At 55.5% G+C, this 57,671-nt stretch carries 50 protein-coding genes and 1 riboswitch (1 of these 51 running past the window's edge); of the genes, 26 read left to right on the top strand and 24 right to left on the bottom strand.

The features are described 5' to 3' along the window. The 3 genes from ACP7IZ_RS02420 to ACP7IZ_RS02410 form a co-directional block, all read right to left on the bottom strand. Positions 1–10, bottom strand: the beginning of a protein-coding gene (locus ACP7IZ_RS02420; RefSeq protein ID WP_006117006.1) for a MauE/DoxX family redox-associated membrane protein. 533 nt of this gene lie to the left of the window's left edge; the window shows 10 of its 543 coding nt (coding positions 1–10); the start codon lies at positions 8–10; its stop codon lies off the left edge, out of view. Continuing rightward, positions 7–1,212, bottom strand: a complete 1,206-nt coding sequence (locus tag ACP7IZ_RS02415; RefSeq protein WP_426847695.1) for an amine dehydrogenase large subunit — start codon at positions 1,210–1,212, stop codon at positions 7–9. The genes ACP7IZ_RS02420 and ACP7IZ_RS02415 overlap by 4 nt, the downstream gene beginning before the upstream one ends. Before the next feature lie 152 nt (positions 1,213–1,364). Next, positions 1,365–2,276 carry a LysR family transcriptional regulator gene (locus ACP7IZ_RS02410; RefSeq protein WP_006117004.1) on the bottom strand — a complete coding sequence of 304 codons (912 nt, stop codon included), beginning with the start codon at positions 2,274–2,276 and terminating at the stop codon, positions 1,365–1,367. A gap of 62 nt (positions 2,277–2,338) precedes the next feature. Here ACP7IZ_RS02410 and ACP7IZ_RS02405 point away from each other — a divergent pair, with 62 nt between their 5' ends. After that, positions 2,339–2,875 (top strand): PACE efflux transporter, encoded by a 537-nt coding sequence (locus ACP7IZ_RS02405; protein ID WP_035351053.1) that lies wholly within the window; start codon positions 2,339–2,341, stop codon positions 2,873–2,875. Positions 2,876–2,948: 73 nt separating this feature from the next. On the opposite strand, the gene ACP7IZ_RS02400 is transcribed toward ACP7IZ_RS02405, so the two are convergent. Further along, positions 2,949–4,400, bottom strand: a complete 1,452-nt coding sequence (locus ACP7IZ_RS02400) for a hypothetical protein (protein WP_426847694.1) — start codon at positions 4,398–4,400, stop codon at positions 2,949–2,951. A gap of 335 nt (positions 4,401–4,735) precedes the next feature. On the opposite strand from ACP7IZ_RS02400, the gene ACP7IZ_RS02395 reads away from it, so the two are divergent. The 4 genes from ACP7IZ_RS02395 to ACP7IZ_RS02380 all read left to right on the top strand — a co-directional run bounded on the left by ACP7IZ_RS02395 (position 4,736) and on the right by ACP7IZ_RS02380 (position 9,002). Then, positions 4,736–4,969 carry a (2Fe-2S)-binding protein gene (locus ACP7IZ_RS02395; protein WP_035351111.1) on the top strand — a complete coding sequence of 78 codons (234 nt, stop codon included), beginning with the start codon at positions 4,736–4,738 and terminating at the stop codon, positions 4,967–4,969. 63 nt (positions 4,970–5,032) lie between these two features. After that, positions 5,033–6,004 carry an NAD(P)H-dependent glycerol-3-phosphate dehydrogenase gene (locus tag ACP7IZ_RS02390; RefSeq protein WP_426847693.1) on the top strand — a complete coding sequence of 324 codons (972 nt, stop codon included), beginning with the start codon at positions 5,033–5,035 and terminating at the stop codon, positions 6,002–6,004. Between the two features lie 156 nt (positions 6,005–6,160). Further along, a complete protein-coding gene (locus ACP7IZ_RS02385) occupies positions 6,161–6,694 on the top strand; it encodes a Dps family protein (protein WP_019089540.1) in 534 nt (177 codons plus the stop codon). Positions 6,695–7,103: 409 nt separating this feature from the next. Beyond that, positions 7,104–9,002: a Hint domain-containing protein gene (locus ACP7IZ_RS02380; protein ID WP_426847692.1), complete on the top strand. Its 1,899-nt coding sequence runs from the start codon at positions 7,104–7,106 to the stop codon at positions 9,000–9,002. An 80-nt stretch (positions 9,003–9,082) separates the two neighbouring features. On the opposite strand, the gene ACP7IZ_RS02375 is transcribed toward ACP7IZ_RS02380, so the two are convergent. The 5 genes from ACP7IZ_RS02375 to msrB form a co-directional block, all read right to left on the bottom strand. Beyond that, on the bottom strand, positions 9,083–9,280 hold the full coding sequence (locus ACP7IZ_RS02375) for a hypothetical protein (RefSeq protein WP_426847691.1): 198 nt from the start codon (positions 9,278–9,280) through the stop codon (positions 9,083–9,085). Positions 9,281–9,329: 49 nt separating this feature from the next. Continuing rightward, positions 9,330–10,946 (bottom strand): bifunctional aspartate transaminase/aspartate 4-decarboxylase, encoded by a 1,617-nt coding sequence (locus ACP7IZ_RS02370; RefSeq protein ID WP_035351046.1) that lies wholly within the window; start codon positions 10,944–10,946, stop codon positions 9,330–9,332. Between the two features lie 115 nt (positions 10,947–11,061). Further along, positions 11,062–12,270 (bottom strand): AI-2E family transporter, encoded by a 1,209-nt coding sequence (locus tag ACP7IZ_RS02365; protein WP_426847944.1) that lies wholly within the window; start codon positions 12,268–12,270, stop codon positions 11,062–11,064. Between the two features lie 197 nt (positions 12,271–12,467). Then, positions 12,468–12,905 (bottom strand): DUF4112 domain-containing protein, encoded by a 438-nt coding sequence (locus ACP7IZ_RS02360; protein ID WP_426847690.1) that lies wholly within the window; start codon positions 12,903–12,905, stop codon positions 12,468–12,470. Positions 12,906–12,937: 32 nt separating this feature from the next. Beyond that, complete coding sequence (msrB, locus tag ACP7IZ_RS02355; protein ID WP_426847689.1) at positions 12,938–13,405, bottom strand: peptide-methionine (R)-S-oxide reductase MsrB; 468 nt, start codon at positions 13,403–13,405, stop codon at positions 12,938–12,940. 167 nt (positions 13,406–13,572) lie between these two features. On the opposite strand from msrB, the gene ACP7IZ_RS02350 reads away from it, so the two are divergent. Then, entirely contained in the window at positions 13,573–14,994 is a 1,422-nt protein-coding gene (locus tag ACP7IZ_RS02350) for a cryptochrome/photolyase family protein (protein ID WP_426847943.1), read from the top strand. A gap of 70 nt (positions 14,995–15,064) precedes the next feature. Here ACP7IZ_RS02350 and ACP7IZ_RS02345 read toward each other — a convergent pair whose 3' ends face one another. Further along, a complete protein-coding gene (locus ACP7IZ_RS02345; RefSeq protein ID WP_426847688.1) occupies positions 15,065–16,759 on the bottom strand; it encodes a Hint domain-containing protein in 1,695 nt (564 codons plus the stop codon). 209 nt (positions 16,760–16,968) lie between these two features. On the opposite strand from ACP7IZ_RS02345, the gene ACP7IZ_RS02340 reads away from it, so the two are divergent. From ACP7IZ_RS02340 to ACP7IZ_RS02320, 5 genes are all read left to right on the top strand, one after another. Next, positions 16,969–18,054, top strand: a complete 1,086-nt coding sequence (locus ACP7IZ_RS02340; protein WP_426847686.1) for a helix-turn-helix transcriptional regulator — start codon at positions 16,969–16,971, stop codon at positions 18,052–18,054. A gap of 275 nt (positions 18,055–18,329) precedes the next feature. After that, a complete protein-coding gene (locus ACP7IZ_RS02335) occupies positions 18,330–19,796 on the top strand; it encodes a sodium:solute symporter (protein ID WP_426847685.1) in 1,467 nt (488 codons plus the stop codon). 22 nt (positions 19,797–19,818) lie between these two features. Then, a complete protein-coding gene (locus ACP7IZ_RS02330) occupies positions 19,819–20,751 on the top strand; it encodes an N-acetylmuramic acid 6-phosphate etherase (protein WP_426847684.1) in 933 nt (310 codons plus the stop codon). Continuing rightward, on the top strand, positions 20,751–21,737 hold the full coding sequence (locus tag ACP7IZ_RS02325) for an N-acetylglucosamine kinase (protein ID WP_426847683.1): 987 nt from the start codon (positions 20,751–20,753) through the stop codon (positions 21,735–21,737). The genes ACP7IZ_RS02330 and ACP7IZ_RS02325 overlap by 1 nt, the downstream gene beginning before the upstream one ends. Continuing rightward, a complete protein-coding gene (locus ACP7IZ_RS02320; protein ID WP_426847682.1) occupies positions 21,734–23,983 on the top strand; it encodes a beta-N-acetylhexosaminidase in 2,250 nt (749 codons plus the stop codon). The genes ACP7IZ_RS02325 and ACP7IZ_RS02320 overlap by 4 nt, the downstream gene beginning before the upstream one ends. 77 nt (positions 23,984–24,060) lie before the next feature. Here the strand turns inward: ACP7IZ_RS02320 and ACP7IZ_RS02315 are convergent, their stop codons facing one another. From ACP7IZ_RS02315 to ACP7IZ_RS02290, 6 genes are all read right to left on the bottom strand, one after another. Further along, positions 24,061–24,822 (bottom strand): ABC transporter ATP-binding protein, encoded by a 762-nt coding sequence (locus ACP7IZ_RS02315; RefSeq protein WP_426847681.1) that lies wholly within the window; start codon positions 24,820–24,822, stop codon positions 24,061–24,063. Beyond that, complete coding sequence (locus ACP7IZ_RS02310) at positions 24,816–25,829, bottom strand: FecCD family ABC transporter permease (protein ID WP_426847680.1); 1,014 nt, start codon at positions 25,827–25,829, stop codon at positions 24,816–24,818. The genes ACP7IZ_RS02315 and ACP7IZ_RS02310 overlap by 7 nt, the downstream gene beginning before the upstream one ends. Beyond that, on the bottom strand, positions 25,826–26,737 hold the full coding sequence (locus tag ACP7IZ_RS02305; protein WP_426847679.1) for an ABC transporter substrate-binding protein: 912 nt from the start codon (positions 26,735–26,737) through the stop codon (positions 25,826–25,828). The genes ACP7IZ_RS02310 and ACP7IZ_RS02305 overlap by 4 nt, the downstream gene beginning before the upstream one ends. After that, the gene (locus ACP7IZ_RS02300) at positions 26,737–28,911 is read right to left on the bottom strand and encodes a TonB-dependent receptor plug domain-containing protein (protein ID WP_426847678.1); all 2,175 of its coding nucleotides are present in this window, start codon (positions 28,909–28,911) and stop codon (positions 26,737–26,739) included. The genes ACP7IZ_RS02305 and ACP7IZ_RS02300 overlap by 1 nt, the downstream gene beginning before the upstream one ends. A gap of 136 nt (positions 28,912–29,047) precedes the next feature. Further along, positions 29,048–29,282, bottom strand: a riboswitch (cobalamin riboswitch). Between the two features lie 54 nt (positions 29,283–29,336). Next, on the bottom strand, positions 29,337–31,049 hold the full coding sequence (locus ACP7IZ_RS02295; RefSeq protein ID WP_426847677.1) for a Na+/H+ antiporter: 1,713 nt from the start codon (positions 31,047–31,049) through the stop codon (positions 29,337–29,339). 65 nt (positions 31,050–31,114) lie between these two features. Then, complete coding sequence (locus tag ACP7IZ_RS02290; RefSeq protein WP_426847676.1) at positions 31,115–32,038, bottom strand: LysR family transcriptional regulator; 924 nt, start codon at positions 32,036–32,038, stop codon at positions 31,115–31,117. A 157-nt stretch (positions 32,039–32,195) separates the two neighbouring features. Here ACP7IZ_RS02290 and ACP7IZ_RS02285 point away from each other — a divergent pair, with 157 nt between their 5' ends. The 3 genes from ACP7IZ_RS02285 (at position 32,196) to ACP7IZ_RS02275 (ending at position 36,075) form a co-directional block, all read left to right on the top strand. Next, positions 32,196–32,969 carry an SDR family oxidoreductase gene (locus ACP7IZ_RS02285; protein WP_150178656.1) on the top strand — a complete coding sequence of 258 codons (774 nt, stop codon included), beginning with the start codon at positions 32,196–32,198 and terminating at the stop codon, positions 32,967–32,969. A 217-nt stretch (positions 32,970–33,186) separates the two neighbouring features. Beyond that, positions 33,187–35,433 (top strand): TonB-dependent receptor, encoded by a 2,247-nt coding sequence (locus ACP7IZ_RS02280; protein ID WP_426847675.1) that lies wholly within the window; start codon positions 33,187–33,189, stop codon positions 35,431–35,433. 129 nt (positions 35,434–35,562) lie between these two features. Then, on the top strand, positions 35,563–36,075 hold the full coding sequence (locus ACP7IZ_RS02275) for a hypothetical protein (RefSeq protein ID WP_426847674.1): 513 nt from the start codon (positions 35,563–35,565) through the stop codon (positions 36,073–36,075). A gap of 103 nt (positions 36,076–36,178) precedes the next feature. On the opposite strand, the gene ACP7IZ_RS02270 is transcribed toward ACP7IZ_RS02275, so the two are convergent. Next, positions 36,179–36,715 (bottom strand): DUF1269 domain-containing protein, encoded by a 537-nt coding sequence (locus tag ACP7IZ_RS02270; RefSeq protein WP_426847673.1) that lies wholly within the window; start codon positions 36,713–36,715, stop codon positions 36,179–36,181. A 379-nt stretch (positions 36,716–37,094) separates the two neighbouring features. Here ACP7IZ_RS02270 and ACP7IZ_RS02265 point away from each other — a divergent pair, with 379 nt between their 5' ends. The 3 genes from ACP7IZ_RS02265 (at position 37,095) to ACP7IZ_RS02255 (ending at position 39,760) form a co-directional block, all read left to right on the top strand. Next, complete coding sequence (locus tag ACP7IZ_RS02265) at positions 37,095–37,562, top strand: hypothetical protein (protein WP_426847672.1); 468 nt, start codon at positions 37,095–37,097, stop codon at positions 37,560–37,562. Positions 37,563–37,757: 195 nt separating this feature from the next. Further along, a complete protein-coding gene (locus ACP7IZ_RS02260; protein ID WP_006116970.1) occupies positions 37,758–38,177 on the top strand; it encodes a hypothetical protein in 420 nt (139 codons plus the stop codon). 143 nt (positions 38,178–38,320) lie between these two features. Further along, positions 38,321–39,760 (top strand): hypothetical protein, encoded by a 1,440-nt coding sequence (locus ACP7IZ_RS02255; RefSeq protein ID WP_426847671.1) that lies wholly within the window; start codon positions 38,321–38,323, stop codon positions 39,758–39,760. A gap of 3 nt (positions 39,761–39,763) precedes the next feature. On the opposite strand, the gene ACP7IZ_RS02250 is transcribed toward ACP7IZ_RS02255, so the two are convergent. After that, the gene (locus tag ACP7IZ_RS02250) at positions 39,764–40,366 is read right to left on the bottom strand and encodes a histidine phosphatase family protein (protein WP_426847670.1); all 603 of its coding nucleotides are present in this window, start codon (positions 40,364–40,366) and stop codon (positions 39,764–39,766) included. An 11-nt stretch (positions 40,367–40,377) separates the two neighbouring features. Beyond that, the gene (locus ACP7IZ_RS02245; protein ID WP_426847669.1) at positions 40,378–41,310 is read right to left on the bottom strand and encodes a ribose-phosphate pyrophosphokinase; all 933 of its coding nucleotides are present in this window, start codon (positions 41,308–41,310) and stop codon (positions 40,378–40,380) included. A gap of 172 nt (positions 41,311–41,482) precedes the next feature. Between ACP7IZ_RS02245 and ACP7IZ_RS02240 the strand changes: the two genes are divergently transcribed. From ACP7IZ_RS02240 to ACP7IZ_RS02215, 6 genes are all read left to right on the top strand, one after another. Beyond that, the gene (locus ACP7IZ_RS02240; RefSeq protein WP_259330828.1) at positions 41,483–42,451 is read left to right on the top strand and encodes an ABC transporter permease; all 969 of its coding nucleotides are present in this window, start codon (positions 41,483–41,485) and stop codon (positions 42,449–42,451) included. Between the two features lie 5 nt (positions 42,452–42,456). Continuing rightward, the gene (locus tag ACP7IZ_RS02235) at positions 42,457–43,263 is read left to right on the top strand and encodes an ABC transporter ATP-binding protein (RefSeq protein ID WP_426847668.1); all 807 of its coding nucleotides are present in this window, start codon (positions 42,457–42,459) and stop codon (positions 43,261–43,263) included. A 146-nt stretch (positions 43,264–43,409) separates the two neighbouring features. Next, complete coding sequence (locus tag ACP7IZ_RS02230; protein ID WP_426847667.1) at positions 43,410–44,906, top strand: MATE family efflux transporter; 1,497 nt, start codon at positions 43,410–43,412, stop codon at positions 44,904–44,906. Beyond that, positions 44,899–45,108: a hypothetical protein gene (locus ACP7IZ_RS02225; RefSeq protein ID WP_003625103.1), complete on the top strand. Its 210-nt coding sequence runs from the start codon at positions 44,899–44,901 to the stop codon at positions 45,106–45,108. The genes ACP7IZ_RS02230 and ACP7IZ_RS02225 overlap by 8 nt, the downstream gene beginning before the upstream one ends. Positions 45,109–45,121: 13 nt before the next feature. After that, entirely contained in the window at positions 45,122–45,700 is a 579-nt protein-coding gene (locus ACP7IZ_RS02220) for a YqaA family protein (RefSeq protein ID WP_006116961.1), read from the top strand. 134 nt (positions 45,701–45,834) lie between these two features. Continuing rightward, entirely contained in the window at positions 45,835–46,842 is a 1,008-nt protein-coding gene (locus tag ACP7IZ_RS02215; protein ID WP_426847666.1) for an SDR family oxidoreductase, read from the top strand. 89 nt (positions 46,843–46,931) lie between these two features. On the opposite strand, the gene ACP7IZ_RS02210 is transcribed toward ACP7IZ_RS02215, so the two are convergent. The 3 genes from ACP7IZ_RS02210 to ACP7IZ_RS02200 form a co-directional block, all read right to left on the bottom strand. Then, a complete protein-coding gene (locus ACP7IZ_RS02210) occupies positions 46,932–47,327 on the bottom strand; it encodes a hypothetical protein (RefSeq protein WP_006116959.1) in 396 nt (131 codons plus the stop codon). A gap of 90 nt (positions 47,328–47,417) precedes the next feature. Then, on the bottom strand, positions 47,418–48,323 hold the full coding sequence (locus tag ACP7IZ_RS02205) for a 4-(cytidine 5'-diphospho)-2-C-methyl-D-erythritol kinase (RefSeq protein ID WP_426847665.1): 906 nt from the start codon (positions 48,321–48,323) through the stop codon (positions 47,418–47,420). After that, positions 48,320–50,182 carry a tetratricopeptide repeat protein gene (locus tag ACP7IZ_RS02200; protein ID WP_426847664.1) on the bottom strand — a complete coding sequence of 621 codons (1,863 nt, stop codon included), beginning with the start codon at positions 50,180–50,182 and terminating at the stop codon, positions 48,320–48,322. Before ACP7IZ_RS02200 ends, ACP7IZ_RS02205 begins: the two co-directional genes overlap by 4 nt. 156 nt (positions 50,183–50,338) lie before the next feature. On the opposite strand from ACP7IZ_RS02200, the gene ACP7IZ_RS02195 reads away from it, so the two are divergent. Both ACP7IZ_RS02195 and ACP7IZ_RS02190 read left to right on the top strand, forming a co-directional pair. Continuing rightward, positions 50,339–51,193 (top strand): uracil-DNA glycosylase, encoded by an 855-nt coding sequence (locus ACP7IZ_RS02195; protein ID WP_426847663.1) that lies wholly within the window; start codon positions 50,339–50,341, stop codon positions 51,191–51,193. Between the two features lie 224 nt (positions 51,194–51,417). Continuing rightward, complete coding sequence (locus ACP7IZ_RS02190; RefSeq protein ID WP_426847662.1) at positions 51,418–53,379, top strand: lytic transglycosylase domain-containing protein; 1,962 nt, start codon at positions 51,418–51,420, stop codon at positions 53,377–53,379. A 144-nt stretch (positions 53,380–53,523) separates the two neighbouring features. Here ACP7IZ_RS02190 and ACP7IZ_RS02185 read toward each other — a convergent pair whose 3' ends face one another. Then, a complete protein-coding gene (locus ACP7IZ_RS02185) occupies positions 53,524–54,906 on the bottom strand; it encodes a hemolysin family protein (RefSeq protein WP_426847661.1) in 1,383 nt (460 codons plus the stop codon). Between the two features lie 160 nt (positions 54,907–55,066). Next, positions 55,067–56,278 carry an adenosyl-hopene transferase HpnH gene (gene hpnH / locus ACP7IZ_RS02180; protein ID WP_006116953.1) on the bottom strand — a complete coding sequence of 404 codons (1,212 nt, stop codon included), beginning with the start codon at positions 56,276–56,278 and terminating at the stop codon, positions 55,067–55,069. A gap of 423 nt (positions 56,279–56,701) precedes the next feature. On the opposite strand from hpnH, the gene ACP7IZ_RS02175 reads away from it, so the two are divergent. Continuing rightward, a partial coding sequence (locus ACP7IZ_RS02175; RefSeq protein WP_426847660.1) for a 1-deoxy-D-xylulose-5-phosphate synthase N-terminal domain-containing protein occupies positions 56,702–57,671 on the top strand: 970 nt, incomplete at its 3' end.

The raw sequence follows: 57,671 nt of genomic DNA, 5'->3' as shown, positions 1-57,671 counted from the left end.
GCAGGCTCATCCTTCACCCGGCGCAACCGTAAAGATAAGGGATGTGCCAAGGGCCTTCATGGTGCGCAGGGGCTTACCCGTGAGCGCATCAGAAACAAAGAAATCACCATTATCTTCATTGGCGGTGAACATCAGTGGGTGTTCATCCTGCGTAACACCTATAAGGTTGCTGGCCACTTTAAGCGGATAGCGGCGGATACGCTTGTGGGTTTGCGTATCAAACACCCACACTTCCGTGCCGTTATCCTTATGTGTCCAGAACGTGCCTTTGTGCATCAGCACATACATCTGGTGAGATGCCTTGTGCAGTGCGGCAATCTGCCAGCCACCGGGCCGCCATGTTACTTCAAACGGCTTGGAGGAATCGGGGGCGGCTTTCATTCCCGCGCCTTCCTGCAAGGACCACGGTTTTTCTACCGTGCTGTTTTCCCCCATTTTGGTGGGGTACACCATGCCGCTGTAGCTGATGAAGTAAGCCGTGCCATCTGCCGCAACAGTGGGGCTTTGTTCAAAAATGCCATCCTTATCGGGTTCAAAGAACGGTGCGGTGTGCGTCATGCCCACTTTGCCATCTGCCCCAAGGCTGACATTGGCCAGCGTGCCATCTGCACATAGGGAGGAAAAGCCAGCGTTGCCCCACGGATACACCAGCGCACAACCGGGAATTTCTACCGTTTGCGTTACCTTATGGGCGGCGTTGTCCACCACTTCCACGGCGTTGCTGGGGCTCATCTGATACACGTAGGAACGGGAGCCATCGGCATTCAGCGCGAAGTCGTTCTTTTTAGGCGTAACCAGTGCGCGGGCGGGCAGTTTTTCATCGGATGTGATCTTAAGCGTGCTGGCATCATATTCAGCCAGCAGATCGTTCCGTGCGCCACGGTTGCCGCGTTCCCATGTGGTTTCTGCCACATAAATGCGCTTGGCATCGGGCGTAAGCGCCATGTTGGCGTTATAGGCGGCCTGCACCATGCCCAGCAGCTTGCCGGAATCGGCATCCACTACATAAACGCGGCCATCCTTGTTGTGGGTGTAAACCGCATCTTCCACCAAAATGGTGTGGGGGGAATAAGCTGGCAGGGTAATAACGTCACTCTGCTCGGTCTGTAATACGGGTTCCGCTGCCTTGGCGGCGGTTCCTCCCATGGTCAGAATGGCTGCACTGCCCAAAAGAGCGCGCAGCAGGGAGGGACGGACTTTTTGAAGAGACATGCGAACTGTTTCTCTCGATACCGGAATGTTTCGGTATCATAGCGTTTCTCATTTCGCCTGCAAGACAAAACATGTGCTTTAAGGTGGCATTGTTGTTTTGTTACAACGGCTGTATTTTATTAAATATCAACCCATTACAATTGATCATGCTTTTATGAACTGGCCTTTGGCCCTTTATATAAAACAGACTCCGAGGCACAGAGGCGTTGCCGTAACCAGCGCGCAGCCGCGCCTTGCGGCCGTTTGTGATGCCACACCACAGCCAGCGGCACGGGCCTATCTCCGGCATCAAACGCCAGGGGTGGGGTAACAATATCTGGCGCTGCGGGAGAGGCCGCTAAAATATGATCTGAAATAAATGACCAGCCGATATTGTGCTTCACCAGCTCCAGAATCACCCAGTGGCTTTCTACCCACCACACCTCGCCCGCTACACGCAGGTGTTGGCGTTCGCGCTCCTGCCCACGGGCGGCCACCATGATCTGCCGATACCGTTTAAGGTCTTCCCACGCTATGGGGCCGCATGATGCCAATGGATGGTTGCGCCCACATACCAGTTTAAGCGGCACCCGCCCGATGGTGCGAAACGCCAGATCTGGCGGCATACGTGTTTGCTGCCACATAACCCCCAGATGCGCGGCCCCTTCCTGCACAAGCTGGCCAACATCTTCCATAAGCGGGAAAAGGATTTCCATTTCCACATAGGGGAAGTGTTCGGCAAATTCGGCAAAAACCGGGCCCAGAGCGTATTCGGGGTACAGTTCATCTATTGCCACAACCAGCCGGTTTTCGACCTGATTTTCTAAAGATCGGGCCACGCCTATCAGGTGCTCGCGCCGGTCTAACACCACGCGGGCCTCACGCAGCAGGCGTTCACCTTCTGGTGTCAATACAGGTGTGCGCCCGGTGCGTAGGAATAATTCCAGCCCCAGATCTACTTCCAGATTGGCCACATGTGTACTGATAGCAGATTGCGCACGCCCCAAACGGCGGGCTGCTGCGGAAAATGAGCCCGCATCCGCTGTGGCAACAAAGGCTTCAAGCTGTTCGAGCGAGACATTCATCCATCTGTTTTCCTGATGGTTCTTATCTTTCCTTTAGCCGGGATGACGATAGATTGCGCCGCATGTCAACGCAAACATTCAGTTCCCTTCAGGCCGCTCCGGCCTCCTCTGCCATGGCAGATCATCATGCTGCACAAAATGCCCCTGCTGTGGGCACGCGCGGCACGGCAGACCGTGTGCGCCACGTATTGCTGTTTGAGCTTATCGCGCTGGCCATTGTTATCCCCACCGGCAGCACGCTGTTTGGGCTGCACGAATCCTCTATGGGGATGATCGGCATAGGCAGCGCCATAACCGCTACAATATGGAACTACCTTTACAACGTGGTTTTTGACCGGGTGATGGCGCGGCTTTATGCCACCACCCACAAAACGGTGGGCGTGCGTGTTGTGCATACGCTGCTGTTTGAAGCCGGATTGCAGGTTGTGCTGCTGCCCGCCATTGCCTGGTACCTACATGAAAGTGTGCTAACGGCGTTTTCGCTCAGCATGTCTATTGCCGTGTTTTATCTGGTTTACGCTTTTGTGTTTAACATGGTGTATGACCGGATCTTCCCTGTTCCGGCAGATCACCCCGCAACTGGCAAGGCCAACGGGTAAGCTGGCAAAAAAACACCCCTATCCTGCCCAGCAGAGATAGGGGGTAAACCGATACATAACGCTGATACTTTAATTACGGCTGATACGCTGCCAGCCGATCATTTCTAACATACACAAACTGATCATCCGGCATCTGCGTATAGTCTTTTTCCAGAACCTGCAGAAAACAGGGCATAAACTGCTCGGCCGGATAAGCACCCCAGACAACCGAGTGATCATAATAAATCACTGGTGGTTTATCCTTTGGCAGATCCACACAGATATCCCGCTCATACCCATGCCACGGATGGGCTGCATAATCGGCCTCCCACGGGAGATAGGCGTGATATTTCTTTATGGAAAGACGGTTGGCGTAAATATAAACATCCGGATTATACGGCAAAACAAGAATACGCTCATCCGGCGCCGCATATTTACGAATAAGTGTGGCAAACCCTACGGATGAGGTTTCCCTAAACCGATGCCAGCCTGCGGCGTGCCTTTGCCCCGCTGTTTGCCCAAAGGGGGATGAAACAGCATGGGATGCTGCAATGGCCGTTAACGCAACACACCCAACAGTTACACACACCATAACCTTGGGCTTAAATGCTAACACACGCACAAGAAGCAACGCCGCCAGCCCCAAGGCCGCCATCAGAAACGAACCGTTCTGAAACCCCACGCTCCCACGTGCTTGCAGGCTGAGTATTCCCAGCAGGATCAGCAACGCCATCACCCTGTGCCGCCCGTATAACAGCAGCAACACACCGCCCACAGCCAACGTGCTGGCAGCTATAGTTTCAACAATACGATCTGGAGACAAAGAAAAGCGTAAACTGTGCCAGAACTGGGTAAAATCCATTGGAATATAATGGGCATACCATTTTTGATTGGCGATAAAATGAAACGCGATCATGCCGCCAATATCACCATACACCAGCAGCCAAAGCAGCATGATGGCAACAGCAGACACACACCCCAATATCATGCCCAGAAAAGGGGCCTGATATTGCCGGGGGCTTGAAAGAAACACGCAAAAAACAGCCAAAGCCAACGCAGCAGAAAACAGGCCGAACGGATAAGCCGCAAATGGCAGCAGCCCCAAGGCAAACCCGCCTATAAAAGCCTGCATGCGCAAAACCTGCATGCCATATATAAGTGGCGTAGCCAGCATGGACAGCGCGATAACAGCCAGCGCCCCGCCTATTGTCCAGTAATCATCCAGATTAAGGCCCTGCACCACCCATACGCTTCCCACCGTTCCCAACCACAAGGCGGAAGCTACGTAGCGCTGCCATTTTAGCTGCAACAATGGAGAGAAAAAGACCGCAGCCCCTGCCCCAACCGCACATGCGGTAGAAACCAGGCGCATCAACCAGACCTGCGACCACCCCACAAAATGGCCAACCACCCACGAAAGCGTAAAAACTAGCGGGCCGTGCGCATCTATATAATCCCGGTAGAGTTTATCCCCACGGTGCAGGGCAATGGCGCCTAAAAAATGGCCAGATTCATCACCAAATGGAAGGCATCCAAGACCTTCCATGTTTCTGTAAATAAAAAAGAACGCGCAAAGCAGGAAGAGCATATGCGATGTCTTTGTTATATTTTTATCCACGCATCCTCGCATTTTAAATAAAGATTTTTTTATGATGCGCTTCTTATATTTTTAATATGCATGAAGTTTATTATTATTTTGTGCATATGTAAAAATTTGATACGAACATTGCAAAAATCACACACCATATTCATGCGCTGCATCCCCATATGCACATGCGGAACACAGACAAATGAGAATCTTTTGCAAAAAAGAATTGCGATTCATTCTTACTTGTGATGAAGTCTCTTCAGAATCGATCAACCACCACAAAGGTGCTGCGTATGGTTGTCTGCTCTTGCAATCGTCTCACTCACAAAGACGTTGAAGCCGCTGTGGCAGACGGGGCAACCCGCCCGCGTGACATTTATGCCGCGCGCAACTGCAAGGCTCAGTGCGGGAACTGCGTAAAAGGCGTTGTCTGCCTGCTGCGTGAGGCCCGGCTAAAACACATGAAAAAAGCCGAAGTTCCTGCCCACATGGTGCCGGCTGCTGCTGGCGTGGCACTGTCTGCCTAAACACGGGGCTGCGGCTTTATGTCGTGCTTGCGCCCCGGTTTGGGTTCTGGCACCGCTTAAAGAATGAAACACCGTATTCTGGTTATGGGTGCTGGCGCATGGGGTACTGCGCTGGCCCTGCATGTGGCCCGCACTGGGGCACAGGTTTATTTGTGGGCGCGTAACCCGGCCCGCTTGCCCTCTGGCGCTATGCCGCGTTTGCCAGATTTTCCGTTACCAGATTCCATCACCGTTTCCTCTGCGCCGCCACCGGCAGATGTGGCGTGTGCGCTTATGGTTATTCCCACCCAGCATATGGCCTCTGTTCTGCCATTGGTGCCTGCGGGCGTGCCTGCTGTGTTGTGCTGCAAGGGCATAGAACGCAGCACACTGGCTTTTCCGCTGGATGTGCTGCATCGGTTGCGGCCAGATGTGCCGGGGGCTGTGCTTTCTGGCCCCAATTTTGCGCGTGAGGTTGCAGCCAATTTACCTGCGGCATCTGTTGTGGCCTCGGCCAATATGGAACTGGCGCGCAAATTGGTGGATCTGCTCTCTACCCCGCGCCTGCGCCTGTATGCCAGCGCAGATATTACCGGCGTGCAGCTTGGCGGCGCGGCTAAAAACGTTATTGCCGTGGCCGCAGGCATTACCATTGGCGCTGGATTGGGAGAAAACGCCCGCGCGGCCCTAATAACCCGTGGGTTGGCAGAAATAACCCGCCTTGGCGTAGCCTTGGGGGCACAACCCGCCACACTGGCTGGCCTTGCCGGGTTGGGAGACCTATTGCTGACCTGCACGGGTGAGGCATCGCGCAATTATCAGATGGGCTTGGCTTTGGGCCGAGGGAATGCAGCCCAAACCGCATTGGCCACCCTGCCCGGCGTGGCGGAGGGGGTAACCACAGCAGATGCCCTGCTGGCATTGGCCCGCCACCACACAGTAGATGTGCCCATTACCGCCTGCATTGCCGCTTTTCTGGAAGGCAAGATCACGCTGCCACAAGCGCAGGAACAGCTTTTAACCCGCCCCCTGCGCACGGAACTTGATACCCCTTAACGCGTTGCTTCCTTACATTCACATGGATGTGAGAATTGTGATCTTTCCATGTCAGGCCTTGCACCATGCCTATATGGCACCACGTGTAAAAGCAGCACTTGGCAGGCGCCACTGGTGGTGTTGCCAAAAAGTGAAAACAGGAGGTTCGTTCAGACCATGAGCACAGCCACAGCAAAAGAAGCCCATATCAAGGAATATCTTGGCACGCCAACAGACCTGAAGGCCGATAAGGTAAAGGCCGTAGCAGGTGGTTTGTCCGAAGTTCTGGCCGATGTGTTTGCCCTGTATATTAAAACCAAGAACTTTCATTGGCATATGAGCGGTCGCCACTTTCGGGATTACCACCTGCTTTTGGATGAACAGAGCCAGCAGATTTTTGCCATGACAGACCCCATGGCCGAACGCGCCCGCAAGATTGGCGGCACCACGCTGCATTCTGTGGGGGAAATTGCCCGCAAAACCAAAATTTCTGATAACGATGCCCTCTACGTAACACCTGAAGACATGCTCTCAGAACTGCGGGAAGATAACCTTACACTCACCAAACGCCTGCGCGCTGTGCATGCCATTGCATCCGATGCCGGGGATGTGGCCACAACCAGCCTGATTGAAAACTGGATTGATGAAACCGAACGCCGCACGTGGTTCCTGTTTGAAAGCACGCGCCCGGTTTTTGGGCATAACGAATAAATATTAACGCAAACATCTAAAAGTTTTCAAAAACACCTTTCTGGAAAAGCGGCCCGTATTTGGGCCGCTTTTTATATTGTACAATATTAAAAACAAATAAATAGCATAACATTTATTAAATTTGTAAGTTAATATCATATAATGCGTTGTTATATCTGTTCTTTTTAGAAAGGCATTCCTGCATCGCAGCATTTACATATCGAATATTCAGATAAATATTAAATATAAATTAGTAAAAATTATTAAAAAAACGCGCTCATTCGAAGTAAATATTTCTCCCATTCCTGTTTTGATAATATTTCCGTAACTTTGTTGTTTAGGAAATATTAATGTATTTTTGGAAGAATATTAGATATTTCTTATCCAAATTATGGATTTGAAGCCAACTGCATATTCAAGGCTCCAAAACATGGCAGATGACGTAACAACCATTTCCACCAATACAAGTTGGACAAACTACAACGGCGGCGGTACGCAATCCACTGATACCCCACCAGATAACGCGACATCCGGCTTGGGCACAGGCCCAACCCTGAACGTAACCAATGGTGCGTTGCTTGAAATTTCGGGCTACCTCAACCTCAATGCGGCAACCATTAATATTACAGATGGCGCCACTGTTTCTGTTGTGCCTGCTCTTCTTGGTGGAGATCTCACCAACGCGGCTGGGGGCACCGTTAATATTGATGGCGGCACACTTACCGTAAGCAATGAATTCAACGGTAATCAGGCCGTTTACAATATTACCAACGGCACATTATCCGTTGGGCATGATTTTAACGGCAACGTGGGTGTTTACAACATTTACAAAGGTGGCGTGCTAGATGCCGGCACCAATTATTCCAATATCAACGATGCACGTTTTAATATTGAAGGCGGCACGGTTGTTTTAGCGGGCATTGCCAATATTGATGGTAGCAACAAGATTGATTTCCACAACATTCCCGGTGGTCAGCTTGTTATTGGCAGCACATCTTTAAGCGATCTTTCAGGAGATTCCCTGAATGTCGAAAACTTTGTGTATGGAGATCAGATCAAGATTGCCTCCAGCACATCTTATAGTGATAATACGCTGTCCACTGCCGTAAGTGGGAATGATCTGCTTATCCAGTCCACCGTTGATGGTAAAACCACCACGGTTGTGACCATTAAAGGATATGCAACATCTTCCGCCGCCAATGTAGAGCCCGCCCCCACCGTAACCTACAGCGATGGCTACATTCTGTTTGGTGAACAGAGTGATACAGGCGCATGTTTTCTGGCAGGCAGCATGGTGCGCACCCCGCAGGGTGATGTGGCTGTGGAAGACATTCAGGCAGGCACAGATATTTTTGTATATGACTGGAAAAACAACACAGAAACCACACAGCAGGTTATCTGGGCTGGGCAGGCCTTTACTGTTGTAACCCCCAGCCTGCCGGATGATGAAGCCGGATACCCTGTACGCATTCTAAAAAATGCTTTGGCAGATGGTGTGCCTAACAAGGATATGCTGGTAACGGCAGAACATTGCCTGTTCTTTAACGGGCAGTTTGTGCCTGCGCGTATGCTGGTAAATGGCGCTTCCATTTTTTACGATAAGTCCATCACGTCTTATCCATATTACCATATAGAAACAGCAGACCACGCCGTAATCTCGGTAGATGGTGTGCTCACAGAAAGCTATCTGGATACAGGCAACCGCCGTAGCTTCCGCCAAATTGGCAATGTTGTGCAGTTACACGGCAAAACGCGCACATGGGCGGAAGATGCCGCCGCCCCATTATGTGTGGATGCTGATTTTGTAAAACCGCTTTTTGATAACTTCAAAAATCGCGCAAGGCATGTCGCAGGCAGCCAGAGACCTGCCGCCCCCGCCACCTTAACAGCAGACCCCAACCTGCACCTTGTTACGCAAACAGGGGCTGTTATCCGGCCAGTACGCTATGCCAACCAGCATTACAGCTTTATACTGCCGCCGGGCACGCAGTCTGTTCAGATTGTTTCCCGCGCAAGCCGCCCGGCTGATGTGGTTGGGCCTTTTGTAGATGATCGGCGCCTGTTGGGCGTTGCGGTGGCTGATATTCAACTTGTAACAGCCCGTAAGCGTGCAACCCCCATTACGGCGCACCTTCAGCCTCACAAACCGGCTGGCTGGCATAATATGGGTTGGGCCGAATGTGCATGGACAAACGGCAACGCCACCCTGCCGCTAGATGCACAAACAGACCGTAACGAAATTGCCATGCTGTCCATTACCCTACAGGCAACGGGTGTTTACCCGCTTGTAGAAGACGTGCAGCCAAACGCGCAGATACGTTCTGCCTGATAGGTTTTTAAACCTTTCAGCTATCATAAAAAGAGGCCCTGCTTTTACAAACAGGGCCTCTTTTTTATTTTGTAATCTTTCTAGAACTGCACAGTTGGAATAGGTTTTTCCTCACGCTTCATCAAGGCTTCTGCACCAAGCAGAACATCCACATCGTGCCCTTTTGCACCCACCTTCATAATCGCCACGTTGGAACCCGGTGGGTGCAAATCATCTAGCTTGCGCACAGTAACGGTTTGGTGGCTGCCGATGTGCTCCTTAAACTCTGCGTTTAGCAAGGCACAGGTTTCCACCAGACAGACATCTCAAGGATGTAAGGAAAACACGTTATTCCCCTTTACTGTTCAGCCCTTTTTCCTGCCGGTAGCGGTCATAATACTCACCGGCCATGCGGCGCAGGGCGGCCCCAATGGCGGCGTATTGATACTCGTTCAGGTTGGCCAGCGAGGCACGGGCCGAGGGGCGTTTCACGGCAAAGCCATCACCTGGCAGCAGCACAACGCCTGTTTCCTCTGCAATACGGAACAGGATTGTCTGGTAATCCATACGTGTCATCAACCAGCGGGCAAAGCGGGTGCCGTAAAGCTGTGTCACCACATTTACCAAATCTATCAGCGTGTAATAATGCGTGCTGCCAGCATCATCCGGGGCTTTTACGCCCAGATCTCGATACAGGGCCAGTTCGCGCCGGTGCAGCAAACGCTTAAGGGCGTTTTTATACGCATCCCGCCCATCTATTAACGCAAACAGGGCAAACAGCACCATTTGCACCTGCTGCGGGGTAGAAAGCCCTGCTGTGTGGTTAAGGGCCACGGTGCGGCTATCTGCCACCAGCCTATCCAAAAACTTCAGGCCGCGCACATCTGGCGTAAGCGAGGCATAGCGTTTATCCAGCTCAACCTTTTCGGCTTCTGGCAGCGCCGCCAGTGCCTCATCCAGCACGTTTTGTTCGTGCATGGCAATCACACCCAGACGCCAACCCGTAGAACCGAAATATTTGGAGAAGGAATACACCAAAATAGTGTTATGCGGGCAGATGGCATAAATAGAGCGGAAATCATCTGCAAACGTGCCGTACACATCATCTGTTACAATAATGAGGTCTGGCCGTTTTTTAACAATCTCGGCAATGCGGGCCAGCCCTTCATCACTTATCCGCACAGATGGTGGGTTGCTGGGGTTAACCACCAGAAAGATCTTAACGGATGGATCAAGCAGCTTATCCAGCTCTTCATCCGGGTATTGCCACCCTTGTTCCGGGCAGGCGTTAATGGCCACTTCCTGCAACTGGTAATCACGCAGTTCGGGAATTTCTACATACGGGGTAAACACCGGCATGCCGATGGCCGCTTTATCACCCGGGTTGATCAGCCCGTTTTCACGTAGCGATGCAAAAATATAGCTAATGGCCGCCGTGCCACCTTCCAGCGCAAACAGGTTTGTTGTGCTTTCTGGCATGGTGCCGCCTGCCATTTCGTGCAGCAGGTAATGGCGTACCACTTTTTCCGTATAACGCAGCATGCGCGGCGGTGTGGGGTAATCACAGCCTAAAATGCCGGATGTAATTTCCAGCAAAAATTCATCTGCGGGCAGGCCAAGCTGGTCGCGCACATAAGATACGGCACGGCGCAAAAAGGAAATACCCGGCACGTTCTGGTTATCTGCCAAAAACGCCTCAAACCGTGCCTCTATACCCTCACGCCGGGGCACACCGCCCACGCCTTCTGCCATGTAGGAAAAGGTTAAAGCAGAATCTGCCGCAGCAAACATACCAAGCTGGAAAAACCCTTGCCGGGGCAATGTCGCCAGAAAATTGGGGTTGCCACGCCCGGCATCCAACATGGCGCGCTGGGCACGGCCAGAGGCCAGCTTTATGAGCTCATCTTTCAGTTCAAATGGGCTGAGATGACGAAATTTTTGATACGCATCCGGCGTGGTAGACATGCGGGGTTTCCTTCCTGCGGAACTTCTTGCCACCATCAGCTTGCATGTCCTGTTCTATTATGACCAGTGGGAAAGTGTAAAATAACAGCGGTTTGGCCCCTTGTGTGGGGTGCAATTACACTTCCTCGTTCGGGGGGAGAGGTGCAGAAAGACGGCTGGCTACAGCCAGAAGCACCGCCGTAATGGGGGAGGCAAAAATAAAACCCCACATACCCAAAAACGCACCAAAAATTGTTTGCGAAAGAATGGTGAGCGCAGGCGGCATCCGCACCGCACGTTTTTGAATGAAGGGAGACATCACATACCCTTCAAACGTCTGGATAGCAGCATACAGGCCCGCCACCATCATGGCCTCACGCGGGCCAACGGAAAGCGCAATCAGCAACGCAGGCACGGCCCCAATAAACGTGCCCAGATACGGCACAAAATTGGCCAGCCCCGCCACCAGCCCCAAAGGCAGCGCCAGCGGCATGCCCAGCAGGGAAAGGCCGCTCCATGTCAGCATGCCCACAACTGTCATATCCAGCATCTGGCCCGCCACCCAAGCAGTTAGGGCGTGCCCGGTTGTGAGCAACACAGTGCGCATGGTGCTGCGATAGGCCACAGGCGTTATGCGCAAAATGCCATTGGCATACAGGTGGGGGGAAAGCGCAAAATACACCCCGGCAATAATAATCACCACCATGGTGCCAACCGAACCAAAGGTGGATGTCAGCACGTTGGTCATGGAGCCAGCAAAATCCATGCCACCTTCTGAGCCCGCACGCCCATCTGGCACCATGTTGCCCCCCAAAAAGCGCGGGAAGTGGTCCAGCACCGCATGGCCCAGCGGGTTGCTGTCCAGCATGTTGTGCAGGGCATCACGCTCGCTGGTAAGGGCTTCATGCAGGTGCGAAAGCTGCACTGTCAGTTCCGGGCCGGACACATGCACCACAAGGGAAAGCGCGCCCACAAGCACCAGCACAAACAGCATGACAGAAAGCCACTGCGGAATATGCAACAGGCGGGAGATAATGCGGGCTGCGGCATGCAGCACCACCGCCACAAGGGCAGAGGCAAACACCACCATCACCACCGCGCCGCCAGAGCTTACAAACAGCCCAGCCGCCGTAACCGTTACCACCATAACGGCCAGCCGGTAAAAGCGGCGTACCGTGTTTTCCAGCTTGTGAACAGATGCCTCCAGCCCCGCAAGCTGCGGTGCCTCGGGCGCATGGGCCGTAGATGCGGCTGGCGTTGGGGCGTGATGGGTTGGGGCGCTGCTATCTGGCGGTTGCACGGCGTGTTTTCTCCTGCCTGCGGGGCGGAAGAACACAGGGCGCACTGCACCCTCTGCCAACCACCGGCATTTGTGCCGTTGTGCTGCAAAATGGCACCGCCCACACCCTTTTTTCTTGCAACGCAGGCTAAACGTGGCGGGCCACCCTGCCTGTTTTGCCTGTTAACGTGCCAGACATGCAAAAGGGCCACCCCACCGGGCAGCCCTTATGACAATGAGGCATATTTTTTAAAAACGATGCCTTACTTTTTGCGCGTGGCAGCAGAGGGCGGCACACCCAGCCAGCTTTCCATAACGGCCACGTTGCGCATGTTGGCCTTAAAGGCAATGTCCAGCAGATCACCCGCCACAGGCACCACATCCACAGCGGCTTCTATGGCAATATTGCCTATCATACGCAGCAGCAGTTTGGGGGGCAGGCCCATGCGCCATGCCTCCCACACCACATAAAAGGAAAGCAGGCCCATAACCGTGCTGCCACCGCCGGGCACCAGCCCCACAATGGCATCTGCCCCTACCCTTACGCGGGTGCCGGGCAGCCTAATGGCGGCATCCAGCAACCACGCAAAACGGCGCGCCCGTTTAAGGCGGCGCAATGCATCCGCAGAGGGCTGCCCGTGTGCAGACTGCCCGCTTTGGAAAGAGGAAAACCCGGTATGAGCCAGAGCATGTGTTGTCATGCTTCCTCACGTAAGCAGGAGGCATGCTGCTTTCAAGAGGCCCAGCCGCTTGTATGATCCATAGCGGTGGCGCCTCCAGCAGAAGTTGCCCGTTGCGGATCTGGCCTGAAATCCAGCGCCAAACCATTCATGCAATAACGCTGGCCTGTGGGGGGCGGACCATCAGGAAAAACATGGCCCAAATGCCCTTCGCACTGTGCGCAATGGGCCTCTGTGCGCACCATGCCGTGGCTGGTATCTTTGTGCGTAGCAACGGCGTTGGGTTCTGCCGCCCAAAAGGAAGGCCAGCCACTACCGCTTTCATACTTGGTGTGAGAGCGGAACAGCAGCGCCCCACAGGCCGCGCAATGATACGCCCCCTCGCGCTTTTCATGATTCAGTGGGCTGGAACCGGGATACTCCGTTCCGTGGCCAAACAGAATCTGCTCCTGCTCTGGGGTAAGCGGGCCACGCGGGCCGCACCCACCGGCACCGCAGCTGCCTGACAAAGAATCTGACATGGCTAATCGCCTTTCCTGCCGTGTTTACAGTTGCATGTTACGGCACCAACAACGTGCATGGCTATAGTTTGGCACCTTCACACTCTAGCGACTGCCAAAACCAACGCCGCCACAAAATACAGCCTACCCCATTGCATGTGCGCATCTATACCGGCACCACATGGCGTATGGTTAATGCACCCTCCCCCGCCCCTGTTCTGGTTTTGCTACGAGATGATTACCGCGTGGCTGATAACCCAGCCCTGCACGCGGCCTGCGCAACGGGGCAGCCCGTGCTGTGCGCCTATGTGCAGGATGCCGCTTTGCAGGATGCCCCCACCACCCGCATTGCAGGTTGGGCGCAAGCCGCGTGTGCGCAACTGGCCACCAGTTTGCATAAACAGGGGCAGACTTTGTTAATGTTATCCGGCCCAACGCGGCTTTCTGTTCCCGCATTGGCGCAGGCCGTAAATGCTACAGATGTGTTCTGGAACCGTCGGTATGATGCGCCAGGCATTGCGGCGGATACGGATGTGCATGCCAGCCTGAAAAAACAGGGGGTGACAGTACACTCCTGCACCGGCCGTTTGTTGTTTGAACCCTGGGCCATACGCACGCAGGCGGGCCAGCCTTACCGTGTGTTTACCGCATGGTGGCGCGCCGCGCGGGATTTGCCAGAACCGCCACCGCCGCTGCCAGCACCAGACATGCGCGGTAAAAATTATGTGCCAGCTTGCGCCCTCAATCTGCCAGAAGGCGTGCGCCTTGGCCGCGTTGGCACGCAAATGCCCCCTGCACTGCCCGGCTGGACAAGCGGAGAACAATGCGCCCACGCCAACCTGCACCGGTTTATAGAAAACGCGCTAGAAGATTACGAAACACAGCGAGACAGAACCGATGCCACGTATGGGACATCACTGCTTTCACCTTATATTCGGGTGGGGCAGATTTCTGTACGCCAGATCTGGCATGCCATCCGCCATGCTGCACACCTGCACCCACAACTGGCCGCAGATGCCGAAAAGTTTTTGGCAGAACTAGGCTGGCGTGATTTTGCGTGGATGCAGATGTTCACCACGCCAGACCTTGCCACCCGCAACCTGCGCGCCGAATTTAACCACATGCCGTGGCGCACAGATGCCACAGATTTGGCAGCATGGCAGCAGGGGCAAACGGGGTTTCCGCTGGTAGATGCCGGTATGCGCCAACTGGCCCGCACGGGCTGGATGCACAACCGCGTGCGCATGGTTGTGGCCTCCTTTTTAACCAAACATCTTCTAACAGACTGGCAAAAAGGCGAACGCTGGTTTTACACACACCTGTTGGATGCAGATGCCGCCGTAAACGCCATGAACTGGCAATGGGGCGCTGGCACAGGCATTGATGCCGCGCCGTGGTTCCGTATTTTTAACCCGGTGGGGCAATCTGAAAAATATGATCCATTAGGCCAATATATTCGTACATGGGTGCCAGAACTGGCGGCGCTGGATAACAAAACCATCCACACACCTTGGAAAAGCACGCAACGCTTAAATTACCCACCCCCGATTGTAGACCTTAAGCTGGGCCGCCTACGTGCATTGGAGTGTTGGAAAAACCTGCCCAAATAGCACGCGACCATTATAAAACAGGCCCCACCCCGATAGAGGTAGAGCCTGTTATTGCCTTTAACTTTTAAAATCAGGCAGAAAGAACCTGTGCCTTTTGGTCTGCCTCATGCAGCAGGTAAGGCCCGGCGGCACGAATGGTCATGGACAGAAGGCCCATTTTACCTTTGGTAAAATCACCCATAGGCAGCACGGCGTTGCCGTTTGTCCATGCGCAATCTGTCCAATCGGTATCATACCAGCCTTCGGGCTTTTCCGCCTGAAGATGCGCTGTAATGGTATGCAAATTTTTGGCTGTGATAAAATGCACATCCGCCACAGCTACGCCCATCTGGCGCCGATCATCCACAAACGGCCCGATAACATCAGCCGGACGGCTGGCGCGGGAGACAATGCGCACAGACTGCGTATGAGCTGGCAACATAAAGCTGTAACGCTGGCCATCCTGCCGCACTGGCCGAATAATTGCCCCTGCCTGCGTAACCAGATGCAGGTTGGAATCTGTAACCATAACAGCCTGTTCTACTGGCACGTGGCACCCAGTTACACTGTTTTCACGCGCTTCCAGCTTGTGGAACAGGGGTTCAACAAATGCGCGGTCCACACAAAGTGGGGCGCCTGCATCTTCTGTCCAGCTCCGCACAGCGCCACGCAGGGTTGCCACCTTGCCTTCCTGACGGAAAGACGCACGGTTGCCCGTATCCAGATAGCTTTCTGTAAGCATACCATCGGCAGTGATAACCGAATGCTGTGCTGTTTCTACATGGTAGTAATCATAGGAGAGAATGGACTTATCGTAAAAAATAGAGACACCATTTACCAACATCCGCACCGGCACAAACTTGCCATCAAAGAACAAGCAATGTTCTGCGGTAATCAGCATATCCTTGTAGGGCACGCCATCTGCAATGGCATCCTTAAGAACGCGTACCGGGTAGCCTGCCTCATCATCCGGCAGACCTGCGCGCACCATGGCGTGCGCCTTGCCAACCCATACAACCGGACGCGTGATGTCTTTGTTGTTTTTCCAATCGAACGTAACAACCTGATCACCAATCTGGAGATCTTCCACCGCAACATCCCCTTCGGAAGTGCGGATCATGCTGCCAGCAAGAAAGCAAACAACAGTGGTGGCATTCAGATAGGTTTTGCCATCTACGTTTGTAACCGTAAAAGTGGAGCCTTCATTGGCAGCAGGCAACTGAAAGGATGCTGTGCCCTGAATGGGCTGGCCATTATCTGTAAGGGTATAAACACCATCTTTATACGTCACACCATCTGCAACTGTACCATCCAGCACAATGGTATCGTTTACAGAAATATTGGTGATGTACTGAATGATAGTCAGGTTTGTACCGGCCCCGACTTCGATTGTTCCATTGCCGCCGGAAAATTGGATCTGCCCCGGCACGTTGGAAGAAACACCATCCAACAAAAGAGTGCCGCCATTGCCAACCACAACGGTTGAGCCTGTTGCAATTTTATCTGAGTTATCAAGCGTTAATGATGCACCACCCGAAACGGTAACTGTTGCGGCACCATCTGAAGAACCACCAATATTCCAGCTAGTTGCTGTAACAACGGCATTATTAGTTATAGAAATAGTGCCTGTAGTTGATGCATTAGCGTCAGAAACCGGAATACCCGGCGCGACATACTGCGTTCCAGTAATATTTCCAGATTCATTAATGCTGATAACGCCGTTGCTATCTGGCCCGATAACCGACTGACTTCCGTTAGTCGGCTTAAAAATAATCGACTCAGCCATTTGTTGTACCCTTTTACGTGGTTTTGCCTGCGCCGATTACGCTTTGTTTGGAAAATATCATCCACTACCATATGGGGCGTGTTTGAAAAAAAATAATTATACCAAATGGTATATTGCGTTTGTATCGCATTAACTTATTGTGCGCGTGCCGTTGAGGGCAACCGTGTACTCTTTGAGTAAATATTACTCAAAAATGGATATTCACAGACATGCTTTCAGAAATAATAAGAAATATATACGCAACTATTGACAATAGAAGTCTATGGAAAAAATCACTTGCCACTATTGCAGAATACTGTAACGGAAGCAATGAAGGTGGGGCTGCACTGGTTCCTTTAGACCCAGATTGTGTTCAATGGCGTTATGGAAGCAGTAAAAACGAAGAATCTGACTTACTTTATTACTCTCAATGGAGAGGACAATCTCCATTAACATCGCACAAACCCCAAAGTATGCCTGGAGATTTTTGTTACATAGACGATAGTTTTCTAACGGATAAAGAGCTCGATCACTCTCCATTTTATCAAGAATATCTCAAAAATTTTGGCGTCCGAAGGCTACAGAATTGCCTTTTTGAAAATTTCCAAGGCAAAAAATTTCTTTTATCCGTACAAAACCCCATCAACGCCCCGGCTGATACAGCCTCAAGGTCCAAGAAAAAACTCATAACGCTTATTCCGCATATCATACAGGCTATAAATATAGGAGATAACTTCTATTATAACAAAGATACAAAAGATTGTTTTCAGTGCCTTATTGATAATATGCCTTATGCTATTGCCATTTTTGATAAACAAAACAATGTTCTGTTTGCAAACCACAAGATGATAGATATGGAACAATATGGTATTTTTATTATAAACAACAGAATTAAAAATAATTATGAAGATTCTAAAATAAAAATAGAAAAATTATTAAAATCCACCGAAAAAGATACATATCTTACGTTCTCAACCAAATCACAGAAAAAGTTTATTGCGAAAATTGGTTTTTTCAACAACATCAATAAAAATCATCAGGATATTTCTCTTCTTTTCCCAAAGTTTCTTATTATCCATGATTGCCATATCAATAAAAATACCGAAAAAATACTTAAAAACTTCTTTCTATCCCCAGCACAATCCAAAATTTCTTGCATGATTGCAAATGGAGTTCCTGTAAAGGAGATCGCTAAAACGCTTAATATTACCGAAGGCACAACCAGACAAACTATTAAGGAAGCTTTTAACCGTCTGGATATTAACAGTCAGGTCAAGCTTGCTTCCTTCATAAAGGACATAGATTGTTTGCCATAATTATAGCCGCATAACATTAACCCCCTACTTGTTTAAAAGCAGTGTGGTTCTGTTTCGGAACAGAACCACAAACCAATACATGGTCCAATCCGGGCAGACAGATAGGGCGCCAGATAATTTCATCTCACGCCAAGGCGGCCCTTTTCTCCAATTCCCACACAAGAAATCATGCGCCTAAGCTGTTGATCTTTCATGGCGGCAAAACTACGCTGGCACTGTTTCTTCCAAAATAGTTTTTAGCGTCGCCCCATCATGCCAAAATCCTTACGCCAGATATGACATTTGCCGATCTGCTGGTCATGCTGGCGTATCTTACAGCCCTGCCCCTTCTGGCGCTGGGGCTTGCTGGCCGCCAAACCTCCGCCACAGCATACCTTGAAGGGCATGGTGATCTGCCGTGGTGGGCACTCTGCCTTTCCCTTGTAGCAACAGAAACCTCTACCCTTACGCTTATCAGCGTGCCCGGCATTGCCTATGGTAGCGGCATGGTTTTTGTGGGGTTGGCCCTTGGGTATCTGATAGGCCGCGCCATTGTGGCCTGGAAGTTTCTGCCCCTATATCAATCGGGCAAAATGCTCAGCGCGTATGATTGGCTGGGCCAGCGCTTTGGCGCTTCCATGCAGCGTATGGCGTCCTCCACATTTTTAATCACACGCTTGCTGGCAGAAGCTGTGCGTCTGTTTGCAGGCATGTTGCCTCTGGCTGCTATGTTGGATGCCGCACATATGGGCCTGCCCCATGCTGCGTTGCTGGGCGGTATTATGCTGGTTACGCTGTTTTATACGCTGTGCGGTGGCCTGCGCGCTGTTGTGTGGTCAGATAGTATTCAGTTCGGGCTGTATCTGTTTGGCTCTGCCGCCTGCCTTGCCCTGCTGTGGCAGGTGGCCCCTCCGGGTGTGCTGCATACGCTATATGCTGCGGGGCGGTTTGATTTGTTTGTGAACCACACGCCACCTTTTACCAGTTCCTTTACACCACTGGCGGCTCTTTTGGGCGGCACGGTGCTTTCTGTAGCCTCGCACGGAACAGATCAGCTTATGGTGCAACGCGTATTGGCGGCCCGCTGCCTGCGTGATGCACGGCTGGCCCTTATGGGCAGTGCTGTGGGTGTGGGCCTTTTGTTTGCGCTGCTTTCTGGCGTGGGCGTGCTGCTATGGGTGCATCATGGTGGGGCCACCCTGCATCAGGCCGGATTTGCCACGCCAGATGCCATTTTTCCCGCCTATATCGCGCAGGAACTGCCCTCCGGCTTGCGGGGGCTAATGCTGGCTGGCGTACTGGCTGCCACTATGGGGTCTCTCTCCGCCACGCTTTCCGCCATGACAGCCGCCACAATGGGAGATTTTGCAGCCCCCTGCGCATGGGCGGCCCGCAAACTTGGCCTTTCCGGCCTTGGGTTTGCACGGGTTGTTACCTTGTTCTGGGCTGTAGCATTGGTGGTGTGCGCGGGCATGTTTGCACAGGGCAGCCAGTCTGCCGTGCTGGTTGGGCTTTCTATTGCCGCATGTGGGTATGGCCCCATGCTGGCCAGCTTTATAGCGGGCATGGCATGGCCGGGCCTGAAGGCGCGCATATTAGCCCCCGCCTTTGGCCTGAGCGTACCGCTTATGGTGCTGGCCATGATGTATCTGCACCCCTACGGCAAACCGCTGGCTTTTGTCTGGCTGATTGTGCTGGGCATGATCACACTGTTTGGGCTGGTCGGCCTGCGCTATGTGATACAAAAGAAAATACGCCATTAGTTTTATACAAAGGGTTCCACTTATGCTCCAGCCTGCCTCTGTTCCGCTTGCCCACACAGAAACGCTGGATGCCCGCTACACAGATCTGGACATATGGCCCACAGGCACGGTGCTGGAAGCCCTGCTGGAAAGCCAGCTTGGGGCCGTTGCCGCTGTAAAATCCGCCCTGCCGCAACTGGAAGCCGCCATTACAGCCGCCGTACCGCGGTTAGAGGCCGGAGGCCGCCTGTTTTACGTGGGCGCAGGCACATCGGGCCGTATTGGGTTGCAAGATGGGGTGGAGCTTATTCCCACCTATGGTTGGCCTGCTGAACGGCTGGTGCTCATGCTGGCAGGCGGTGATGCCGCGCTGTTTAACCCCGTTGAAGGGGCGGAAGATGATGAAGCCGAAGCCCGCCGCGCCATAAGTGCCCATGCCCCCACCGCGCAGGATGTTGTTATTGGCGTGGCGGCCAGCGGTGGCACGCCTTATACCTGCGCTGCGCTGGAAACTGCCAAGGCTGCGGGCAGTCTGTGTATTGGCATGTCATGCAGCCCAAACACACGCCTTTTGAATACTGAATACCCGGTGCTGATCCAAACCGGGCCGGAAGTGGTGGCAGGCTCCACCCGTATGAAGGCCGGTACGGCGCAAAAAGTAACCCTTAATCTGCTGTCCACCACGTTAATGATCCGCTTGGGCCATACATGGCGAGGGCAGATGGTGGATATGCGCATTGTTAACGCCAAGCTGGTGCGGCGCGCGCACCGCATGTTGCGCCATCTTACGGGCTGCACACAAGCGCAGGCAGAAGATGCCCTGCAACACGCTCACGGCAGTATCAAGCTGGCCGTGCTGCTGCGCCACGGGTTGGATGTTCTGCAGGCCCGGCAGCTTTTAACGTTGTGTGGCGGGCATTTGCGCAAGGCTCTGGCGCGTATTGCGGCAAAAACCCCCGCAGAGGCCTCAGCCTAATGGCCGCCCACCCCACCATTCTGGCGCTGGATGGCGGCGGCACCCATACGCGTGCGGTGGTAATAGCACCAGATGCCACCGTACTGGCGCAGGCTACTGGCCCCGGTTGCAACCCGTTTGATAGGCCAGAATGGGCCGAAAACCTGCGCCACCTTCTGGCACAAATGCCACGCACCACTTTGCAATCTGCCGTGCTGGGCATGGCAGGGTATGATACCGCACGCCCTTCCTCCGCCCAGCAGGAACAGGTAGCCCGCGCAGCCCTTGGCCCCGATGTGCGGCTATGGTTAGAAAATGATGTGGAAACCGCACACCGCGCTGCCTTTGCGGGCCAAGCAGGGGTGTTTGTGTTGGCGGGCACTGGGTCTGTCGCCATGGCGGTGGGGGCAAACGGGCAAACAGCCCGCGCTGGTGGCTGGGGCTGGCTTTTGGGGGATGAAGGCGGCGGTTACTGGATAGGCCGCAAAGCGCTTGGCTATGCCACGCGGTATCTGGATGATCCTTCCGTGCCTTTTGCCGCTTTTGCGCAAGCGTTGCTTCTTAGCCTGAACCTGCCCACCACAGGCCCCACCGCACCAGACGCCCTGCGAGAATGGCTGCGCACCCGCACGCACCCGCGTTCCGCCGTGGGTGATGTAGCCGCAACCGTACACACATTGGCCCAGAATGAAGAAACATACGCCATAGCCCTACTGCGTGCCGCTGGCGGACATCTGGCAGAACTGGCCCACACAACAGCCAAACAGGTAAGCAACCTGCCGCCTTCTCCTCTGCCTTTGGCGTGGAGCTACGGCGGCAGCGTGATGCACAACCCCGTTGTGCTGCAAACCGTCACATCCCTGTTGGGCACAAAACCGCACCCCGCTACGCTGCCCCCTATTGGTGGTGCGGTATTAAAAGCAGCAGAACTGGCCGGATGGCATAGTGATGCCACATGGATCTGCCAACTTGCCCGCAATCTCACGCACGGAAAGGCGATTGCATGATAAAGGGGTTTTCCATCCGCACTGGCTTACGTGTTCTGGCCGCCGGGTGCGCCGTAGGTGTGCTGGCAGGTTTTGGCGCAAACCTTGCCCCTGCCAGAGCAGATACCGCGCAGCCCGCGGCGTTTAACGCACCGCAGCCACCGGTTATCATGCCTGCACCCAGTACGCTGCAAACGGATGGATCTGCTTTTGCCTTGCCTGCCCAATGGCAGGTTATCTGGCAAAGCCCCCCTACCCCGCTTTTAACCCGCGCCATGCAACGTTTTGCAAACCGCATGAGTGGAGTGGCCGGGCAAGAGGTTTCTGTAGAAAATGCAAAAAAGGGAAAAGACCAAAACACTTTTCCCATCCACATTCAGTATGCGCGTGAGGCCAGTTTTCCCGCCCCCACCATGCGGGAGGATTATACGCTGGATGTGGGGCCAGATGGCATAACCCTAACGGCGCAAGGCCCTGCTGGTGTGCTGCATGGTTTGGCCAGCATTGTGCAGCTTGTACGGCGTGAGGCCACAGGCCCGGTTATGGCGCAGGCGCATATTCAGGATAGCCCACGCTTTGCATGGCGCGGGCTGATGCTGGATGTAAGCCGCCACTTTATGTCCATCCCCACCGTTGAGCGGCAGCTTGATGCCATGGAAATGGTAAAACTGAACGTGCTGCACCTGCATCTTTCAGATGGTGCGGCATTTCGGGTAGAAAGCAGGCATTACCCGCGCCTGCAAAAAATCAGCAGCCACGGGCAGTATTACACGCAGGCCGAAATCCGTAATCTGGTGCAATATGCAGCAGAAAGAGGCATTCGCATTGTGCCGGAATTTGATACGCCGGGCCACAGCTTTGCCATGCTGCTGGCCTACCCGCAATACGCCTCTGTCCTACCCATGAACACAACAGACCGTGCCGAGATCAACCGCGCGGCGCTAGACCCCACAAACCCCGCCACCTACAGTTTTGTGCGTGGGCTGTATGCTGAAATGTCCGCCCTGTTTCCAGATCCCGTATTCCATATTGGTGGGGATGAGGTGGTGGCCAAACAGTGGACACTTACACCCCGCATTGCACGCTACATGCAGGTGCATCATTTTGCCACACCGGCTGATTTGCAAGCCAGTTTTACAAACCGCGTAGCGCAAATGCTCAAAGCCGATGGTAAAACCGTTATGGGGTGGGATGAGGTTCTGGCAGCCAATGTGCCGCCCCACACCATTATAGAAAGCTGGCGCGGCCCAGCCAACACAGCAAAAGCCGCAGAAGCAGGCCTGCCCGTAGTGGTATCCGGCCCGTATTATCTGGATAGGCTGCTGCCTGCCTCCGCCTATTATGAGACAGACCCGCTAGACACCCGCAAAGATGCCGCAGAGGCACAGGCCGCAGCCCAAACCACTGGCCCCGGCGGCACCATTGCCACCCCCACAGACACCAAACCCGAAGCCCCCGTACCCCCGTTAACAAAGCAGCAAAAAACCCTGATACTGGGGGCCGAAGGCGCATTGTGGACAGAAGTGGTGGATGAAGACATGCTGGATGCCCGCCTATGGCCCCGCATGGCCGCCGTGGCGGAGCGGTTTTGGTCCACCCCGCAAAACTGCGTGCCTCAAACCCTGTATGGCAGGCTGGCGATTACTCAGGATAAGCTGGACCTTATGGGCTTGAAAAGCCGCGAAGATGCCGATGCCCTGCTAGACCGCCTTGCAGCGGGTGAAACACAAGCCCCGCGTGTGCTGCTAAGTGCTGTTTCCCCCATACGCAATTACGCCCATAACCACGAATTTTTACAAATCCGCCACAAGCAAACTGCCACGGAACAGGATTTAAATACCCCATCAGACATTGCCAGCCCAGACAGCTTTGAGGCTGAAAGGTTCAATGCCGAGGCTGCTGCCTTTGTAAACGGCAAGGTGGAACTCAAGCCGGAGCTGGAACGGCAACTCACCATCTGGGCGGATAATGATGCCGCGTTTCATCAGGTTGCAGCCCGCCATGCCGCGCTTACGCCCGCACTGGCGGCATCTACCCGGCTGGCTGCCCTTGCCCGTGCAGGGCTGGCGGCACTGGGTACAGAGCGCACACCCGGATGGCGTGAACAGGCGCGGGAAACACTGGATGCAGCGCGTAAGGACATTGCAGCTTCATCCTCCATCCATGTTGTCACCAACACGCCCCAACCTGCGGGGGATTTAATCCAGCGTATTGTACCGGGTGTGGAAGCATTGGTAACGCGTGAAGGCGGATTAACCCTGCCCTAAGAACGCATTTTTGCAAACGCGCCACCGCAGCATATTTCTGTATGGCTGCACGGACACGTGTAAAAATGCTACTCTGCTTACTCTGGCTGTGTCGTGCATAAATCCCACGGCACAACGGCGTTTTCTACCCGCCGCGTGGTAACACCGTAAGTTTGGCGCACCATCTCATCTGTCAGGCAGGTGGGGGGAATGGTATGGCGAATATGGCCTTGCTGCATGAGCACCAAGGTTTTGCAAAAACGCGTGGCCAGCAACAAATCATGCAGCACCACCACAACGCACGTGCCCTGTGCCGCCAGTTTGCAAAACACCTGCATAACCGCCAAGGCATGGGCGGGGTCCAACGCAGCTACGGGTTCATCTGCCAGCAAAATGGGGGCCTGCACCGCTAAAGCACGCGCCAGCATGAGCCGTGCACGCTCTCCACCAGAAAGTTGGCTGGCTGGACGATCCGCCAACCCCATTAACCCCACTTCCGCCAAAGCCTGCGCCACTGCCGGATGATGCAAGGCCTGAGCGGGAGATTCCCCATAGGGCAAGCGCCCCAGTGATGCCACCTCCCGCACCGGCATGGGCGGAAACGGCGGCACATCCTGCGGCATATACGCCATAAGCCGCGCACGCTGGGCCAATGTAAGCTGCTGCAAAGGCGCGCCATCACACACCACATGCCCCTGCGTGGCGGGTAACAAGCCCGCCATAATGCGCAACAGCGTGCTTTTGCCAGCACCATTAGGGCCTATGAGCGCTGTTACGCTGCCAGCCTTAAACCGCGCATTGGCGGCTTGGAGAAGCTGCGCGCCCTCTATGCTGAAACCAACATTCTGCACATTTAACATGACAGCATGTTCCGTTTTCTAAACAAGATAACACGGTGGAAGAACACAGGCGCCCCCACCAAGGCCGTTACCACACCCAACTGTAATTCTGTGCGCCCGGCCATAAGCCGCACTGCCAGATCTGCCGCCAGCAAAAGCACAGCCCCGCCCAAAAATGCTGGCACCATAAGCCGAGATGGCCGATGCCCCGCCAAAGGCCGCAACACATGCGGCACCACCAGCCCCACAAACCCGATAGCGCCAGAAACCGCAACGCAAGAGCCCACAGCCAATGCAGTGCCCACAACCACGCGCATTTGCACGCCCCCAACACCACCAAGCCGAAAACCAAGGCTTTGTGCCACGTCCTCCCCCATTGTTAGGGCATCCAAGGCGCGGCCACAGCCCATAAGCAGGGCACACCCCACCACCACGCCGGGCAAGGCCAGCAGCACATCATTAAGGGTGCGATCTGTTAAAGACCCCATAAGCCAGTGCATGATTTCAAACGTGGCATAGGGGCTGGGCACCAAGTTCAACACCAGTGCGGTAAGGGCTGCGGTAAAACTGCTCACTGCCGCACCAGCCAACAACAACACCAACGCGCCACCACGCCCCACCAGCGCCACAAGCAACATGGCCGTAACCAGCGCACCGGCCAAACCACCCAAAGGCAGCAAAGCCGAGGCTATTTGAAAAAGCCCTGTATAGAACACGCAAACAGCCCCAAGGGCTGCCCCACCAGAAACACCTAAAAGCCCCGGATCAGCCAGCGGGTTGCGCAAATAGCCTTGCAGCACCGCACCACTCAGCCCCAACGTGCCGCCAACCATAAGGGCCAGCAACATACGCGGCAGGCGCAACTGCCCCATAATAACTGCACCTATGGAATGCGCACCAGCCCACCAATCTGCCAAGGCGGCTGGCACGTTAATGCTGCTTTCCCCCCACCACAAAGAGGCCACAGCCATAACGGCCACCAGCACCACCAACAGCGTGTTCAGCACAACGGGGCGCAAGGGCTTCATGGTTGGGTTTCCTTTACCGTAGGCTGCGTAATGGGTGGGTTTTGAAAATTCTTTGCGCCATCATCCACAATGGCATCCCGCGCGTGACGTAATGAGGCAACGGCATCCAGCGTTTGTGGCAGCCCACACAGCCAAAGGCGCGCTGGCACATCCACAACATGTGGCGGCGCAAACATGGCCAGCATAACCGGGTTGGCCAGCATGGCCTGTGCAAGAGAATGACCGGGGCCGGAGGGATCGCGCACCAGTAAATCTGGATGATAAGCCAACAGCACTTCCAGCGGCACGCGCCCGCCCAAAGGTGGCGTGCCTGCCGTGGTGGCAAAGTTACGCAAACCGGCATGAGCCAGCACATCATCGGGCAAACTATGGGCATGCACCACAAAGCCATTGGCCTCATACACCACGGCTATGGGGTCTGATAGCTGGCGGGGGGTGGCAAGTTCCGCCAACCGGGCTTGAAATGCCGCCACAAGCTGCCGCCCGCGTTCGGGGTGCCCCACCGCATTGGCAACTTGCATGATCTGGTCTGGAATATCCGCCAAGGAGGATGCGGGCGGAAGCGTAAGCACTTTGGCCCCTACCTCCTTTGCGGCCCGCACGGCCAAGCGGGCTGTAAAGCGGCCTGCCAGCACCACATCTGGTTTGGCGGCCAGCACTGTTTCCGCCGTGGATTGCAACACCGGCACGCCCTGCGCCTGCTGGCACAACACAGATTCCGTGCAATCCCGCGCCAAAGTTGAAAGGCCTATAATATCCTTGTGGTCTGCCAACATAAGGGCAAGCTGATCTGTGCATAGGTTAAGCGATGCCACACGCTCTGCCCGTGCCGCCCCAGGCGCAGGCACCGCAAGGGCTGCACCCAGTACACACATACCCACCCGGCGGAGGATTACGGAAAGCTGCATCAGTAATTCAGCGTAAAGCCGCCATAACCTGCGCGGCCGGGCTGAAGGTAGCCTATGGGGCTTTCATACTGGCGGTTCAGCAAGTTATCTGCCCGCGCAAACACCGTTACATAGCGGTTGATTTTATAACTGGCCGCCAGATCTATGGTGAAATATCCGTGGTCTTTACCGCATGTGCTGCAATACTGGTACGTATCGGAAATAACCGGCATATCACGCGCGCCGCTGACATACAGAATATTGCCCGAAAGCGAGAGCCCATCCACCGGCTGCCATGTGGTGTTGAAATTGAACTTGTGCTGCGGGCGGCGTTGGAGTTCTTGCCCGGTAGAGGCATCTCGCGCGTGGGTCCATGTATAGTTCAGGTTGAAATCCAGCGTATCCAGCGCTTTCCAATCCAGATACGCTTCCACGCCATACATGCGGGCACGGGCGACGTTATTGTAGGAATAGGTGGAGTAATAATTTTCGTAAGAACTTACGGACTGAATAAGGTTGCGCACGTGGTTTTCATACCATGTGGCCCCAAAATGCAGTTTGTCATGCGCCAAGGTTTGTTCCACGCCCACATCATACCCTATCAGGCGCTCGGCCCGCAGGTTGGGGTTTCCCTTTTCCGCATAGCTGGTGGAAATCTGGTTGGCAAAAAGCTGATACAATGAAGGGCCATGAAAACCACTGCCTGCACTGGCCTTGATAACCGTGCCGCTGTGCGGAATATGAATGGCCGGAGCCACGCGCCACGTTACATAATTGCCGTAGCGGGAATTGGCATCATACCGGATATTGGCCGCACCATATAAAATCTTGTTCCAGTTACCCTGATACTGCCCATACCCTGCCGTAGTATCCATGCCTGCACTGGTGCTGAACGGCGTGGAAGATGGCGCGCTATTTCCTTGGCTGGAATTAAACGTATCATGAAAATGCTCTGCCCCCACAAGCAGAGATCCGTATTTATCCAGATTAACGGTGCCGTGCCAGTCTATCTTGATACGGCTGGTGCGGTAATATGTGGGATCATACTGCAAGGCATCGCCTTCAAGGGTTGTGCCGGTTTCTGTCCAGCTTCTGCGGCCTGTCATATACCCCAGACCAATAACCTGATCGAACCTGCCCCCAAATGAGGACAAATGCGCAGTGCCCCGCACAATGGCCTGATTTTGCGTGGTATGTTCACGCTCGCTGCTCACATCACCGTAATATCCCAAGCGGCTGTAATATTCATCTTCCATATTATAGCTGCTGTACGTGTGCAGATTGCTCTGGATCAGCCGGGCCGTTAGCCCCAGATCAAAATTATGCGTCACATCATAGCCAAGGCGAATATTGGCGGAACGGTTATCGTTTCTATCCCCCCGGTGGCGCTGTTCCTTATCTGCGCCAAAATAGCGCCCGATATAGCGCGGGATTTCATGAAAGCCATCCTGCCGGTAATGAGAAAGCTCCACATTGTAATGGAACTTTCCCTTACTGCCGCGCGCGCCCATAACCTGATTAAACGTGCCGTAAGATCCACCTTCCACCCGCACAAAGGGGGTGAACCTGCCCTGCCCCTGTGCTGTGGTTATATCAATCACCCCGGCCATGGCATCCGCCCCGTACAGGCCACTTTGCGGCCCGCGCAAAATTTCTATGCGGCCCATGCCATCGGTTACAAACTGCGCGGCATCAAACGCGCCAGAGGTGGAGCTGCCATCGTTAATATCCATGCCATCCAGCCGCACTTTTACCTCGTTGGCATTGTTGCCACGCATGAAAATAGAGGTGGTGCCCCCAAAACCGCCCGAACGCACCACATTCAGCCCCGGTTGGCGGGCCAGAATATCTGTTAACGTGCGGCGCTGCTGGGTGAGGATCTGCTTTTCTGTCACGATCGTCATGGCCGTGCCAATTTCATCCGCCCGCATGGGCCGCCGTGCGGCGCTAACCGTAATGTAATCCGGGTAAGCCTGCGTGCTGCGTGCTTGCACAGCTTGCGTGCCCTCCGCCCCAGCCGAAACAGGCGCATTTTGTGGTGCCGGAACGGTGGCAACGGGTGTTACTGCCGCCTTGGTGGCCACAGTATTTTTGCCCGTTGATGTGGCAGGGGTTGGGGCATCTGCCGCCCTAACGGCAGTGGTTTCTACCAGCAGCAAAGATGAGCCGGTAAGCAAAAGGGTTTTAAGGCGCATGGGTTTAGGCAATCTCGCGGTTTAACAGCGTTGCCACGAGACTTGGCCCGGCTTTTTCCACCACAGGGGCACAAACCACCCCATAGGCTGACCGCTAGCCCAGCCTGCCAGCACACCCCGGCTGACATGCCCCGTCTGCAACTGTGTGCTGATGGCAGGTCTCCTGGCTTGCGGTTTTTTCGGTTGTGGCACCCCTTCCCGGAAAGGTTTGTTCCAGTGGGCCAGCGCGTAAGGCGCTGTGCGTGCACATCCATGCCGCTTACAGTTGCGGGGACAGCCCGGGAATATCGCAAAACCATTGCAGGCAATGGCGCGGGCACCCGGTTCCCTTTTCATTCCCCTGAGGGGAAACCATCATGCGGTGTGGTTTACAGGCTGGGGGTGGCTTGTCAACAAAAGCACGCTACACGTTTGGCAGGCTGGCTTTAGGCCTCCCGCGGGAGGCGCTGAGACTGCGAGCGGATTACCTGCTCCTCATAATCCAGTTCCTGCTGGAGCTTCCATTCTGTTTGGTCATTGATCTCTCTGCGCGATGTCATATCCCGCATGGCCTGCCGTTCTGCCCGCAGCAATTGCAGGCGCAGGGCCAGATCCATACGCGCATGGCGCAATGCCCGGTTACGATCCAGCGGCGTAATGCGCGGCGTTTCATCCTCCTCTTCCAACCGGCTGTGATACAGTTGGTATAGGCGGTCTATTACCTCCTGCCGCAGGGCTTCATCTGCGGCACTTTGCCCCTCCGGTTTGGCCAGTGCGGTGCCCTTTGGGTTGGGCGCAGGCGGCTGCGTGCGCGCTTTTGTAAGCACTGCAAGGGCTGCGCGTATCAGCTTTTGGCGGGCCATATTTTCTTCCTGCGCATTCTTATCCACCGTTTCGTGCGGCAAAAAACGCAGGCACAGAGGAATGAACACACTGGCTGCCAGCAGGGAAAGCACAATTACACCTGTAGCCGCCACCACCACGGCATCGCGCATGGGAAAGGCATCTGTGCCATCTGTTCCTTCTGGCAGGGAGAGCACAGCCGCCAGCGTAACGGCCCCGCGCACTCCGGCAAATGTCAGCAACAAGCTGCCTGCAAAGCCCGTGGGTTCAAACGGCAGGCTGCCAATACGCGCCACCACCCAACGGCCAAAAACGGATGTCCATACGCCTGCAAACCGCATGGCCAGCATAATGGCGTATATTTGCACCACAAACAGGCCAACCTGCCACAAAGCCACATCGTATTTATGGCCCAACGCCACGCCGTGTTGCAGCAATTCTGGCAACTGCAAGCCCAGAAACAAAAAGATAAGCGCGTTAAAAACGTAGCTGACAATGTTCCATACGGTTGTGGCCTGCAGGCGGGTAAAGGTGGCGGTATCCTCTATCATGCCGGAAAGTTTAAGCACCATGCAGCCTGCCACGGCGGCCAGAATGCCCGAACATTCCACCGCTTCCGCCGCTGCGTACATTAAAAACGGCAAGAGCAGCACAAAGATGATTTGGGATTGCGGATCATCATACCCACGGCGCACCAGCACGCGGTTAAGCTTAACAGCCAGCCACGCCACCGCAGCGCCCACCAGCAAGCCGCCCAGCGCCACCATTAAAAACGTGCCAAAAGCCTGCCTGTAAGAAAACTCCCCCGTAAGGGCATCGGCCATGGCAAAGCGAAAGCACACAAGGCCGGAGGCATCGTTAAACAGGGCCTCACCAGATAAAATCTGCAACAGCCGATTGGGAACTTTGCGCCCTTCAATAAGGCTGGAAACAGCTACCGTATCTGTGGGGGAAAGCGCTGCCGCCAGCGTAAAACAGATGGGCAAGCCCAGTTCTGGCACAATCCAATGAATAGCATAGCCACATACCAGCGTGCTGATAACCACAAGCCCAAAGGCCAAAAACAGAATGGGGCCGCGCAGTTCTGAAAACTCACGCAATGGCATGCGGAATGAATCTGCAAACAGCAAAGGCGGCAGAAATACAAACATGAACATATCTGGCTGCAAGCTGACATGCATGCCCGCCAACGCCGCAAACACACCCAGAATGATAAGAATAACCGGCTGCGGCACCTTTTGTTTAAACAGGGCAACAAGCAGGCTGCTAACGGCCGCCAGCAAAAGCAGCAGCAGAATGTTTTCTACGGTTAACATGGCTTGCGCTCTTTGGGCGTGTTTAGGCGTTTATGCAACGGGCATTATGCACATACACGCCACCTTTACGGAGCAGCGGCAACAGGGCGTAAAACCTGCTGGCGCACCAGTTCTTCCAGCCATGCGGCAAACACCTGCACCCGCATGGAAAGATGCCGCCGGTGTGGGTAAAGCAACGCCATGGGCAAAGGGGCCGCACACCATTTGGGCAGCACTTTTACCAACTGGCCGGTATGCAGGTAAGAGCGCACATCATACGCGGGTATCTGAATCATCCCCAACCCAGCCAGCGCACAGGCTATAAGGGCCTCTGCACTGTTTACTGTCACACGGCCCGGCATATCCAGCGTGTGGGTTTGGCCGTTTTCTTCCCACTCCCATTGTTCCACGCGGCCATTCTGGGGAGAGGCATAATTTACGGCCTCGTGCCCATGCAGCAGGTCTGCCGGGCATTGGGGCGCACCATGCTGATGCAGATATGCCGGGCTGGCCACGTTTATCAGCTTTAACTCCCCCATACGGCGGGCAATCAGGCCGGAATCCTGCAAAGGGCCCACGCGCAGCACGCAATCCAACCCTTCTTCCACCAGATTAACGGCCCTGTCCGTTACCCCCAGCTCCACCGAAAGGCCGGGATATGTTGCCAGAAAATCGGGCAATGCCGGGGCCACTATCAGCCGCCCAATGCGGCCGGGCATGTTAACGCGTAATACGCCTTGCACGGCACTTTCGTTCTGGCGGAACAGGTTTTCTGCTTCCTCCACATCCGCCACAAGGCGCAGGCAGTGTTCGTAAAACGCGGCGCCATCTGGTGTGGGGGCAACGGAGCGGGTTGTGCGCGTTAACAAACGTGCACCCACGCGGCTTTCAAGCTGTTGCACGGCGGCAGACACACTAGAGCGCGGCATGCCCAAGGTTTCTGCCGCGTGGGTAAAACTGGCGGCCTCCACCACACGGGCAAAAATACGAAAAAGGTCTATTCTATCCATACACGTTAGCCTTGTGGCGGTTGCCTTATTGTTCGGTAAATCTGGCAAGTGTTGTCAGAACATACAGCTTTATCCGGCTATTGTAGCTGATACGGTGAAAATAGAAAAACGGGGGCCACCATCCATGCCCCCTCGATCATGCAAGGGAGCAGCCAACATGGTAGACCACAGCATTAAAGGCAAAACCGTTCTGATAGCCGGTGGCGCCAAAAATCTGGGCGGGCTGATTGCGCGGGATCTGGCGGAACACGGTGCAAAAGCCATTGCCATCCATTACCACAGTGCGGCCAGCAAGGCGGAAGCAGATGCCACGGTGGCTGCGGTAAAAGCCGCAGGCGCACAGGCCGCAGCTTTTCAGGCAGACCTTACGCAGCCAGGTGCTGTTGCCAAACTGTTTGCAGATGCCAAAGCCGCTTTTGGCGCGCCAGATATTGCCATTAACACTGTGGGCAAAGTGCTGAAAAAGCCGATTGCAGACACCACGGATGAAGAATTTGATTCCATGTTCGCCATCAACACCAAGGTGGCGTATCAGTTTATCCGTGAAGCCGGAAACCATCTGGCGGATAACGGCAAGCTGCTCACACTCGTCACATCTCTGTTGGGGGCTTACACGCCGTTTTATTCCACCTATGCGGGTTCCAAGGCTGCGGTAGAACACTTTACCCGTGCGGCCTCTAAGGAATATGGCGCACGTGGCATTTCTGTTAACGCCATTGGCCCCGGCCCCATGGATACGCCGTTCTTTTACGGGCAGGAAAGTGCAGATGCTGTGGCTTACCACAAAACGGCAGCAGCGCTTTCTCCCTTCAGCAAAACGGGCCTGACAGATATTGAAGATATTGCCCCGTATGTGCGCTTTATTGTTTCTGAAGGCTGGTGGATGACGGGCCAGACCATTCTGGTAAACGGCGGTTACACCACAAAATAACATCTGCCTTGTGCCCGCAGGCACAACGGTATGCGCAAGGAGGCCACGTGTTGCATGTGGCCTCTTTTTTTGTGCCTTGCTCTGGGCGCAAAGCTGTTGCGCGCGTGCAACAGCCCACAGAAAGCTGCACGCACACGGCTCATTCCTGTTGTAATGTTATACTATTACATAATACATGCTGCGCCCTCCGCCACACTCAACCAAGGCAGCACACAGCATGATGGTTCGATCAGCCGCTCTTCTTCTCTGCTCCACTGTTTTAACTGCTCTGGGCAGCAGCATGGCCCTGGCTGAAACCACAACCTCTACAACAGAAACAAAGCAGCAGAAGCCTTCTGAAACAAAACCGCAAAGCGTAAAAGTAATTGCGCATGACAAGAACGATGCCGAACAGGTAATTGTTACCGCGCATCTGGACCGCATGCGTTCAGAGCTTTCGCCCTCCACCGGGGCCACTGTGCACAAGTTCAGCCGGCAGGCGCTGGAAACCATTCCCGGGGCCGATAACGCACCGCTTAACCAAGTGCTTTTGCAAGCCCCCGGCGTAGCGCAGGACAGTTACGGCCAGATCCATGTGCGTGGAGACCATAACGAGGTGCAATTCCGTTTGGATGGCGTGCAGTTACCGGAGGGGCTGAGTGTGTTCGGGCAGGCATTGATGACGCGCTTTGCCGATAACATGTCCCTCACCACCGGTGCGCTGCCCAGCCAGTTTGGGTTTTTGCAGGCGGCTGTGGTGGATATCAACACCAAGAACGGCACCACCAATTCGGGCGGCAATCTCTCACTTTACGGCGGGGCGCGAGATTATTTTTTCCCTTCCCTGCAATATGGTTTTCATAAAGGAAAGTGGGATTTCTTTGCCACGGCAGATTATGTGCATGACCGCACGGGCATTGAAAACACAACATCATCTTTCAACGCCATTCATGATTTAAGCGAGCAATATCACTTTTTGGGCCATCTGCGGTACACGGCGGATGAAAACACGCGTATCAGCTTTATTGCCGGTGTTTCCAACGCAGAATACCAACTGCCCAACAACCCCGGCCAGCAAACCCAGTTTGCCATGCCTGCCTACTCTGGCAGCAATCTGGCGCAGCAGTTGAATGGCAGCGTGGACAGTGCGCATTTGGATGAGCACCAAAAACAGATTACAGATTTTGCCATTCTGGCGTTGCAGAAAGAGATGGGAGACTTCAGCCTGCAAAGCTCCGTGTTCTCCCGCTATAGCAGCCTGCGCTATTCTCCCGACTGGCTGGGGGATCTGGTGTATAATGGCATTGCCCAGCAAGCTGCGCGTTCTGTTTTTTCCATGGGCACACAGCATGATGTTACATGGCGTGCTGCCAAAGATCACACCGTGCGCTTTGGTTTTCAGCTTTTTGTGGAACGCAATACCTCTAAATCCCTCTCCCGCGTGTTTGCGCAGGATGGTGAGGATGCAGATGGCAACGCCACCTTTGGCACAACCCCGCTTAGCATTTACGATGGCAGCGGCAAAACCGGCACGGTTTACGGCCTATATGCGCAGGATGAATGGCGCCCCCTCAACAACCTGACCATCAATTACGGCCTGCGCTTTGATGGCGTGAGCGAATACACGGCAGAAAAACAGCTTAGCCCACGTATCAACATTGTGTGGAAGCCGTGGAAAGGCGGTGTGATCCATGCCGGATATTCACGCTACTTCACGCCTCCGCCGTTTGAGGTTGTAAGTTCTTCCTCGCTTTACAAATTTGCGGGCACCAGTGCCGCGCCCTCCGTTTACCAGAACAACAAGGTGCGGGCCGAGCGCGACCATTACTTTGATGCCGGTATTGAGCAAACCATTCTGCCAGGCTGGCGTGTCTCGTTCGATGCCTACTACAAGCTGGCGCATAACCTGATTGATGAAGGCCAGTTTGGCGCCCCCATTATCCTGAGTGGCTTTAACTATCGCCGTGGGCAGGTGAACGGGTATGAGGTCAGCACCTCTTACGATCATGGCCCGCTTTCACTCTATGGCAACTTTGCGTGGTCTCGCGCCATTGGCAAGGATATCACCAGCGCACAGTTTAATATGGAACCAGATGATCTGGCCTACATTCAGCACCGCTGGATCCATCTGGACCATGATCAGCGTTGGACGGCCTCTGCCGGGGCGGCCTATTCCTTCTTCCATAAAACGCGCTTTCCGCTGCGGCTATCTGCCACCATGGTATATGGCAGCGGGCTGCGGGCCGATGGCCTTGTGCCCAACGGGGTGGCCCTTACACCCTACGCCACCGTTAACTTCTCTGCCGTGGAAACCATACACCATACATTCGGCAGCGCATGGCCGGGGGATACGCAGTTCCGCATAGATGTGATCAATCTGGGGGACCACACCTACAAGCTGCGTGATGGCTCTGGCATTGGCGTGGGCGCCCCGCAATATGGGCTGCGCCGCACCATTCTGGGCGGGATTTCCCAAGGTTTCTAAGCGTGTTACCGGCTGTGGCGCTGCCCACGCGCCACAGCCCCCACACTGGCGTGGATTGATTTTACCAGCATTTTGCCCCAGAAAACGGCTCCAATACGAGGATATCCAGCCCGTGGAGGAGCCAGACCAATGGATATGACATGGGGCAACTTTCAGGCCATTGTTCAGCTTTCCGCCGGGTTGAATGTTGCCATTTTAAGTTTTGTGGATATCAGCCTGCCCGCCATTCAGGAACGGCGGAAGGTTTTTGCCAAGGCCCGGCAGGAGCTGGAGATCCACCGCAAGAACCCCCATAAGCGCACAGAAGCCGAAAAGGCAGACCACGCCGAAAACGTGGGAGACATTGACCGCCGCCTGTTTGACCTATGGCGTGAAACCGCCGCCTTTGAACTGGTGGAAGATTCCCTTATGCGGCTTACGGGTGTTTCCGGCTTTATTGGTGCTGTGCTGAGCCTGATTTTGCTATGGTATTCCGCCCTGCATTATGATGAGAAAATCTATCTGACAGGCCAGTTGCTCACTGCGGCCTCGTTCCTCTCATTGGCAGCGGCATTTATTATCAACTGGATGACCGCCACACGGGCCGCAAAATATACCCAGCGCTGCAACACCCTGCGGCAAGAAATGGGCAAACGGCTGTGAACTTTTTTCGTTCTGTGCGTTAAAATACTAAAAAACCCCCGGTGTGCTTCTGCCACCGGGGGTTTTCCATGCACACAGTGCAGGCTGATACCTAAAAGATGGCTCAGGCCTTGGCTTGCGCCGCAGCAACCTGACCCAAGGCAACCTTGAGTTTTTCTTCTGCTTCTGGGGAAAGAGAGGTTTGCAGGATACGGGCATGGCCCTTGAACTGGCTGAGATCGGCCAGAACTTTTTCCGGCTGAGACTTACGCACCAGAATAAACAGAGCAGAGGTGTTGGGCGGGATGGTATCGCTTAACTGTTTGATGAAGCCATCATCAATCCCGTAATCAGAGAACTTGCCAGACAGCGCGCCAGCACCGGCCCCCACGGCACTCCCGATCAGGAAGCCAGCCAGCGGGTTCAGGCACAAAAGGCCCACCAGCGCACCCCAAAAACCACCAGAAAGCAGGCCCCAGGAAGCCCCAGCTTTTTCAAGGTTTACGCTCTGGTGCAGGTGTACCTTACCCTGTGCATCCCGCGTAACAACCACGGCATCTTCCAGATCCAGCAGGTATTCCTTCTGCAAGGCGCGGCATTCTGTCAGCACCTTGGCGGCATCATCAACGTGGTCAAAACCCAGAACAATCAGATCAGACATTCAAATCGGCTCCCTGCTTTATATCTTTACGCCATCTGGCCCGCACAGCGGCAAACGGCATGTACGTTAGTATGTATTCGATCTTGGATATGGGAAGCCCAGCACACACATGCCAGTGGGCAAGATTGCGCAGGTGCAAGAAAAATACAGAAAGAGCATTATAGAGTATTCGTATAAGAAGCCTGAATAACCGTGCGCACCTTTGCCAATACAGGCATAGCATCCATACACTCACAGCCATGTGATAATGCGGACTATTATTGTCCTATTAGATCACGAAACTTCACAAATCATGCAGGATTTTTGATAACAAACCAATATTTTCTGCATAACAGACCGGCAACCAAGGCTCTTGCCGCATATCCGGGCCGGTTCGATAGTGAGCCTCATCAAACTTGTTCACAAAGGAGGTTCACCCATGAACACACTGCGCAAAGCGGCCCTTGCTGCCGTATGTGGCCTGGCTTTGGCTGCCGGGGTTGCACCTGCCCATGCTGCCAATGTTGGCGTGGCTTCTGTGCCAGAAGCACCAGTTGGCCCCGGCCCCACGGTAGATAACGCATCTGTCGGCAACATTGCCGGGCTGATGTACTACTGTTACGCCCACAACATTGATGATGATACAACGGTGCGCTCTCTCGGCCGCTCCCTTGCAAAACGCAGCGATGTGAAAAACGATGCCGCATACCCCGCTGGTGGTGCAGGGCAGCTGATGGTTGGCCCCGGCCAGATGATTGACCTGAACACGGTGGATGACAAAGACATCCGCACCGCAACCTGCGCCCACGCTGCCCAGCGTGGTATCCAGCTGGATGATGGCACCTTTATGCTGCCATTGCAGGACTAATACAGAAAAAGGCGGGTACTCCCGCCCGGCATTGCCGTACCACATGGCTTAAGGCCGCTGGCTGTGGCAGATGCTCTGTTTGTAAAAAACCGCCCTTGGTTCAGGGGCGGTTTTTATTTTTTCAGCACATGGAAACTCTCCCAACCTGCGCGCCGTTGGCAGTATGCACCCCTTTTGTAAATACGGGAGGTTTTCATGACATTCCTGAACTCCGTCTCCAACGCCATTTCAAGCGTGGGAGATTTTGTAACAGCCGCGTGGTTTAACAAATCCGGCCTGTTAAGCGCTTTAAACGAAGTTCTTGGCCCTGTGCCCACGCCGGATCAGCCCAGCAAGCTGGAACAGCGGGCAGAAGCCATGGGCATGCTTTCCACCATCCGCCGTTGGCAGACCGCCCCCCACAGCCCACCAGCATCTGAAGCAGAAGTGCGCGGCTTTTTCCTACAGGAAGAACTGGACTGGTTTTCTGAACAGACAGGGCTTTCCGATACCGCAACCATGCACATTATCCGCAGGCTTCTGCCCCGTTGCGTGCGCCTGCGTGCTCTGCATGATCCGGCCCTGTTCCCGCAAAGAAGCCGCATTTCTCCGCAGGAACACACGTCTGCCGTATGATGTATTCAACACCGATAAAATAAGCATGGCAGAAACTGCCAACTGGCTGTTCTGCCATGCTTTTTAGAAAATTATTTAACTTATTTACCCTTTACTTCCTTTTCCCTGCATGAATATCCAGACCTTCAAGCAGGAGAAGGATAATGTCTGAGCTACAAAAGATTTTAAGAAATAAGATATTCGTTTTTATTATTTCTTTATGCAGTATTTTTTATATTTTTTCTTATCTGATCCTGCCTTTTTCCACGGCTGATACAACATTTTACGCACTTATTGGCCGCAGCTTGCTGCAAGAGCATATGCTGCCGTACCAATATGTGTTCGATCACAAACCTGTAGGCGTTTATGCGCTTTACGGCGTGTGGGATGCACTTACTGCCCCGTTGCCTGTTGGCAAATTTACGGTTCTGGCTCTCCTTTCCCTTGCCGCATTTGCTGCCATGGCACGCAGTATCTGGCACACACGCTGGTTATGGGTTTTTGCTGCGTTGGTGTTGCTGGGTGCGCCGTTTGAACTGCTGGCCGGAAATACAGAAACACTTCTGATAACAACAGAACTGGCTGTTATCTGGCTTACCCGCAAAGGCACATTTGCAACTACACAGCAGACAAACCGCGCCCTGCTACTTATGGCCGCTGGGGCTACGTTTGGCCTTACGGTTAACATTAACTATCTGGAAGGCATTTGCCTGTTTTTGCCTGTGTGCTTCCTGTTGCTGACAAACACACGCCCTCTTTTCAATGTGGTTTTGTTTGCCCTTGGCACATGCGGTGGATTGGCAGTTTTATTCTCGCCTTATCTGGTGCAGGGGCACCATGCGCTGGCAGATTACTTTACCCTGCAACATACTTTTTTACATTCTTACAGCGCCAAACTTTCAAAACGCATCAAGGCGGTTCTGCTGCTTGCAGCTTATCTGGCGGTTTTTTCGCCCATTCTCATCAAATGGTTCGGGCAGAAATCCATCCTTAAAACAGCCCCTACACCAGATACCACGCTGCTTACGCTGTGGTTTGTATCTTCTGTGCCTGCGGCCCTTCTTTCCGGGCACCCGTTCAGCCATTATTCCGGGCTGTGGTTTGCGCCTGTTAGCATCATGCTGGTGCTTTTAAGCAAACAGAAAATACATTTTTCAGGCTGGGCATTCGCCCCACTGGCTACGGTTGTGGTGCTTAGCGGTGTGGATGAAACGCATAAAAATCTAAAAGATTATATCAACTTCAAACAGATTGATTACACGCGGGTATCTGATCTGGTTCAACAGCAAAAAGTTCTCAACATCCGTACACCGCACACCCATTTTTACATGGCCCATCTGCACAGTTTTGATCGCTACCTTTTCCGCGATCATATCGATATTATTTATGGCAAGAACGCAGCCCAGCATTACTTGCAGGATCTGTCTCAGCACCCGGCCTTTGTTATGCTGCCGTATCAAGCATGCACATCAGGCACAATAGAACAGCCTGTATGTGCCTATATTCAACAACATTACCAACAGGCTTATAGCGTACGCATAGGCAAGCCCGGCAGAAAAAAGCCCAACCGTTTCTCGTTCGAACTCTACAAAATCCGGAACTAACGCTTACGCGTCTGCCAGCTCCTGCAACTTCCAACGGTTCTCTGCTTCTGGCTCCAAGCTGAGCGGAATAGCGTTGGGCAGGCGCACATTGGCGGGCAGAAACATGGCCGCGCGCAAAGCACGAAACAGCGCCCCATGTGCCACAATCAGGGGCCTGCCGGGGGCCTGTGTGGCGCGGTTTACGGCATCTGTGGCACGCTGTTTTAGGGCAGCAAATGTTTCTGCCCCCGGTGGCGTATATTCACCGGCAATCCAGCTATTATACCAATCCCCAATCGGCTGGCCTTCCTGCTCACCAAAGCAGACTTCCTCCAGCCCTGCATCCACATCCAGTGGCAAGGCAGGCAGGCCGTGGGTAACAAGCGCATCACGCACAATCGTAGCTGTACGCAAAGCGCGCTCCAGCGGAGAGCACACAATACGCGTGACCCCATCTTGCCCTGCTGCACGCAAGGCAACCTCAAGCAGCTTTCCCGCCGCCACAGCTTGGTCAATGCCGGTTTCATTCAAGGGCACATCCGTGCGCCCCTGAGAAAGGCCAGCCCGGTTCCAGTCTGTCTGGCCGTGGCGCAAATACCAGTATGGGCGGGGGAGAAGCGTGCTCATGGGGCCTCGGATCAATCGAACAGGGAGGAAACGGAGCTTTCATCCGCCACGGCATGAATGGCGCGTGCCAGCAGACCAGAAATGGTGATCTGGCGGATATTGCGTGCAGCCATAACCTGCTCCGTAGCGCGAATGCTGTCTGTTAGCGTCAGCATTTCGATAGGCGAATCGGCAATACGTTCCACAGCCTGCCCTGTCAGCACGCCGTGGGTTACGTATGCCCCCACAGATGCTGCACCTTGGTTGGCAATGGCACGGGCTGCGTTGCACAATGAGCCACCGCTATCCACAATATCATCTACCAGCAGGCAATGGCGGCCACGCACGTCCCCAATCACGTTCATCACTTCGGAAACGCCTGCGCGTTCACGCCGCTTGTCAATAATGGCCAGATCCGTGTTCAGGCGCTGGGCCAACTGGCGGGCACGCACCACGCCCCCCACATCGGGGGAGACAATCATCAGATCGCGGTCCCCATAGTGGGAGCGGATATCGCGCACAAACAGCGGGGCTGCGTACAGATTATCCACCGGAATATCAAAGAAGCCCTGAATTTGCATGGCGTGCAGATCCAGTGTCAGCACACGGCTGGCACCGGCTTCCACCAGCAGATTCGCCACCAGCTTGGCGCTGATAGGCGTGCGCGGGCCGGATTTACGATCCTGCCGGGCATAACCAAAATAGGGCATGACAGCGGTAATACGCTTGGCCGAACCACGGCGCAGCGCATCCAGCATAATCAGCAGCTCCATCAGGTTATCATTTGTGGGGGTGCAGGTGCTCTGGATAACGAACACGTCCTCACCACGTACATTTTCGTGGATTTCTACAAACACCTCCATGTCCGCAAAGCGGCGCACGGTGGCGTTGCAGAGGGGGAGGTTCAGCTCCGCGGCAACGGCTTCGGCAAGTGGGAGGTTGCTGTTACAGGCGACGATTTTCATGACAAGGACGGTTCCCGGCCTTAGGTGTGGAACGAAAAAAGGGCTCTCCGGCGGGCCGGGTGTAGCAACCACGGGGCCTGTTGTCATCTCTGCGGAGTGTTTTCCTGCCAATCGTTGCGCAAATGGCGCGCTCACCTAAGGCTGCACGGGCTTGTATGGCAGCATAAAAAGCATGCCAACCTTGCACAAACAGGCTGGGTTCTCTATCGCGTTAAACACCATGAACAGCACGCCCACCTTGCCGGATACGCAGGAAGAACGCGCCGCAAAAAAACAGCCCCCTCTTTCGGCTGCGCCGCAGCACGCCCCCCAGCCAGAGGGCCAACCCGTGCTGCATTTGGTGCCAGAACGGGGTTTTTCCTACTTTGTGCATGCCGCCCAAGATTTTGCGCGCGGCTTCCGCCATGCCCGGCTGGGGCTTACGCTGGCTTGGCTGGATATTCGGCTGCGGTATCGTGGCTCCATTCTGGGGCCGTTCTGGCTTACGGCCACCACGGCCATTATGGTGGCGGCCATGGGCGTGCTGTATGCGTATCTGCTTAACACAGATGTGCACACCTACCTGCCCTTTCTTACCCTTTCCTTGGTGTTATGGGGCTTTGTAGGCGGCACCATGCAGGAAGGGTGTGGCACTTTTACAGGGGCTGCGCGGCTTATCCATGCTGCCCGCATGCCGTATTCCCTGCATGTGCTGCGCGTGGCGGTGCGCAACATTCTGGTATTTGCGCATAACGTACCCGTAGTGGCCGGAGTGTTCTTGTGGTTTCACGTCGCACCCAAATGGACATGGACTCTGCTGCCCGCCACAGGCCTGTGGTTGGTGGACTGCTTTTTTGCCGTGCTGCTGCTGGGTATTCTGGGCGCACGGTTTAGGGATGTGCCCCCCATTATCGCCAGCCTGACGCAGGTGATGTTCTTTGTAACGCCCATTTTGTGGTCTCCGCAGTTGATGACAACCGGGCAGGCCTGGCTGCTGCTAGACCCCTTCTTTCCGTTAATTGAAATTTTGCGCGCGCCCTTTACTGGGGATGTCATGCAAACCGCCGTATGGCCTGCGGCCCTTGGGTGGTCTGCCGTGCTGATTATTGCAACCTTCTGCCTGTTCGCCCGCATGCGCACACGGCTGGCATACTGGGTGTAAGGCGCATGACAGATATTGCGGTTGAAAACCTGCAAATCACCTTTCCGCTGTATCATGGCAATGCCCGCAGCCTGCGCAAATCGCTCAGCAAAACGCTGGGCCGTACGCTCAACACCCGCTTCATGCACGATAACCGAGACCGCGTGGTGGTGCAGGCGCTTAAAGGTGTAAGCTTTACCTTGCAACCGGGGGACAGGCTGGGCCTTGTAGGTGGCAACGGGGCAGGCAAAACCACGCTGTTGCGCGCGCTGGCCGGTATTTATGAACCCGTAGGCGGCAGCGTTACGGTGCGCGGCAGCATTGGCACACTGCTAGACCCCGAACTGGGCATGAACATGGACCTAACCGGGCGGGAAAACATTCGCCTGCGCGGCATGTTCTCTGGCCTCAGCAAGGAGCAGACCGCGCAGGTTGAGGCTGATGTAGAAAACTTTGCCAGCCTTGGCGCTTTTATGGATCTGCCCGTAAACACCTATAGTTCGGGCATGATGGTGCGCCTTTCCTTTGGCTTGGCCACGGCTATCATGCCCGATGTGCTGCTGATGGATGAATGGTTTATGGCGGGGGATGCCTCCTTCCGTAACCGTGCCCGTGCCCGGCTTGAAAACCTTGTCTCCCGCGCCGATATTCTGGTGCTCTCCAGCCATATGGCGGATGTGATGGCCGATTGGTGCAACCGCCTGATCTGGCTGGATCAGGGGCAGGTACGTATGGATGGCCCTACAGAGCAGGTGCTGGAAGCGTATTTAGGCCGCCCGCTGGAACGCAAGGCAGACGCAGAAAAGCCCGAAGCAACGCCGCCCACCCTCTAAAAGCGGCGCTTGCAGCACATTATTCGGGCTTGCACGCCTTTCAGGGCAGATGTTCCGTGTTCTCCCTGTTCGCAGGGGGCACAAGTCATGACATACTCAATACCCACATCGGCCCGCGCGCACAGCACAGCCTACACGGAGCATGAATGAACCGGCCCTCCCCGCCTGGCGGACGCCACAAGGCCTGCTTTACCACCGGCAGCATCATGCGCCACGTGCTGGTTATGGCTGGCACCGGGGCCATTGGCCTTATGGCAGTGTTTGCGGTGGATATGCTCAATATGGTGTATATCAGCCACTTGGGTAACACCGCCCTTACGGCTGCCATTGGCTTTGCCGGGGCCGTTATTGGCTTGCAGATTGCCGTTTCCATCGGGCTAACCATTGGCATAAGTGCCGCCACCGCGCGTGAGATTGGCGCAGGCCGTGCGGATGAGGCTCGGGGCATTGCCTCCTCCGCCCTTACTGTCATGATCGGGCTGGCAATGGTGCTGGGTATCGGCACCATGATTTTTGCCCACCCCATTCTGGTGCTGTTTGGCGCGCAGGGTGAGGCCTTGGCCAACGCCACCACATTCCTGCGCACCGTTAGCCCCGCTTTGCCCCTTATTTGTGCGGGCATGGGGGCTTCATCCCTTATGCGCGTGGTGGGGGATGCCAAGGGCTCCATGCACATTACGTTGCTGGGAGCCGTGGTTGCTGCGGTGCTGGACCCTCTGTTTATTTTTGGGCTGCATGAAGGGCTTATGGGGGCGGCCATCAGCACAGTGCTTTCACGCGCGGTGGTGGCAACAGTGGGCCTGCGCGGCGCATTGCGGCACGATATGCTGGCCATGCCACAAGCCCACCGAATTGTGCCCGATACCAAACGCGTGGCCACGGTGGCTTTTCCGGCTATTCTTACCAATCTGGCCACACCTGTTGGGGGTGTGTACGTTACGCAGGCCATGGCACGCTTTGGGTTAGCTGCTGTTGCGGGGCAAGCCTCTATCGAGCGTACGGTGCCTGTGCTGTTTGCGCTGGTTTTTGCCCTTACCGGATCTGTTGGCCCTATTATGGGCCAGAACCTTGGCGCCGGGCAGTGCGACCGTGTGCGAGAAACCCTGCGTGCAGCCCTAAAGCTGGTAATTCTGAGCGTTGGGGCCACATGGTTGCTCCTGTTTTGTGCGCAGAACGGCGTTGTGGCCATGTATGATGCGCAAGGCGATGCCGCAGCCCTTATCCATATGTTCTGCACATGGACAATCGGCAGTTATCTGTTTGTGGGCATGCTGTTTGTGGCGAATGCCGCCTTTAACAACCTTGGTTTTCCGCTGTATTCCACCGCCTTTAACTGGGGGCGGGCCACGCTGGGCACCATTCCGTTTGTAATGATGGGCGCACGCTTTGGCCCACTTGGCGTGCAGGCCGGGCAAGCGCTGGGGGCGATAGTGTTTGGCTCTTTTGCAGTCTTGACGGCGTTCCGTGTGACACAAACATTAGAAGTCTCTCCCGCACAGCATCCTCTGGCAGCGGGAGTGCGGAGCAGCACACCGGTTTCCGATGTTCCCACCACCAGCGCAGAAGCTGCCATGGCGGAACTGGACGAACTGGAAAGTGCCTCTGAACTGTGTGAGGAAGACAGGAAGACCAACCATGTCTAAGCTGACAACTGAAGAACGCAACGCCCTGCCCGATGATGCCTTTGCCCTGCCCGGCCGCCGCTACCCCATTCCCGATGCCACCCATGCGCGTGATGCGCTGGCCCGTGCCAGCGAAATGCTGCACCGGGGAAACCTTACGCAGGAAGAATATGATACCATCCACGCCAAGGCGGAGGATGTTCTGCGCCGCGAACGAATGTAGTATTTAAACCCATATGCTAAACCGCCTGTATGCCCGCGTTTTGCGGCACGCCGCCAGCCCCTACGCGCCTTTATGGCTGGCGGCGCTGGCTTTTGCAGAAGCCAGCTTTTTCCCCCTTCCGCCAGAAACGCTGCTGGTGCCCATGGTGTTGGCACATAGGCAAAAGGCGTGGGTTTATGCCGCCATCTGCACGGTAGCCAGTGTGGCCGGTGGCCTGCTGGGCTGGCTGATTGGGGCGGCATTGCTGGATACGATAGCCCGCCCGATTGTGCATTTTTACCATGCCGAGGCCACGTTGCTGACCTTGCAGGAAAAATTCCGCCAATGGGGTGTGTGGATTATTCTGCTTAAGGGGCTAACGCCTATCCCCTACAAGTTTGTAACCATTGCCAGCGGCATGGCGCATTTTGCCATTCTGCCTTTTATGCTGGCCAGCCTTGTAACGCGCGGTGTGCGGTTTATGCTGGTGGCGGGCCTTTTGTGGCGCTTTGGGGCCCCTATTCAGGATTTTCTGGAAAAACGCCTGCCGCTGGTGGCCGGGGCATTTGCCATAGTGTTTTTAGGCGGCATTATCGCGCTGAAATATCTGTAAGTCTGGCCCTTGCATAAAAGCCCACGCGGGGCAGAACCCCTGCCCTGTGGCTTGTGCCCTGCCCGATTGCAGCGCAAAATGGTAGCCAGATTTTAAACATCTTGCTTGAGTGATAACCGGGAGAAAAAACGCGGATGCCAACCCAGATAGCTGTGATTACAGGCGCAGGCGCCGGTATTGGCCGCGCGGCGGCACGTGCGCTGGGCCGCGCCGGGTTTGATATTGCCCTGCTGGGCCGCAATGAAGACCGGCTGAAAGAAACAGCAGAAAATCTGGCCAAACATTCTGTGCGGTCATTGGTCATTCCGCTGGATGTTTCAGACGCCAAAGCCGTGCAGGATGCGGCAGAGCGTATTGAAACAGAACTTGGCCCCATTTCGGTTTGGGCCAACTGCGCCGGGGCCACGGTGGTTGGGCAGGTTTCTACTCTTTCTGCCGATGATATCCGCCGGGCCACAGAGGTAACCTATCTGGGCAGCGTAAACGGCACACTGGCCGCACTTGGCGTTATGCGTCGGCGCGGGCAAGGGGCTATTATCAATCTGGATCTGGCCCCCAATTTACGCGGCATGCCGCTTCAGGCAGCAGAAAACGGGGCACGTTCTGCCCTGCGCGGTTTTTGTGAAAGCCTGCGCCCAGAGCTGCGGCACGATGCCGATAATATTCGCGTGGTGATGGTAGATTTACCCGCCATCAACACCCCCCATTATGGCTGGACACGCAACCTTACGGGCAAGCGCTTAAAACCCGTTGGCCCGGTATATGAACCCGAAGTAGCGGCAGAAGCCATTTGCCGTGCCGCCTTTAGCACCAGCCGCTCTATTTCCATTGGCGCTACCAACAGCTTTGCCGCCCTGTGGCATATGATTGCCCCTGGCTGCCGTGAAGCCCGCTTGGCGGAGAAAGGCTATAAGGCCCAGATGGAGCATGATTGGGCAGAAGGCCCGCAGCCGGATGATTTATACAAATCCGTGCCCGGTTCCTTTGGGGCGCAAGGCCCGTTTAATGAACACTCCCGCAGGGTGGACAGCCCACTAACCTTTTTTGTTTCCAGCAGCTTGCGGGCAAGCATTTTTGGCGCGCTTACGGCCATGGGCCTTACCGCCCTGATGGCGCATATTCGTAACTGCCGGAAATCCTGAACACCTGCTTTCTGCCCCGTGTGGTTTTTCTGCTGCACGGGGCAAATTTTTGCGGCCTCAATTATACCATCTGAATAAACAGCCAGAAATCAGTTCAAACGCCCGCGTGGTTTAATGGGCTGCTGGCGCATTTGCTGGTGCATGTGCAAACCATGCATCAGGCGGTCTGCATCTGCTGGTGGCAGCACAAGCCCTACCGGGCCAAAGGCCGGGTGCTGAAAAGCCAGAACAGAGCCATCCGTGCTGGCTTCGGGCTGAAGCGCCCATTTGGTGCGCGTAACAGGTGTAAAAGTAGCACCTTCTATGGGCGGCAGCTCCTTACCTTCCAGCATCGTTTCCCGGCACTGGCCCAAAACCTGAATCAGCCGTGTGATGTCTTCTACCGAAAGCGCAATATCTACAGCAGGCTGATCTTCCTGCTCTAGCACCTTAAGATGTACTTCTGTGTGGTCTGCTGAAAGAGACAGATCAAGCTTGGAAGACATAAAACCTCCTACCCCCGGTTACCCCAAAACAGGCTTGCGCCCCTTTGGCTCACCGAAAAACTTTACGCTGATATGGTGAGGCAAAGCCCCTTAAACCAGAGCACCACCCCACACCCACCATGCGGCGTGTGCATCTGCCAACCTGTCTGCCGCTTCTCGCGCGGCTTCTACGGTAGGGAACACACCAAAACACGTGGCGCCAGAACCGCTCATGCGGGCCAACTGGCATTCTGGTTGCGTGGCAATATCGGCCAACACCCGCTTAACGGGCGGGCATACATTGCATGCCGGAGCTTCCAGACTGTTTTCCTGCGCCTTTAAGGTTTCCACCATAGCAGCACTATTGGGCCAGCTTTGCGGCAAAGCAGCCCGAGGCACAAAATCGCCGGTTCTTTTGCGGAACACATCCGGGGTGGAAACAGCCTGCCCGCAATTTACCAACACAAGGCCACACTCTGGCAAACGCGGCGCGGGGGTAAGGGTTTCCCCAATACCTTCCATCCGCACGGTCTGGCTTAGCAGGCACACGGGCACATCCGCCCCCAATGTTTCCGCTACACGGAACAGGGTTGGTTCACCCACCTGCGCGTTCCATGCCCGATTCAGCAAACGCAAGGCCGCGGCGGCATCTGCTGAACCCCCACCAATGCCAGAGGCCACGGGCAGGTTTTTTTCCAGCACAAGGCAACCACCCTGCACATTGGCATCTGGCCCGGCCAGATCACGCAGCACGGCGGCGGCTTTCATAACCAGATTATCAGCCCCGGCAGCATCTGCCCCAAGGGCGCGGCCAAAGCGGCCTTCCAGCTTGAGATGCAGCGGTTCTGGACCCGGCTCATAATGCAGCACATCACCAGCGCCAGCAAACACCACAAGGCTATCCAGCAAGTGGTATCCATCTGGCCTGCGGCCAGTAACATGCAAATACAGATTGATTTTTGCAGGGGCAATTTCTGTTAGGGTTGTGGTTGCAACATCCAGAACATCAACTGTCATGGCGTGTGTGTTCCTTTATCCTGCGGCGCAACTTTAGCGGGGGCGGCCTGATCTGCTTTTTTTACATCCGGCTCTACACCTGCACGCTTGAGCGCAGCACGTATCAATACTTCATCCGATGGAATAGGGTGCAGCCCCAAAGCCACGTTCCACTGATCTATGGCTTCGGTCTTGCGGCCCTGCCGCCAGTAAACCTCGCCCAGATGATAATTCACTTCCGGGTCTTCTGGCGTTTTTTCTGCGGCTTTTTCTAAAAGGTCCAGCGCTTCGTTCAGGTCTCCACGCTCTGCACGCACCCAGCCGAGGCTGTCTGTAATAGCGGCATCATCGGGAGAAAGCTGGTGCGCCTTGCGCAAAAGTTTTTCGGCTTCGGGCAGGTTTTCATGCCGCTCCACCATGGAATACCCCAGAAAATTCAGCAGCATGGATTCGTCTGGCGCATAGGCCAGTGCGGCACGGGCATCATCCCGCGCGTGGGGCCAATCCCCCATTTCGTGGTACACCATGGCGCGCAGGAAAAGCAGCGTCCAATCCACATCTTTCTGGGCGGTGGCAAGGTCTATGGCTTTGGTATAGGCGGCAATTGCGCCTTTCCAGTCCTTCTGCTGCACCAGCGCATTGCCCAAGGCACGCTGAAGCAGAATCTGATCTGGCAATTGGGCCACAAGCGGGCGCAACAGGTTTACCGCCTCGGTAGCCTGATCGGGCGTGGAATCCAGCACCGCCAGCCGCAGCCGCGCCACGGGGGACATGGGGTCAGACTGCGGCACGCGCAGCAATGTTTCACGCGCGGCAGCCCCGTGGTCTTCATCAATCTGGATTTCGGCCAGCATCAGGCGGGCTTCGGCCAATGTGGGGTCCATCGCCAAGGCAAAGCCCAGCATCAGGCGTGCGGCCTCGTTAAACTGATAGAGGTTGGCATCATTCCCCACCATGCCGCCGGTGGCTGCGGCCTGCTGGGCTTGCTCCCGCCCCTGCTGGCGCAGCAAAAACGCCGTAAGAATGTAAGCCCGCGCAATACCTCCGCGCGCCGATGTAACCGGGAAGTGCGAAATGGTGGCCTGAAGCTGCGGGCCAGCCAGCAACAGAACTGGATCATCCCCTTCCAGCTTGCGCAGCTCGGCGCGGGCTTTTTCTTTCTGCCCGTGCTCCCACAACCATGCGGCGTAAGAACGGGTGAGCAGCAGATCACCCCCCGGCATGATCTTGCGCGTTTCATCAAAAAGCTGGCCTGCGCGGTCTGTCTGGCCGGCTACCTGCGCAATCAGGGCGGCATGCAGCGTGTAAAACGGTACCAGAACAGATTTTTGAATATGGGTCAGGCTTTCCACCGCCTCATCCGCATGGCCTTGGGCCTGTTCACACCATGCCAGCAACAGCGGCATAATAAGATGTGTCAGCGGGTCTGTGCGTGCTTGATGGTAATAGGTCAGCGCCTCGCCCCACTCACCACGCGCAGCGGCATCGTTTCCCAGCACCAGAGCGGAGATTACGCTTTGCGCGCCGGGCAGCTTGTCCAGCTTGTGGGCCAGCGGCACCGCATCGGCATCCCCCGCCATAACACTGCGCACAAAAGCCTGCTTCAGCAGGTCCATATTCTGTGGGTCTGCGGCTGCGGCCTGGCGGAAAGAACGTGCGGCCTGAAGGTCATCCCCCCTGCGGACGGCAATTACGGCGCTTAGAAACGCCCCCGAATCGACATGCCCGACAGGCGCATGCATAACCGCAGTATCTGCTTTGGGTTCGGCCCCTTTAAGGGCTGCGCCAGATGTATCGGGCTGGGCCGCATATAGCGGAGAAGCCAGCACAGTGGCGGAAAGCAGCATGAAAACCGTAGGCAGAAGGCGACAAAACAGCATAAGAACCCTATCTACAGGATACGGTGGCAACCGGGCAGGCCGCCCACGGATGCCCCACCCCTTCTGGCAGAGCGGAAAGGAACGACATGAACGACTGGTTTTGTCTAACGCGCCCGCGCCAAACCACCAAACCGTCCGCTTTATGATACGGTTTATATGATGGAAGCAGCTCTGTCTCTCCTGCGCCTTTATACGGAATGGGGCGTGGATGTTGCTGTAACCGATGCCGCGGTCGATCATCGGCACGCCGGGGCCGGGCTTGTGCTGCCTCCGCTACGGGGCAAAACGCCCCAGCAGGCGCCACCGTACACACCGCCGCAGCCCGGAACAGGCAGAACACCGGCACCTGCCGCCCCTGCGCAACGCCCCCCACAGCAGCAGCCTGCCCCCACCAGTTTTGCAGATACAGTGGAACAGGCGCAGCGCCTTGCCGCCGCCGCCAATACGCCAGAAGAGCTGTTTCAGGCGATGGATTCCTTCATGGCATGCCCCTTGCGCGGTGCTGCCATGCACACCCTTATGCCCGCCGGACCACACCACGCCCCCTTGATGCTGATTGGGGAAGCCCCGGATGAGGATGAAGATAGAAGCGGGCAGGTTTTTGCGGGCCTATGTGGCACCCTGCTGGATACCATGCTGGCCCCGCTGCCTTTGGAACGCAGCCAACTGGCCCTTGCTACGGCCCTGCCGTGGCGGCCAGCCGGAGGCACCGCACCAACAGAGATGGACCAGCGCATCTGCCGCCCCTTTCTGGAACGCGCCATAACGTTGTTTGCCCCCCAGCGCCTGTTACTGTGCGGGCGGCTGCCCGCCCGGATGCTGCTCGGCAAAACAACAGATCTGCCCCGCCGCAACTGGCAGGAGATTACCTTGCCGGGGTTGCCTGCCTTGCCGGTTATGGCCATGCGCCATCCGCTCCAACTTCGGGCCAGCCCCGCTGCACGGCGTGAAATATGGGCAACACTGATGACGGTGATGGATACCCTGCGCCAAGACAGCCAAAGCATGTAATCAGCACACGCATGTAAGCGTAAGCGCTGCGCCAGATGTTACAGAATATGTCAGCAAGAAATACATTGCATAAACCGTGGGAATACCTGCGCAAATCATAGAAATTCTTCCAGCTTGACCAGCGATTCACCACAGGGAATGCAACAATTTTTGAAGAACCTTTCCCTTTTCTTACAGACAGGAAACTTGCCTTTTAGGCTGGAAGGGCCTAGACCCCGCCAGCCATGCGAGCGATAGGTCAAATTCCTCATCAGATCGCGGCAAAAGCCATTCTGGCTGGTGCCGCCCTTTTGGCCAGCGCTTCCGTCGTTGTGACGAGAGCCCATGCCAAGCCCCCGGAAGCCGGGCCAGAACCGTACAGCGAAGAGCTGGCTATGGTTCTGCCACGCCAGGCTTTCCCCGAAGGTGATGATGTTACACTCCCCAAACCTCTTCCCCCAGAAGTTGCCACTCAGGTGCGCGCTATTTTGCGCCTGCAACAGCAGGGGGCGTTCACGGAAGCCATTAGCAGCACCACGCATCTAACAGATTCCACCCTGTTGGGTGAGCTACAGGCAGACCGTTACCTCAACCCGAATTACCACCCCAACGCGACCGAGCTGCGGAACTGGCTGAAACAATACACCAGCTATGCCGATGCTCCGGCCATATGGGCGCGCCTTGCCGCGCTGCCCGAACGGGGTGGCCCGTTACCACCTGCCCCACCGGCAGACCACTTAGCCCCGGCCCATGCCGCCCTTGCGGCTGGCCCACTGGCGCAGGAATTCACCCGCAACCCCCTGCTAGACCGCACCTTGCGTGAACGCACCACATGGGGGCTGAAGGGCGTGCACAGTGCGTTGCACCTTATCAGCATTACACCGGGCATGACGCCCGCCTACGCGGCCCAGCTCCAAGCAGAAACCGCACAGGCCATGCTGGTTTCCGGTGAAACGGATATGGCGCTGGATATTGGCCGCACGGCTGTACACCTTTCCCGTGAGCGCAATCCACTAGCCAGCTACATTACAGGGCTGGCCCTGTGGCAGAAGCAGGCCTATGCGGAAGCTATTCCGTTTTTTGAAAAAGCCTCCCACGCCCCGCGCGCCATGCCGGAAATGCGGGCCGCCTGCGCCTTTTGGGCTGCACGTGGGCACGGAAAAACCGGCAATGCCCATGCTCAGCATGTGTGGCTCCAACACGCGGCAGCTTTCCCGCGTAGTTTCTATGGGCTTCTGGCCTATCGGATGTTGCAGCCAGACCCGGCAGACCATGCGGCCTCTAACGCCCATACGCACCCTGTTGGCTTTAAACCGCTGGAAAACAGCCCCGTTCCGGATAACGGTGCGTCCTCCGCTCCGGTGCTAACGGAAATTGATATCGAAGCCGTTGGCAGTTCCGAAGTAGGCCGCCGCGTGTTTGCCCTGCTGCAAGTTGGTGAGCCGGAAATGGCAGAAAACGCCATCCGCCGCGCATGGCCAGACCTGCGAGACGTTACATTGGCACGGGCCTTCCAGCTTGTGGCGCAAACAGCCGGGCTGCATGATCTGGCTACAGAAATGGCCGATGCCCTGAACACCCATGCCGCCACGGCGCAGAATGCAGAGGATACACCCCTGCCCCTGCTACGCCCCCGGCACGGCTTTACCATGGACCCTGCCCTTGTTTACGCACTGGCCCGTGTGGAATCGAACTTCGACCCACGCGCTGTTTCCGGCGCAGGGGCACATGGCCTGATGCAAATCCGCCCCCTTACGGCTGATTTTGTCACCAGCGACTCCCCCACCAATCTGAACCACCATTTTGTGCATTCCGCCGAAGCCCTGCATGACCCCAGCATCAATCTGGAAATCGGGCAGCGCTATGTGCAGTATCTGGCGGGGCTAACGCGCCAGAGCAACCACACAGAGGCACGTGGTGGAGATATTATCCGCCTGCTTGCCAGCTATAACGCGGGGCCTTCCGCCCTTGCGCATTGGGAAAGTTCTACCGGCCCAGCAGCTAATGATCCGCTGCTGTTTATGGAACTGCTGCCCAACACAGAAACGCGGGATTACGTGCACCATACCCTTGCTTACCTGTGGATGTATGCCGCCAAGATGAAGCTGCCGACACCCTCCCTTACAGCCTTGGCCCAAAGCACATGGCCAGACTTTGAGGATGAAAAGGCACTGGCCCATACGCTCAACACCCGCACCCTTCATTAAGGCTCTGCGGCGCAGGTTTGGCGGGCTTATCGCATACAAAAAGGGGCGCAGCTTTAACCGGCTGCGCCCCTTTTTTATAACCTATGGCAAGGGTGCATTAGAGCCCCTTGGGGCAGGCCAAATACCTGCCCGCGTGGGTGGCCCTCAGTTTTCCGCCAGAGGCTGCCTGCTGGCCCGCACGCGGGAAACACGACGGCCTTCCATTTCCAGCACCTCAAACAGCCATCCCTCGTAAGCCACCTTATCGCCCACCGCTGGCACACGGCGCAGAAGGGCCAGAATAAGGCCGCCCAGCGTGTGGTAGCTGCCTTCTTCCGGCAGGGTTTTGATGGCCAGTTGGTCTTTCACTTCATCGGCGGATTCCGTGCCATCCAGCATCAGCACGGCATCTGGGGCCGGTTCTGTGTTCAGGCGCGTGAGTTTTTGAGGCTCGTGCGAAGTTTCCCCCACAATGGCATCAAACAAATCAGACGCCGTAACAATGCCTTCAAACGCCCCGTATTCATCAAACACAAAGGCCATGCCCAGCGGAATACTGCGCATGCGCTCCAGCATATCCAGCGCGGAAATACTGTCTGGCACCACCACCATTGGGCGCAAACCTGCCTCTATAGAGGCAGGCATGCCGTCTAGAACGCGGTCCAGCATATCCTTGGCCAGAACCACACCCACGGGGTTATCCACCCCACCCTCGCACACCACAAGGCGGGCATAGGTGGTTTGCTTGAGCGCCTGCACCAGTGCCTCGCGCCCGGCATGGCGGTCTATCCATACCAGTTCGTTTCTGGGGGTCATGATGGCACGCACGGGCCTGTCTGCAAGGCGCAGCAGACGTTCGATCATGGTGCGTTCTTCATGCTCCAGCACGCCCAAGCGCGCGCCTTCTGCAATGTAGGCTTTCAGTTCTTCTTCCGTCAGCGTCTGGTTTACGGCATCTGCGGCCCCCATCAGGCGCAGAACCACGTTGGAAGACTGGCGCAGCAGCCACACCACCGGGCGGGTGGCATTGGCCAGAACCTCCAGCGGTGCAGCCAGACGGGCGGCCACTCTTTCTGGTTCGCGCAGGGCCAGTTGCTTGGGCACAAGCTCACCCAGCACCAGCATAATGGCCGTAATCAGCACCACCACCACAATCATGGAAAGCTGCGGGGCAATAGGTTTAATGGCCGGAATACGCTCCAGCATGGGGGTAAGGTGCGCTTCTATCTGCACCCCACCAAATGTGCCTTCCAGAATGGAAACAAGTGTCATGCCCACTTGCACTGTGGGCAAGAAGATTTGCGGGTCTTCCGCCAGCCGCATGGCCCGCTCGGCCCCGCGTACGCCTTGTTCCTGCAACATGACCAGCCGGGGGATACGCACGGAAATAAGTGCAAGTTCCCCCATGGCAAACACGGCGTTCAGCAACACCAGAAAGAAAATGACAAGAATGGAAAGTGCCATGAAAAACGATATGCCCTCTGTGTAGGGTACCCGCGTGGCGGGTTTCTGGCGGGCAGAATAGGGGATGATTTCCCCCAAAGCCACAGCTAGGCCATACAGGAAAGCGTATTGCCTTATGCGGCGGCAGTATGTCTGCCTTCCGGATAAAGCGGACCAATTCGGTATGTTTTAGGCGTTCAGAGCAAAAAAAGAGCGGCCCCTTGCGGGAACCGCTCCTTTTTAAAACCCGATTCGGAAGGCCCGATCAGTCTGCCGCAGTGGCTTCTACTGCTGGCTTTGCTGCCGGAGCATCGTTCGCGCCTTCGGCTGTGCGAATCACCTTCACACGTGGGGCCTTGGCAGGCTTGCGTGCGGCAATGGCGTCCATCTGTTCTTCCACCTGTTTGGAGAAGACGTACTGGGCCGGGCGCTGGTTTGCCAGCGAGATTTCCGGTGCCATTGGTTTTTCTGTTTCGGGGCCAAACAGCGCCACTTTGGCAATGTGCCAAGGGCGGCGTACGGCATCCATCACAGCGGTGGATTCGTAACCGGAATGCACCATGCAATCAGCGCATTTTTCGTAGTTACCGGTGCCGTAATCATCCCACTTCGTGTCATCCATCAGCTCACGGAAGGACTTGGCATAGCCTTCACCCAGCAGATAGCACGGGCGCTGCCAGCCAAACACGTTACGCAGCGGCTTGCCCCACGGCGTGCAGTGGTACTGCTCGTTCCCCGCCAGGAAGTTCAGGAACAGCGGAGACTGCGTAAACCGCCATTTGTGGCCTTTGCCCAAACGGAAGATATCGCGGAACAGCTGCTTGGTTTTCTGGCGGTTCAGGAAGTGTTCCTGATCCGGTGCGCGTTCGTAAGCATAACCCGGTGCGGTCATGATTCCGTCCACGCCCATTGCCATCACTTCATCAAAGAAACTGGCAACACGCTGCGGATCTGCGCCATCAAACAGGGTGCAGTTGATGGAAACGCGGAAGCCGCGCTCCTTGGCTTTTTTAATGGCTGCCACGGCACGTTCATACACCCCATCCTGACAGACGGAGGAATCGTGCATGGTTTTGTCACCATCCAGATGCACATCCCAAGAGAAGAAGGGGGATGGTTCATATTCATCCATCTTCTTTTCAAGCAGCAGGGCATTTGTGCACAGGTAAACGTATTTTTTACGCGCAATCAAACCGCGAATAATCTGCGGCATTTCCTTGTGCAGCAGCGGTTCACCACCGGCCACAGCCACAACTGGTGCGCCTGCCTCGGCATCTGCATCCATGCATTCCTGCACGGTCATGCGCTGGTTGAGAATGGCAGCCGGGTAGTCGATCTTCCCGCAACCTGCGCATGCCAGATTGCAGCGGAAAAGCGGCTCAAGCATCAGCACAAGCGGATAGCGCTTCCGCTTCTTGAGATGCTGTGTGACGACATATTTGCCGACCCTGACGGCCTGCATTATCGGTACGGCCATAAACCCCCGCTCCGGCGCATCACTTACGCCCGTATCGTGACTGGAAAGAACTTGTTCAGTTCAGTGTGTAACAAGAAACGCGGCCGTGCTACCCGCGGCAAGTATTTCCGCCCTGAGCCATCAGGTGGTCAGACAGAATACTGAATACACGCGTTACGCGGCCACGCATGAAAGAAGATATTGGCCTGCATATATGTTGTGTGGTTTGTCAAGCTCAAGTGTTTTCACACTCCTGTTGCAAAAAGGCCACAATCGCCGGCTTGTTTTGTTTCAATACTTGCGTTCTTGCGTGAAACATTAAACCACATGCCATCGGATCGCGATGTCTGTCGGCATGCAAACGCGGCGTAAGACACACTTCGGGTTGCGTCATCCGCCCAGGTACCAGACAGCAGCCCGCAACAAAAAGATGGAAACGATCGCATGGACAGTTCTCAGGACAAGAGCGCGCCTTCACCGATTCCGACGTTAGGGCGTTTTCCTGCGCTGGACCGGGTTGAGTATCCGGCGGACCTGCGCAATCTCTCGGTTGAGCAGCTTAAGCAGGTTGCGGATGAACTGCGGGCCGAAACGGTGGACGCGGTTTCCACCACGGGGGGCCACCTTGGGGCATCCCTGGGTGTTGTGGAGCTGACGGTTGCCCTGCATGCGGTGTTTGACACCCCTGATGACAAGGTAATCTGGGATGTGGGCCATCAGGCCTACCCCCACAAGATTCTAACAGGACGGCGGGACCGTATCCGCACCCTGCGCCAGCCGGGCGGCCTTTCTGGCTTTACCCGCCGTGCAGAAAGCCAGTACGATCCGTTTGGCGCAGCGCATTCCTCCACCTCCATTTCCGCGGGACTCGGCATGGCCGTGGCCCACCACCTGCGGGCGGAGGAAGACCCCAGCTACCGCGAACGCAACGTCATTGCCGTGATTGGCGATGGCTCCATTTCCGCCGGCATGGCGTATGAGGCCATGAACAACGCCGCCGTGGCTGGCCCCGGCGCGGAACGGCTGATTGTCATCCTCAACGACAACGAAATGTCCATTGCCCCACCCGTGGGCGCAATGTCGAACTACCTGTCGCGCCTGATGTCCTCTCGCAAGTTCATGGGCTTGCGTGAGCTGGCCGGCAAGTTCGTGAAAAAGCTGCCTGCCCCTGTGGAGCGCACGGCCCGCAAGGCGGATGAATATGCCCGCGGCATGATCACCGGCGGTACGCTGTTTGAAGAACTGGGTTTTTACTACGTTGGCCCTGTAGATGGGCATGATCTGCCGCAGTTGGTCTCTATCCTGCGCAACCTGCGCGATACGGATAACGGCCCCATCATGCTGCATGTCATCACGGAAAAAGGCCACGGCTATCAGCCAGCCGAAAAAGCCGGAGACAAGTATCACGCCGTTG

The organism is Acetobacter sp. AAB5 (assembly GCF_050106715.1).
Lineage (GTDB): Bacteria > Pseudomonadota > Alphaproteobacteria > Acetobacterales > Acetobacteraceae > Acetobacter > Acetobacter oryzifermentans.
Note: the sequence above shows the minus strand (reverse complement) of the source record. Positions and strands in the feature narration are given on the sequence as shown.

Bases quoted from the DNA above. Each gene is read 5' to 3' on its own strand.
- ACP7IZ_RS02345 (WP_426847688.1), bottom strand. From the start codon at position 16,759: ATGGCTGAGTCGATTATTTTTAAGCCGACTAACGGAAGTCAGTCGGTT.
- ACP7IZ_RS02240 (WP_259330828.1), top strand. From the start codon at position 41,483: ATGCCAACCTTGCACAAACAGGCTGGGTTCTCTATCGCGTTAAACACC.
- ACP7IZ_RS02370 (WP_035351046.1), bottom strand. From the start codon at position 10,946: ATGTCTACCACGCCGGATGCGTATCAAAAATTTCGTCATCTCAGCCCA.
- ACP7IZ_RS02395 (WP_035351111.1), top strand. From the start codon at position 4,736: ATGGTTGTCTGCTCTTGCAATCGTCTCACTCACAAAGACGTTGAAGCC.
- ACP7IZ_RS02335 (WP_426847685.1), top strand. From the start codon at position 18,330: ATGACATTTGCCGATCTGCTGGTCATGCTGGCGTATCTTACAGCCCTG.
- ACP7IZ_RS02340 (WP_426847686.1), top strand. From the start codon at position 16,969: ATGCTTTCAGAAATAATAAGAAATATATACGCAACTATTGACAATAGA.
- ACP7IZ_RS02295 (WP_426847677.1), bottom strand. From the start codon at position 31,049: ATGTTAACCGTAGAAAACATTCTGCTGCTGCTTTTGCTGGCGGCCGTT.
- ACP7IZ_RS02315 (WP_426847681.1), bottom strand. From the start codon at position 24,822: ATGTTAAATGTGCAGAATGTTGGTTTCAGCATAGAGGGCGCGCAGCTT.
- ACP7IZ_RS02225 (WP_003625103.1), top strand. From the start codon at position 44,899: ATGTCTAAGCTGACAACTGAAGAACGCAACGCCCTGCCCGATGATGCC.
- ACP7IZ_RS02300 (WP_426847678.1), bottom strand. From the start codon at position 28,911: ATGCGCCTTAAAACCCTTTTGCTTACCGGCTCATCTTTGCTGCTGGTA.
- ACP7IZ_RS02330 (WP_426847684.1), top strand. From the start codon at position 19,819: ATGCTCCAGCCTGCCTCTGTTCCGCTTGCCCACACAGAAACGCTGGAT.
- ACP7IZ_RS02350 (WP_426847943.1), top strand. From the start codon at position 13,573: ATGGTTAATGCACCCTCCCCCGCCCCTGTTCTGGTTTTGCTACGAGAT.
- ACP7IZ_RS02390 (WP_426847693.1), top strand. From the start codon at position 5,033: ATGAAACACCGTATTCTGGTTATGGGTGCTGGCGCATGGGGTACTGCG.
- hpnH (WP_006116953.1), bottom strand. From the start codon at position 56,278: ATGGCCGTACCGATAATGCAGGCCGTCAGGGTCGGCAAATATGTCGTC.
- ACP7IZ_RS02275 (WP_426847674.1), top strand. From the start codon at position 35,563: ATGGATATGACATGGGGCAACTTTCAGGCCATTGTTCAGCTTTCCGCC.
- ACP7IZ_RS02320 (WP_426847682.1), top strand. From the start codon at position 21,734: ATGATAAAGGGGTTTTCCATCCGCACTGGCTTACGTGTTCTGGCCGCC.
- ACP7IZ_RS02325 (WP_426847683.1), top strand. From the start codon at position 20,751: ATGGCCGCCCACCCCACCATTCTGGCGCTGGATGGCGGCGGCACCCAT.
- ACP7IZ_RS02255 (WP_426847671.1), top strand. From the start codon at position 38,321: ATGTCTGAGCTACAAAAGATTTTAAGAAATAAGATATTCGTTTTTATT.
- ACP7IZ_RS02210 (WP_006116959.1), bottom strand. From the start codon at position 47,327: ATGTCTTCCAAGCTTGATCTGTCTCTTTCAGCAGACCACACAGAAGTA.
- ACP7IZ_RS02380 (WP_426847692.1), top strand. From the start codon at position 7,104: ATGGCAGATGACGTAACAACCATTTCCACCAATACAAGTTGGACAAAC.
- ACP7IZ_RS02235 (WP_426847668.1), top strand. From the start codon at position 42,457: ATGACAGATATTGCGGTTGAAAACCTGCAAATCACCTTTCCGCTGTAT.
- ACP7IZ_RS02190 (WP_426847662.1), top strand. From the start codon at position 51,418: ATGCGAGCGATAGGTCAAATTCCTCATCAGATCGCGGCAAAAGCCATT.
- ACP7IZ_RS02385 (WP_019089540.1), top strand. From the start codon at position 6,161: ATGAGCACAGCCACAGCAAAAGAAGCCCATATCAAGGAATATCTTGGC.
- ACP7IZ_RS02245 (WP_426847669.1), bottom strand. From the start codon at position 41,310: ATGAAAATCGTCGCCTGTAACAGCAACCTCCCACTTGCCGAAGCCGTT.
- ACP7IZ_RS02310 (WP_426847680.1), bottom strand. From the start codon at position 25,829: ATGAAGCCCTTGCGCCCCGTTGTGCTGAACACGCTGTTGGTGGTGCTG.
- ACP7IZ_RS02290 (WP_426847676.1), bottom strand. From the start codon at position 32,038: ATGGATAGAATAGACCTTTTTCGTATTTTTGCCCGTGTGGTGGAGGCC.
- ACP7IZ_RS02215 (WP_426847666.1), top strand. From the start codon at position 45,835: ATGCCAACCCAGATAGCTGTGATTACAGGCGCAGGCGCCGGTATTGGC.
- ACP7IZ_RS02220 (WP_006116961.1), top strand. From the start codon at position 45,122: ATGCTAAACCGCCTGTATGCCCGCGTTTTGCGGCACGCCGCCAGCCCC.
- ACP7IZ_RS02405 (WP_035351053.1), top strand. From the start codon at position 2,339: ATGTCAACGCAAACATTCAGTTCCCTTCAGGCCGCTCCGGCCTCCTCT.
- ACP7IZ_RS02195 (WP_426847663.1), top strand. From the start codon at position 50,339: ATGATGGAAGCAGCTCTGTCTCTCCTGCGCCTTTATACGGAATGGGGC.
- ACP7IZ_RS02280 (WP_426847675.1), top strand. From the start codon at position 33,187: ATGATGGTTCGATCAGCCGCTCTTCTTCTCTGCTCCACTGTTTTAACT.
- ACP7IZ_RS02260 (WP_006116970.1), top strand. From the start codon at position 37,758: ATGACATTCCTGAACTCCGTCTCCAACGCCATTTCAAGCGTGGGAGAT.
- ACP7IZ_RS02410 (WP_006117004.1), bottom strand. From the start codon at position 2,276: ATGAATGTCTCGCTCGAACAGCTTGAAGCCTTTGTTGCCACAGCGGAT.
- ACP7IZ_RS02400 (WP_426847694.1), bottom strand. From the start codon at position 4,400: ATGGAAGGTCTTGGATGCCTTCCATTTGGTGATGAATCTGGCCATTTT.
- ACP7IZ_RS02360 (WP_426847690.1), bottom strand. From the start codon at position 12,905: ATGACAACACATGCTCTGGCTCATACCGGGTTTTCCTCTTTCCAAAGC.
- ACP7IZ_RS02285 (WP_150178656.1), top strand. From the start codon at position 32,196: ATGGTAGACCACAGCATTAAAGGCAAAACCGTTCTGATAGCCGGTGGC.
- ACP7IZ_RS02200 (WP_426847664.1), bottom strand. From the start codon at position 50,182: ATGCTGTTTTGTCGCCTTCTGCCTACGGTTTTCATGCTGCTTTCCGCC.
- msrB (WP_426847689.1), bottom strand. From the start codon at position 13,405: ATGTCAGATTCTTTGTCAGGCAGCTGCGGTGCCGGTGGGTGCGGCCCG.
- ACP7IZ_RS02305 (WP_426847679.1), bottom strand. From the start codon at position 26,737: ATGCAGCTTTCCGTAATCCTCCGCCGGGTGGGTATGTGTGTACTGGGT.
- ACP7IZ_RS02270 (WP_426847673.1), bottom strand. From the start codon at position 36,715: ATGTCTGATCTGATTGTTCTGGGTTTTGACCACGTTGATGATGCCGCC.
- ACP7IZ_RS02415 (WP_426847695.1), bottom strand. From the start codon at position 1,212: ATGTCTCTTCAAAAAGTCCGTCCCTCCCTGCTGCGCGCTCTTTTGGGC.
- ACP7IZ_RS02250 (WP_426847670.1), bottom strand. From the start codon at position 40,366: ATGAGCACGCTTCTCCCCCGCCCATACTGGTATTTGCGCCACGGCCAG.
- ACP7IZ_RS02230 (WP_426847667.1), top strand. From the start codon at position 43,410: ATGAACCGGCCCTCCCCGCCTGGCGGACGCCACAAGGCCTGCTTTACC.
- ACP7IZ_RS02205 (WP_426847665.1), bottom strand. From the start codon at position 48,323: ATGACAGTTGATGTTCTGGATGTTGCAACCACAACCCTAACAGAAATT.